We start from the raw sequence: 56,916 nt of genomic DNA, 5'->3' as shown, positions 1-56,916 counted from the left end.
GGCGGCCAGCTCACCACCACCACCGAAGTGGACAACTGGCCGGGCGACGTGGAAGGCCTGACCGGCCCGGCGCTGATGGAGCGGATGCAGCAGCACGCCCAGCGCTTCGACACCGAGATTGTCTACGACCACATCCACACCGCCGAGTTGCAGCAGAAGCCGTTCATCCTCAAGGGTGACAGCGCCACCTACAGCTGCGACGCCCTGATCATCGCCACCGGCGCCTCCGCCCAGTACCTGGGCATGTCGTCCGAGGAAGCCTTCATGGGCAAGGGCGTCTCCGCCTGCGCCACCTGCGACGGCTTCTTCTATCGCAACCAGGTGGTCTGCGTGGTCGGCGGCGGCAACACCGCGGTCGAGGAAGCACTGTACCTGTCCAACATCGCCAGGGAAGTCCACCTGATCCACCGCCGCGACAAGCTGCGCTCGGAGAAGATCCTGCAGGACAAGCTGTTCGAGAAGGCCGCCAACGGCAACATCCGCCTGCACTGGAATACCACTCTCGACGAAGTGCTGGGCGACGAGATGGGCGTCACCGGCGTGCGCCTGAAGGACACCCAGAACGGCGAAACCCGTAACCTGGACCTGTCCGGCGTGTTCATCGCCATCGGCCACAAGCCGAACACCGACCTGTTCAAGGGCCAGCTGGAAATGCGCGACGGCTACCTGGTGGTCAAGGGCGGCGGCGAAGGCAACGCCACCCAGACCAGCATCGAGGGCGTATTCGCCGCCGGCGACGTGGCCGACCACGTCTATCGCCAGGCGATCACCTCCGCCGGCGCCGGCTGCATGGCCGCGCTGGATGCGGAAAAGTTCCTCGACGCCTGACCAGTCCGGGGAGGCCCGCCCTCCCCTGCCCCGCCATGCTGACCTGGCTATCCCGCCGCAATTTCGAGTTCCCGCCCCTGGAAAAGGCCCTGCACGAGCCCAACGGCCTGCTCGCGGCCGGCGGGGACCTCGACCCGCGCCGGCTGATCCAGGCCTACCGGCATGGCTGCTTCCCCTGGTACCAGGACGGCCAGCCGCTGCTCTGGTGGTCGCCCGATCCACGCACCGTGCTGTTTCCCGACGAACTGCACATTTCCCGCAGCCTGGCGAAATGCCTGCGCCAGCAGCGCTTCCGGATCACCATCGACCAGGCGTTCGCTGACGTCATCCGCCAGTGCGCCGCTCCGCGGGATTACGCTGACGGCACCTGGATCACCGAGGCGATGCAGAATGCCTACATCGACCTGCATCGCCGCGGCATCGCCCATTCCGTCGAGGCCTGGGCGGACGGCGAACTGGTGGGCGGGCTCTACGGGCTGGCCATGGGCCGGCTGTTCTTCGGCGAGTCGATGTTCAGCCGCCGGGACAACGCCTCGAAAGTCGCGTTCGTCGGCCTGGTCCAGCGGCTGCGCGCCGCCGGTTTCGCCCTGATCGACTGCCAGATGCCGACCCAGCACCTCCACAGCCTGGGCGCACGGGCCATTCCCCGCCGGGAATTCGCCGAGTACCTGCGCCTGTATCTCGACCAACAGCCAGCGCACGACTGGCGTTCGCAAGCGGACTTGCCCGGCCTGGCATAAACTTGCCAGAGGGTTTCCGTGGGGGTTGAAACATGACCGAACTGGCCCGCCTGAAGTTCTACGCCACCCAACCGCATCCTTGCAGCTACCTGCCCGAGGAACAGGCAACTACGCTGTTTCTCGACCCCAGCCAGCCGATGGATGCCCAGTTGTACGCGTCGCTTTCCGAAGTCGGCTTCCGGCGCAGCGGCGAGCACCTCTACCGCCCCCACTGCCAGCACTGCACCGCCTGCATCCCCGCGCGCATTCCTGTCGCTCCGTTCCACCCGAACCGCCAGCAGAAGCGTATCCTCAAGCGCAACGCCGATCTCGAAGTATTCAAGCGTCGTCCGTCCTTCACCGAGGAGTACTACGCGCTGTACACGCGCTACATCGAACAGCGCCACGCGGACGGCGACATGTACCCGCCCAGCCGCGATCAGTTCACCACCTTTCTGGTGCGCGACCTGCCGTTCAGCCGTTTCTACGAATTCCGCCTGCAGGGCCGGCTGCTCGCCGTCGCGGTGACCGACGTGCTGCCCAACGGGCTTTCCGCGGTCTACACCTTCTACGACCCGGACGAAGAGCGCCGCAGCCTTGGCCGCTACGCCATTCTCTGGCAGATCGGCGAAAGCGCACGCCTGGGCCTGCAGGCGGTCTACCTTGGGTACTGGATAAAGAACTGCCGGAAGATGAACTACAAGACCCAGTACCGTCCGATCGAGCTGTTCGTCAACCAGCGCTGGGTCGTATTGAGCTGACTGTTTTCATCGCCCCGTGGCGCAACCCGGCGTTTTCAGGCACAATGCTCGCCTTTTTTAATGGCCCACAACGGGGCCACCCATAGATACCGAGGGCTCTACTGCATGTCGAAAGAAGACAGCTTCGAAATGGAAGGCACTGTCATCGACACCCTGCCCAACACCATGTTCCGCGTGGAGTTGGAGAACGGGCACGTCGTTACCGCGCACATCTCCGGTAAGATGCGCAAGAATTACATTCGTATCCTGACCGGCGACAAGGTTCGCGTAGAACTGACGCCCTACGACCTGAGCAAGGGTCGCATCACCTACCGCGCCCGCTAAGGCCGGTACCCTGGGCAACCGAAACGCCCAGACGAACAGAAGAACGCCCGGCATTGCCGGGCGTTTTCATTTCCGCGAAACCGAGCCTCAGGCAGGCTCGGCGACCGTTTCGTACTCGAAGACCAGCTCCTCGTCCTTCAGGTCGACGTGAGCCACGCCGCCATGCTCGGCCAGTTCGCCGAAGAGGATTTCCTCGGCCAGCGGACGCTTGATCTTGTCCTGGATCAGCCGTGCCATCGGTCGCGCACCCATCTGCGGGTCGTAGCCCTTCTCCGCCAGCCAGCCGCGCGCGGCATCGCTGACTTCGAGCTGGACACGCTTGTCCTCCAACTGCGCCTGAAGTTCGATGAGGAACTTGTCGACCACGGACTTGATGGTCTCGTGGCTCAGGCGGCCGAACTGGATGACGGTATCCAGGCGGTTGCGGAACTCCGGCGTGAAGCTCTTCTTGATCACTTCCATGGCGTCGCTGGAGTGGTCCTGCAGCGTGAAGCCGATGGAGGCCCGCGCCGCGGTTTCCGCACCGGCGTTGGTGGTCATGATCAGGATGACGCTGCGGAAGTCCGCCTTGCGCCCGTTGTTGTCGGTCAGGGTGCCGTGGTCCATCACCTGCAGCAGCAGGTTGAAGACTTCCGGGTGGGCCTTCTCGATCTCGTCCAGCAGCAGCACGCAGTGCGGCGTCTTGGTGATCGCCTCGGTGAGCAGCCCGCCCTGGTCGAACCCGACGTAGCCGGGAGGCGCGCCGATCAGCCGCGACACGGTATGCCGCTCCATGTACTCGGACATGTCGAAGCGCACCAGCTCGACGCCCAGCGCCTTGGCCAGCTGCCGCGCCACTTCGGTCTTGCCGACCCCGGTGGGACCGGCGAAGAGGAAGGAGCCGACCGGCTTGTCCGGCGACTTCAACCCGGCCCGGGACAGCTTGATCGCGGTGGACAGCGATTCGATGGCATCGCTCTGGCCGAACACGGTGAGCTTGAGGTCGCGCTCGAGATTGCGCAGCAGCTCCTTGTCCGACGTGGTGACGTGCTTCGGCGGAATGCGCGCGATCTTCGCCACGATGTCCTCGACCTGGGCCACCTCGATGCGCTTCACGCGCTTCTCTTCCGGCTGCAGGCGCTGGTAGGCGCCGGCCTCGTCGATCACGTCGATGGCCTTGTCCGGCATGTGGCGGTCGTTGATGTAGCGGGCCGCCAGCTCCGCCGCCGCGCGCAGGGCTTCGTCGCTGTACTCGATGCGGTGATGCTGCTCGAAGCGCGCCTTGAGGCCCTTGAGGATGCCGACGGTGTCTTCCACGGATGGCTCGACCACGTCGACCTTCTGGAAGCGCCGCGCCAGGGCGCGGTCCTTCTCGAAGATGCCGCGGAATTCCTGGAAGGTCGTCGAGCCGATGCAGCGGATCTCGCCGGAGGACAGCAGCGGCTTGAGCAGGTTGGAAGCATCCATCACCCCACCGGAGGCCGCACCGGCGCCGATGATGGTGTGGATCTCGTCGATGAACAGCACCGCGTGCGGGCGCTTGCGCAGTTCGTTGAGCAGCGCCTTGAAGCGCTTCTCGAAGTCGCCGCGGTATTTGGTGCCGGCCAGCAGCGCGCCGAGGTCCAGCGAGTAGACCACGCTGTCGGACAGCAGGTCGGGCACCTGGCCATCGACGATGCGCTTGGCCAGGCCTTCGGCGATGGCCGTCTTGCCGACGCCCGCCTCGCCAACCAGCAGCGGGTTGTTCTTGCGCCGACGAGCAAGGATCTGCGCCACCCGCTCGACTTCCGGCTCGCGCCCGACCAGCGGATCGATCCGCCCCTGCCGCGCCAGTTCGTTCAGATTGCTGGCATAGGCATCCAACGGATGGCTGGAGGTCGAGGATTCACCACCCTCTTCATCCTGCATGTCCTGTTCGCTGTCCTGATGCTCGGCATGGCCGGGCACCTTGGAGATGCCATGGGCGATGTAGTTGACCACATCTATACGGGCGACGCTCTGCTGCTTGAGCAGGAACACCGCCTGGCTTTCCTGTTCGCTGAAGATCGCCACCAGCACGTTGGCGCCGGTCACTTCGCGCTTGCCGGAACTCTGCACATGGAACACCGCACGCTGCAGGACGCGCTGGAAGCCCAGCGTCGGCTGGGTTTCGCGATCCTCGTCGTGCTGGGGAATCAGCGGCGTGGTGGAGTCGATGAATTCCTGCAAGTCCCGCCGCAGCTTGTCCAGGTTCGCCCCGCAAGCCCGCAGCACGGTCGCCGCGGCCTCGTTGTCCAGGAGCGCCAGCAGCAAATGCTCGACGGTCATGAATTCATGCCGCTTGGCCCTCGCCTCCTTGAAGGCGAGATTGAGGGTGACTTCGAGCTCTCGATTCAACATGACTTCACCTCTCTCCCAAACTTCTGCGTCAACCGTCTTTCTCTATTTCACACAACAATGGATGCTGGCTCTCCCTTGCATATTGATTGACCTGCATGGCCTTGGTTTCAGCGATGTCGCGAGTGAACACCCCGCAAATCGCCTTTCCTTGAGTATGCACGGTCAACATGACTTTGGTGGCCTGCTCCCGGTTCATGTTGAAGTACAGTTCGAGCACCTCTACCACGAAATCCATGGGCGTGTAATCGTCGTTGAACATCACGACCTTATACATGGGTGGTGGTTTCAGGGCCGGCTTGGCCTCTTCCACCGCAAGGCCCGTCCCTTCGTCTTCCAACGGATCAGGGCGGTCTTGATTGAATGTTAGTCGAATCTGGCTACTTGCATGCATGCTGGAATGAAAGCTTTGCGGGCTGAGGAGTTGAGCGGTAAACGGGAAGTTTGAAGCCCATCCCGACCACTGGCGACGCCGCCTTGACTAACGGCAAAAGGGTGTTACAAACAAAGAATACCCACCTGGAGGGTATCAGGAGTTCCGGAAATCCAGTCTTTTCCAAGGCTGCAGCGGAATCGAAGTGGATGATACTCCAGCAATGGAGTCCTTTGCAGAGGGAGATCAGCATGCTCAGCGGTAAGGTCAAGTGGTTCAACAACGCCAAGGGCTACGGGTTCATCCTGGCCGACGGCCGAGATGAGGACCTGTTCGCTCATTACTCGGCCATCCAGATGGATGGTTACAAGACCCTGAAGGCCGGCCAACCCGTCAGCTTCGAGATCCTGCAAGGCCCGAAGGGGTTGCACGCCGTCAACATCCAACCGATCGGTGCCAACGCCAGCAACGCCCCCACACAGGCAGTCGCGAGCGAAGCCCCCCAGACAGTCACTAGCGAAGCCTGACCGCACAGCAAACCTTCCTTCCCCCCTGAAACGAAGAAAGCCGGCATAGACCGGCCTTCCTCGTTTGCGCACCCCTGTTACATCTTGGCGATCATCGCATCGCCGAACTCGGAGCAGGACAGCAGCCTGGCGCCGTCCATCAGCCGTTCGAAGTCATAAGTGACAGTGCGAGCGGCGATCGCGCCATCCATGCCCTTGATGATCAGGTCCGCCGCTTCGGTCCAGCCCATGTGGCGCAGCATCATCTCGGCGGAAAGGATCAGCGAGCCCGGGTTCACCTTGTCCTGGCCGGCGTATTTCGGCGCGGTACCGTGGGTCGCCTCGAACATGGCCACCGAGTCGGACAGGTTGGCCCCCGGCGCGATGCCGATGCCGCCCACCTCCGCCGCCAGGGCGTCGGACAGGTAGTCGCCATTCAGGTTCAGGGTAGCGATCACGTCGTACTCGGCCGGCCGCAGCAGGATCTGCTGCAGCATGGCGTCGGCGATGACGTCCTTGACCACGATGTTCTTGCCGGTATTGGGGTTCTTGAACTGCATCCACGGGCCGCCGTCGAGCAGCTGGGCGCCGAACTCGTCGCGGGCCACTTCGTAGCCCCAGTCCTTGAAGGCACCCTCGGTGAACTTCATGATGTTGCCCTTGTGGACGATGGTCACCGAGCTGCGATCATTGTCCACGGCGTATTGCAGCGCCTTGCGCACCAGGCGCTTGGTGCCGTCCAGGGACACCGGCTTGATGCCGATGCCGCAGTTCTCGGTGAAGCGGATCTTCTTGACGCCCATTTCCTCGGTGAGGAACTTGATCACCTTCTCCGCTTCCGGCGAACCGGCTTTCCACTCGACGCCGGCATAGATGTCCTCGGAGTTCTCGCGGAAGATCACCATGTCGACATCGCCGGGCTTCTTCACCGGGCTCGGCACGCCCTCGAACCAGCGCACCGGACGCTGGCAGACGTAGAGATCGAGCTGCTGGCGCAGAGCCACGTTCAGGGAGCGGATGCCGCCACCGACCGGCGTGGTCAGGGGGCCCTTGATGGAAACGACGTAATCGCGCACCGCCTCCAGGGTTTCGTCGGGCAGCCAGGTGTCCTGGTCATAGACCTGGGTGGCCTTTTCGCCGGCATAGACTTCCATCCAGGCGATCTTGCGCGCGCCGTTGTAGGCCTTCTGGACGGCAACATCGACGACCTTGATCATCACCGGCGTGATATCGACGCCGATGCCGTCGCCCTCGATGAAGGGAATGATCGGATTGGCCGGCACACTCAGGGACATGTCGGCGTTGACGGCGATCTTGTCACCGCTGGCAGGCACCTGGATCTTTTGATATCCCATGCTGAACTCCGCGTTGTGGTTGAATCGTCTCGCAGCTACTCAGCGTAGCCCAGTTCTACCCCGGACAAACATATCCCTATGGTCTAACGGACATCCGCCTCACCACCCCTCCTTTAGGGTGGTATACTCCCGCGCCGTGACCTAACAGTCATCGAGGTCCGCGCCGTCTGGGACCAGACGCCCGCCCCTCGCAACGGCCAGGCCACTACCATGGCCCGGCCGTGCAACGCTCTACTGGTGCCCCAATATCCCCGCGGCAACTCTCGAATTCGTCCCTTCCGAGGCAGACGAACGCGCCTACCAACGCGCATCGAGATTCTCTGCACGCCCAGCAAAGAAGAGAGTTCACAGTTAATGTCCACTCGTTCGAAGATTACCTACACCTTCACTGACGAAGCTCCCGCCCTCGCTACCTACTCGCTTCTCCCCATCGTCAAAGCCTTCTCCGCCGCCGCCGACATAGATGTCGAAACCCGCGACATCTCCCTTGCTGGGCGCATCCTTGCCACCTTCGCCGACAAGCTCGACGCCGACAAGCGGATCGAAGACGACCTGGCCTACCTGGCTACCCTGGCCACTTCGCCGGAAGCCAACATCATCAAGCTGCCGAACATCAGCGCCTCCGTACCGCAGCTGAAGGGCGCCATCGCCGAACTGCAGGCGCTGGGCTACAGCGTCCCGGACTTCCCGGAAGACCCGCAGACCGACGAAGAGCAGGAAGTCCGCGCCCGCTACGCCAAGGTCCTGGGCAGCGCCGTGAACCCGGTCCTGCGCGAAGGCAACTCCGACCGCCGCGCCCCGGCCGCGGTCAAGGCCTACGCCCGCAAGCACCCGCATTCCATGGGCAAGTGGAGCATGGCCTCCCGCTCCCACGCCGACTACATGCGCGGCGGCGACTTCTTCTCCAGCGAACAGTCCGTCACCATGGACAAGGCCGGTGAAGTACGCCTCGAGTTCGTCGGCAAGGACGGCAAGGTCGAGCTGAAGAAGAAGCTGGCCCTGCAGGAAGGCGAAGTCCTCGACAGCATGTTCATGAGCTGCAGCAAGCTGCGCGACTTCTTCGAGAAGACCCTGCAGGACTGCAAGGAAACCGGCGTCATGTGGTCCCTGCACGTCAAGGCGACCATGATGAAGATTTCCCACCCGATCGTCTTCGGCCACGCCGTCACCGTCTACTACAAGGACGTGTTCGACAAGTACGGCAAGCTGTTCGAAGAGCTGGGCGTGAACCCGAACAACGGCATCTCCAGCGTCTACGACAAGATCAAGTCGCTGCCCGCCTCCCAGCAGGAAGAGATCCTCCACGACATCCACGAGGTGTACAGCCACCGTCCGGAAATGGCGATGGTCGACTCCGTGAAGGGCATCACCAACCTGCACATCCCCAGCGACGTGATCGTCGACGCCTCCATGCCGGCGATGATCCGCAACTCGGGTCAGATGTGGGGCAAGGACGGCAAGCAGAAAGACACCAAGGCCGTGATGCCGGAAAGCACCTACGCCCGCATCTACCAGGAGATGATCAACTTCTGCAAGACCAACGGCGCCTTCGACCCGACCACCATGGGCAGCGTGCCGAACGTCGGCCTGATGGCGCAGAAGGCCGAGGAATACGGCTCCCACGACAAGACCTTCGAGATGGAAGCCGACGGCACCATGCGCGTGGTCGACGCCGACGGCAAGGTGCTGATGCAGCACGAAGTCGAAGCCGGCGACATCTGGCGCGCCTGCCAGACCAAGGACGCCCCGATCCGCGACTGGGTCAAGCTGGCCGTCACCCGCGCGCGCCAGTCCAACACCCCGGCCATCTTCTGGCTGGACCCGGAGCGCGCCCACGACAACGAGCTGCGCAAGAAGGTCGAGCTGTACCTGAAGGACCACGACCTGACCGGTCTGGACATCAGCATCAAGGGCTACAACGAAGCCATCCGCACCAGCATGGAGCGCATGATCCGCGGCCTGGACACCATCTCGGTGACCGGCAACGTGCTGCGCGACTACCTGACCGACCTGTTCCCGATCATGGAACTGGGCACCTCGGCCAAGATGCTGTCCATCGTTCCGCTGATGGCTGGCGGCGGCATGTACGAGACCGGCGCCGGCGGTTCGGCTCCCAAGCACGTGCAGCAGCTGGTCGAAGAGAACTACCTGCGCTGGGATTCCCTGGGTGAGTTCCTGGCCCTGGCCGTATCCCTGGAAGAGGAAGGCATCAAGACCGGCAACGCCAAGGCCAAGGTCCTCGGCAAGACCCTCGACGAAGCCACCGGCAAGCTGCTGGACAACAACAAGTCCCCGGCGCGCAAGGTCGGCGAGATCGACAACCGCGGCAGCCACTTCTACCTGGCGCTGTACTGGGCCCAGGCCCTGGCCGCCCAGGACGAAGACGCCGAGCTGAAGGCCCACTTCGCCCCGCTGGCCAAGACCCTCACCGAGCAGGAAGCGGCCATCGTCGCCGAACTGAACGGCGCCCAGGGCAAGCCGGCCGACATCGGCGGCTACTACCGCTCCAACCCGGAACTGACCAGCCAGGTCATGCGCCCGAGCGCGACCTTCAACGCAGCGATCGACGCTCTGTTGAAGTAACCGCACCGGCCAGACAGAACCCCCGGCACCTGCCGGGGGTTCTGTTTTTGGCCCGGGCACAAGGGCAAGATTCCATCCATCGGCCTTTCAAGGAGTCCGGCATGAGCGAACAACCGCACGTCACCGTTGCCACCGTGGTCGAGGACCAGGGGCGCTTTCTCCTCGTCGAGGAACTGGCCGAAGGCCGTGAAGTCCTCAACCAGCCCGCCGGCCATCTGGAAAATGGCGAAAGCCTGCTCCAGGCCGCCCTGCGCGAAACCCTGGAGGAAACCGGCTGGGAGGTCGAACTGACCGCGGTGACCGGCATCTACCTCTATACCGCCCCGGCCAACGGCGTGACCTACCAGCGCGTCTGCTTCGCCGCCAGGCCGCTGCGCCACCACCCGGATCGCGCGCTGGACGAGGACATCATCGGCCCACGCTGGCTGACCCGCGACGAACTCGCCGCGCAGCCCGAGCGCTGGCGCAGCCATCTGGTATTGCGCTGCATCGACGACTACCTGGCCGGCGAACGCTTCCCGCTGGCACTGATCCGCGACCATAGCGTGTCAGGCGACGAGCGGGCCTGATAGAATCCCGCTTTTGACGAATCCCGCGACAATCCTCCCCATGCACGATTCAGCCCCCCTCTCCGCAGCCCAGCCCTCGAAAGAGCGCGTCATCGTCGGCATGTCCGGCGGCGTCGACTCCTCGGTTTCCGCCCTCCTGCTCAAGGAGCAGGGCTACCAGGTGGAAGGCCTGTTCATGAAGAACTGGGAAGAGGACGACGGCACCGAATACTGCACCGCCATGACCGACCTGGCCGACGCCCAGGCCGTCTGCGACCGCATCGGCATCAAGCTGCACACCGCCAACTTCGCGGCGGAATACTGGGACAACGTGTTCGAGCACTTCCTCGCCGAGTACAAGGCCGGGCGCACGCCGAACCCGGACATCCTGTGCAACCGCGAGATCAAGTTCAAAGCCTTCCTCGACTACGCGCTGGCGCTGGGCGCCGACCTGATCGCCACCGGCCACTACGTGCGCCGCCGCGACATCGACGGGCGCAGCGAGCTGCTCAAGGGGCTGGACCCGAACAAGGACCAGAGCTACTTCCTGCACGCCGTCGGCGGCGAACAGATCGGCAGGACCCTGTTCCCGGTCGGCGAACTGGAAAAGCCCGAAGTCCGCGCCATCGCCGAGAAATACGGCCTGGCCACGGCGAAGAAGAAGGATTCCACCGGCATCTGCTTCATCGGCGAGCGGCGCTTCAGCGACTTCCTCAAGCAGTACCTGCCGGCCCAGCCGGGCGACATCGAGACCACCGAAGGCACCGTCATCGGCCGCCACCACGGCCTGATGTACCACACCATCGGCCAGCGCCAGGGCCTGGGCATCGGCGGCATGAAGAATGCCGACGACAGCCCCTGGTACGTGCTGGAGAAGGACCTGAAGCGCAACGTGCTGGTGGTCGGCCAGGGCAACGACCACCCGCGCCTGTTCTCCCGCGCGCTGCACGCCTCGCACATCTACTGGGTGAACCCGGTCGACCTGGACCAGCCGCGCGCCCTGCGCGCCAAGGTGCGCTACCGCCAGGCCGACCAGGATTGCCTGCTGGAACGTAGCGCGGACGGCTATCGCGCCCTGTTCGACCAGCCGCAGCGCGCGGTGACACCCGGCCAGTCGGTGGTGTTCTATGACGGCGACGTCTGCCTCGGCGGCGGCGTGATCGAATCGGCCGAGCCGGCGGACCTCGGAGGGCGCGCGTGAGCAATCTGCAGGAACAGCTCATCGCCCTCGGCGGCGTATTCGAATCCGCGGCGCTGGTCGATCGCCTGGCCCGTACCGGGCAGATTTCCGAGGCGCCCCTGGCATGCATGCTCGGCAGCCTGATGGTGCGCAACCCGGGGTCGACGCTGGATGTCTATGGCGGCGACACCATCAACCTGCGCGACGGCTTCCGCTCCCTCGCCAGCGCCCTGGAGCGCAACCCCGCCACCCTGCAGCGCGAACCGCTGCGTTACGCCCTCCTGCTGATCGGCCTGGAACGCCAGCTGGACAAGCGCGCCGACATGCTCGACCTGCTCGGCTCGCGGCTCGACCAGATCCAGCAGCAGGTCGAACACTTCGGCCTGGTGCACGACAACGTCATCGCCTCCTGCGCCGCGCTCTACCAGGACACCCTGAGCACCTTCCGCCAGCGCATCCAGGTCCACGGCGACATGCGCCACCTGCAGATCAACAGCAACGCCGCGCGCATCCGCGCCCTGCTGCTCGCCGGCATCCGCTCGGCGCGGCTCTGGCGCCAGCTCGGCGGCAACCGCTGGCAACTGGTATTCAGCCGGCGCAAGCTGCTCAACGAACTGCGCCCGCTGCTCAACGGCTGAGCCCGTTTCGCCCGGGCGCCGCCCGTCGGGCGCCCATGCGCCCCATCCGCCAGAACTCTCCGCCAGAGACGCACCCGCCCCGCGCGTGTATAATGTGCGCCCTTTTCGTTGACCGACAGCCACGAGAACGCCCTCATGCAGCTTTCCTCCCTTACCGCGGTTTCCCCCGTTGACGGCCGCTACGGCAGCAAGACCAGCGCCCTGCGTCCGATCTTCAGCGAATACGGCCTCATCCGATTCCGCGTCCTGGTAGAGGTACGCTGGCTGCAGCGCCTCGCGGCCCACGCCGGCATCCCGGAAGTCGCGCCCTTCTCCGCCGAAGCCAATGCCCTGCTGGACAAGCTGGCCGAAGACTTCCAGCTCGAACACGCCGAGCGCATCAAGGAAATCGAGCGCACCACCAACCACGACGTGAAAGCCGTGGAATACCTGCTCAAGGAGCAGGCCGCCAAGCTGCCGGAACTGGCCGCGGTCAGCGAGTTCATCCACTTCGCCTGCACCTCCGAGGACATCAACAACCTGTCCCACGCCCTGATGCTGCGCGAAGGCCGCGACAACGTGCTGCTGCCGCTGATGCGCCAGATCGCCGGCGCCATCCGCGAGCTGTCGGTGAAGTTCGCCGACGTGCCGATGCTGTCGCGCACCCACGGCCAGCCGGCTTCGCCGACCACCCTCGGCAAGGAACTGGCCAACGTCGTCTACCGCCTGGAGCGCCAGATCAAGCAGGTTGCCAGCATCGAGCTGCTTGGCAAGATCAACGGCGCCGTCGGCAACTACAACGCCCACCTCTCGGCCTACCCGCAGGTCGACTGGGAAGCCAACGCCCGCGAATTCATCGAAGGCGACCTCGGCCTGAACTGGAACCCCTACACCACCCAGATCGAGCCGCACGACTACATCGCCGAGCTGTTCGACGCCATCGCCCGCTTCAACACCATCCTCATCGACTTCGATCGCGACGTCTGGGGCTACATCTCCCTCGGCTACTTCAAGCAGAAGACCATCGCCGGCGAGATCGGCTCCTCGACCATGCCGCACAAGGTCAACCCGATCGACTTCGAGAACTCCGAAGGCAACCTGGGCATCGCCAACGCACTGTTCCAGCACCTCGCCAGCAAGCTGCCGATCTCCCGCTGGCAGCGCGACCTGACCGACTCCACCGTGCTGCGCAACCTGGGTGTCGGCTTCGCTCACAGCGTCATCGCTTACGAAGCAACTCTCAAGGGAATCAGCAAGTTGGAGCTGAATTCTCAACGCATTGCTGAAGATCTGGATGCCTGCTGGGAAGTTCTCGCCGAGCCGGTGCAGACCGTGATGCGTCGCTATGGCGTGGAAAACCCCTACGAGAAGCTGAAGGAACTGACCCGCGGCAAGGGCATCAGCCCCGAGGCCCTGCAATCCTTCATCGATGCCCTGGAAATCCCGGCGCAAGCCAAGGTCGAGCTGAAGAAGCTGACCCCGGCCAACTACATCGGCAACGCCACCGCCCAGGCCAAGCGCATCTGATATTCGCCCCACTTTTGCACGCCCGGCTGTGCCGGGCGTTTTTATTTCAAGGACTTATCCATGACTCCTGACATTCCTCTTCAGCTTCTGGGCGGCATGAGCGCCGAAGAATTTCTCCGCGACTACTGGCAGAAGAAGCCCCTGCTGATCCGTCAGGCCATCCCGGATTTCGTCAGTCCGCTCAGCCCCGACGAACTGGCCGGCCTCGCCCTGGAAGACATGATCGAGTCGCGCATCATCGTCGAGAACGGCGACAGCCCGTGGGAACTGCGCCGCGGCCCGTTCAAGGAAGAGGACTTCAAGAAGCTGCCGGAAAACGACTGGACCCTGCTGGTCCAGGCCGTCGACCAGTTCATTCCGGAAGTCGCCGAGCTGCTGGAGCACTTCCGCTTCCTGCCCAGCTGGCGCATCGACGACATCATGATCAGCTATGCCGCTCCCGGCGGCGGCGTAGGCCCGCACTTCGACAACTACGACGTGTTCCTCCTGCAGGGCCATGGCCGTCGGCGCTGGAAGATCGGCCAGACCTGCGATGCCGACAGCCCGCTGCTGAACCACCCGGACCTGCGCATCCTCGCCCAATTCGAGCAGACCGACGAATGGGTGCTGGAGCCGGGCGACATGCTCTATCTGCCGCCGCGCATCGCCCACGACGGCGTCGCCGAAGACGACTGCATGACCTACTCCATCGGCTTCCGCGCTCCCAGCGCCGCCGAGGTTCTCACCCATTTCACCGATTTCCTCGCCCAGTTCCTCTCCGACGAGGAGCGCTACAGCGATGCCGGCATGAGCGCGATCAAGGACGGCGACCCGCACAAGATCCAGCGCGACGCCCTGGATCGCCTGAAAAACCTGCTGCAGGAGCACATGAGCGACGAGCGCCTGCTGCTGACCTGGTTCGGCCAGTTCATGACCGAGCCTCGCTACCCGGAGCTGGTCGCCGGCGAGGAAGTCTCGGAAGAGGAACTGGCCGAAGCGATCGGCGACGGCGCCGTGCTGATCCGCAACCCCAGCGCCCGCATGGCCTGGAGCGAAGTGGACGTCGGCCTGCTGCTGTTCGCCAGCGGCCAGACCGTGGTGCTGCCGGAGCATCTGCGCGAACTGCTCAAGCTGATCTGCTCGGCGGATTCGCTGCACGAAGGGAATCTCGGCCAATGGCTGGCCGATACCGATGGGCGTAAGCTTCTCGGAGAATTGGTCAAACAGGGCAGTTTGGAGTTTGCCGATGAGTAACAAGATCAGGGTCCGCATTGCCGACTGGCAGAAGGACAATGCCGATCTGCGGCGCATCCGCGAGGCGGTGTTCATCGCCGAGCAGTCGGTGCCGCCGGAGCTGGAATGGGATGCCGAGGATGTCGATGCGGTGCATTTCCTGGCCTTCGAAGGCGACTACGCGATAGGTACCGCGCGCCTTCTTCCCGACGGCCACATCGGCCGCGTATCGGTCCTCAAGGACTGGCGCGGCCTCAGAGTTGGCGACAAACTGATGCGAGCCGCCATCGAGGAAGCCGAACAGCGCGGCCTGAAACGCCAGCTGCTGACCGCCCAGGTCTACGCCATCCCCTTCTACGAGCGCCTGGGTTTCAAGGTCGCCAGCGGCGAATACCTCGACGCCGGCCTGCCCCACGTGGACATGGTGCGCGAAAGCAGCTGAGGTCTTCATGAGCGACGCCCCGGAGTACAACGAACTTCCTGAAATCGAGTTCCAGTCACCGGGGCGTTTCACCGTCCGCAACCCGGTCGCCGATCTGCCCCTTCCCACCCCCTGGGAACCGGCGCCCCACACCCTTGGCCAGGACGACGAAGCCCAGCCATTCAGCCAACAGGGCCCGATCCGTTCCCACGCCCTGGCCCTGATGCAGCAGGCGCGGCGCAGCCTGTGCCTGTACACGCCGGACATGGAGCCCTGGCTCTATCACCACAGCAGCATCCACGAGGCCTGCACCCGCTTCCTGCTGCTGCACCCGCAGAACCGCCTGCGCATCCTCACCCGCGACACCGCGCGGGCGATCAGGGACGGGCACCGGCTGCTGGAACTGAGCCATCGCCTGTCCAGCCGCTGCCATATCCGCCGGGTCAACCCGAACTATCCGGGCGAAGACTGCGCCTTCCTCCTCGTCGACGATCTCGGCCTGCTGCATCGCCCGCGCCCCGAGCAACTGGACGGCGTCGCCTGCTACAACGCGCCCGGCAAGGTGAAGCGCCTGCAGATGCAGTTCGACCAGGCATGGGAAACCGGCCTGGCCGACCCGAATCTGAGAAGGTTCGTCCTGTGATTCCGCGGCTGCTGATTTCCGTCCTGGCCTGCAGCCTCGCACTCGGCGCCATCGCTGCGCCACGCACGGAGATCATCCCGCTCAGCTACCGGACGGCGGACGACGTGCTGCCGGTCGCTCAGTCGGTGCTGGGCAACGAGGGGCGCGTCAGCGCCTACGGCAACCAGCTTGTAGTGAACGCCGAACCGGCGAAGATTCGCGAGCTGCAGGAAGTGCTCAACCAGTTGGATACCCGGCCGCATCGCCTGCTGATCAGCGTCGACAGCAGCGACAGCCGCCAGGGGAGCCAGAGCGGCTACGCCGTGGACGGCTCGGTCAGCGCGGGCAACGTGGAAATCCAGAGCGGCCGCGGCGAGGTGCATGGCCGCGATCAGATCCGCATCATCCGCCGCTCGACCGGCAGCCGTAGCGGCGGCATCCAGCAGATACAGGCCACCGAAGGTTCTCCGGCGCTGATCCAGGTCGGCCAGAGCGTTCCAGTGACCAGTGCCGGTGCAGGCCCCTACGGGGAGGTCTACAGCCAGACGGAATATCGCGATGCCGTGCAGGGCATCTACGTCACCGCCACGCTGAGCGGCAACCTCGTGCATGTCACCCTCAGCGCCCGCAACGACCGCTTCGATCCTTCCTATCCCGGCGCCATCAACACCGGCGGCGCGGAAACCCGCGTCAGCGGCCGCCTGGGCGAATGGATCGAAATCGGCGGAGTCAGCCAGAACAGCCGCAGCCAACAAGGTGGTTTCGGCCGCAGCCTGAGCACCCAGGGCTACCAGGACAGCAGCCTGCGACTGAAGGTCGAATCCCTCGACTAGCCCACCCCGGCAATGACCATCCGGTCACTTCTTAGACTTTTGTAGTAGCCCTAAAAAAACACTACAAAATCGTTGACGCCCTCTTTTCGGGAGGGCATGATGGCCTCGCTCCCGCTAACCAGAGGCCCACACCAGAGCCTCCGGACATGCCGCCGGCACACCGCCGAGACAGTCCGTGTTGTTATGCCCACAAGGCGGAACGATGAGGTTGCGACTAGCACGAGGTTTGTCCTGAGGGACGGGGAAGCAACCTACGCATCAGCAACATTGACGGATTCAGCCGTCCACTGTCGCCCAACGGCAACCACGAGCCGGCAAGCACCCTGGACGAACCCGCTGCAGTCAATTACCTGCTCGTCGCCCTTCCCCTCTCCCGCGTCAATCCTCTGCAAGTCCAGTCTGCCGCTCCGCGGTGAGCAGCCCGCAACAACACCGTTCAACTACGGGTTTCGAGTGGGTAAGTCGGTGCTCAACCAAATACTTACTGTGAAGGATTGACCATGTCAGCTTATCAAAACGACATCAAAGCCGTGGCCGCGCTGAAAGAGAAGTTTGGCAGCAGCTGGAGCGCCATCAACCCGGAATATGTCGCTCGGATGCGCGCCCAGAACCGCTTCAAGACTGGCCTGGACATCGCCAAGTACACCGCGGCCATCATGCGCAAGGACATGGCCGAGTACGACGCCGACTCCTCCGTCTACACCCAGTCGCTGGGCTGCTGGCACGGCTTCATCGGTCAGCAGAAGCTGATCTCGATCAAGAAGCACCTGAAGACCACCAACAAGCGCTACCTCTACCTGTCCGGCTGGATGGTCGCCGCCCTGCGCTCCGACTTCGGCCCGCTGCCCGACCAGTCGATGCACGAGAAGACCGCCGTCTCCGGCCTGATCGAAGAGCTGTATACCTTCCTGCGCCAGGCTGACGCCCGCGAACTGGACCTGCTGTTCAGCGCCCTGGACGACGCCCGCCAGGCTGGCGACCATGCCAAGCAGGCCGAGATCCAGGCCCAGATCGACAACTTCGAAACCCACGTGGTACCGATCATCGCCGACATCGACGCCGGCTTCGGCAACCCGGAAGCCACCTACCTGCTGGCCAAGCGCATGATCGAAGCAGGCGCCTGCTGCATCCAGATCGAGAACCAGGTCTCCGACGAGAAGCAGTGCGGCCACCAGGACGGCAAGGTGACCGTTCCCCACGAGGACTTCCTCGCCAAGATCAACGCAGTTCGCTACGCCTTCCTTGAACTGGGCGTGGACGACGGCGTGATCGTTGCCCGTACCGACTCCCTGGGCGCCGGTCTGACCAAGCAGATCGCCGTGACCAAAGAGCCGGGCGACCTGGGCGACCAGTACAACTCCTTCCTGGACTGCGAAGAGATCAGCGCGGCTGAACTGCAGAATGGCGACGTGGTGATCAACCGTGGCGGCAAGCTGCTGCGTCCGAAGCGCCTGGCCTCCAACCTGTTCCAGTTCCGCAAGGGCACCGGCGAAGACCGCTGCGTCCTGGACTGCATCACCTCGCTGCAGAACGGCGCCGACCTGCTGTGGATCGAGACCGAGAAGCCGCACGTTGGCCAGATCAAGGGCATGGTTGACCGCATCCGCGAAGTCATCCCGAACGCCAAGCTGGTGTACAACAACAGCCCGTCGTTCAACTGGACCCTGAACTTCCGTCAGCAGGTGTTCGATGCATTCGTCGCCGAAGGCAAGGACGTGTCCGCCTACGACCGCGCCAAGCTGATGAGCGTCGAGTACGACGAGACCGAGCTGGCCCAGGTTGCCGACGAGAAGATCCGCACCTTCCAGCGCGACGGTTCGGCTCATGCAGGCATCTTCCACCACCTGATCACCCTGCCGACCTACCACACCGCCGCACTGTCCACCGACAACCTGGCCAAGGGCTACTTCGCCGACCAGGGCATGCTGGCCTACGTGAAGGGCGTGCAGCGTCAGGAAATCCGTCAGGGCATCGCCTGCGTCAAGCACCAGAACATGGCTGGCTCCGACATCGGCGACAACCACAAGGAGTACTTCGCTGGCGAAGCTGCTCTGAAGGCGGGCGGCAAGGACAACACCATGAACCAGTTCCACTGATCGGAACCGGCTCATCCAGCCCAAGCGAACCCCGGCACCTGCCGGGGTTCGCTTTTTTGCGTGTACAAGCGGCGAGCCCCGCCCCGCAGCACGCAGCCTCCCGTTCGCCAGGACCGTATCCGGCTGCAAGCTCATGAATTAACAAGTACAACGACGCATATATGTAGGGGAATTACATATATACGACAACGCAAATGATAATATTTATCACTTATGAATATTCACTTTCGGAGACGAGTTACGAATTTAAACCAAAAGCAGCGCAGCCCAGCCTTCATGCGGTCTTCAGACCCCATACCACAAAATAGGCAAAAGCCTTTTGCACCAAATAGAAGCAGTTGTTTGTGTTAGAAAAATTTACTTGCTGGAAGCTTTGGGCATAAAATTGAACGGATCAGTCGAACGCTTAGCATGCTTGGCAGCAAGGCGCTCGGAAAGACGGGCCAGCGCCCGGCAATTATCAGTTTCTATATAAAGGAAGGAGTATCGGCATGCCTAACCCCGCTGAACTTGCAGCTCAACACTGGGGTCTCGCTGCCTTCCTTTTGGGGGTCGTCGGCCTGCTCGGCTTCATGCTAGGAGTGTCCAGCCTGCTTGGCAGCAAGGCATTTGGTCGCAGCAAGAACGAGCCCTTCGAATCCGGGATCGTCCCCACCGGCAGCGCCCGCCTGCGCCTGTCGGCAAAATTCTATCTGGTCGCGATGCTCTTCGTGATCTTCGACGTCGAAGCCCTCTTCCTCTTCGCCTGGGCCGTATCCGTCCGTGAAAGCGGCTGGGCCGGCCTGATCGAGGCAACCATTTTCATAGCAATTCTGTTGGCAGGTCTTGTCTACCTATGGCGTATCGGTGCGCTCGACTGGGCACCCGAAGCACGTCGTACCCGGCAGGCGAAGCTAAAACAATGAGGCTTTGGCGATGCAATACAAACTTACCCGGATCGACCCCGATGCGGCGAACGATCAGTACCCGATCGGTCAACGCGAAACGGTAGGCGACCCCCTCGTCGAGGGGCAGGTGCACAAGAACATCTTCATGGGCAAGCTTGAGGATGTTCTCAACGGTGCCGTCAACTGGGGGCGCAAGAACTCCCTGTGGCCCTACAACTTCGGCCTGTCCTGCTGCTACGTGGAGATGACCACGGCGTTCACCGCGCCGCACGACATCGCCCGTTTCGGCGCCGAAGTGATCCGTGCATCGCCGCGCCAGGCCGACTTCATGGTCATCGCCGGCACCTGCTTCATCAAGATGGCCCCGGTCATCCAGCGCCTCTATGAACAGATGCTGGAGCCGAAGTGGGTGATCTCGATGGGTTCGTGCGCCAATTCCGGCGGCATGTACGACATCTACTCGGTCGTTCAGGGGGTCGACAAGTTCCTCCCCGTGGACGTCTATATCCCCGGCTGTCCGCCCCGCCCGGAGGCGTTCCTGCAAGGCCTGATGCTGCTGCAGGAATCCATCGGCCAGGAGCGTCGCCCGTTGTCCTGGGTGGTTGGCGATCAAGGCATCTACCGTGCCGAAATGCCTGCCCAGAAGGACCTCAAGCGCGCCGAGCGCATTGCGGTCACCAACCTGCGCAGCCCCGACGAAGTGTGAGCCGGTCCTCCACGAGAGGCCCTTCACTCCCCCGTTGACCGATAGCGACCGAGACCATGACCGCAGACGCCGCTCTGTACATCCCGCCTTACAAGGCAGACGACCAGGATGTGGTCGTCGAACTGAATTCCCGCTTTGGCGCCGAGACCTTCACCGTCCAGGCCACCCGCACCGGCATGCCGGTGCTCTGGGTGCCGCGCGAAAAGCTCATCGAAGTCCTGACCTTCCTCCGTCAGGTGCCCAAGCCCTACGTGATGCTCTACGACCTGCACGGTGTCGACGAGCGTCTGCGCACCCAGCGCCGCGGCCTGCCGTCCGCCGACTTCAGCGTGTTCTACCACCTGATGTCGCTGGAGCGTAATAGTGACGTGATGATCAAGGTCGCCTTGTCCGAGAGCGACCTCAACCTGCCGACCGCCACCGGCATCTGGCCGAACGCCAACTGGTACGAGCGCGAAGTGTGGGACATGTACGGCATCACCTTCGCCGGCCACCCGCACCTGACCCGCATCATGATGCCGCCGACCTGGCAGGGTCACCCGCTGCGCAAGGACTACCCGGCGCGCGCCACCGAGTTCGATCCCTTCTCCCTGTCCGCCGCCAAGCAGGACCTGGAACAGGAAGCGCTGCGCTTCAAGCCCGAAGACTGGGGCATGAAACGCCACGGCGACAACGAGGACTTCATGTTCCTCAACCTCGGCCCGAACCACCCGTCCGCCCACGGTGCGTTCCGCATCATCCTGCAGCTGGACGGTGAAGAGATCCTCGATTGCGTTCCGGAGATCGGCTACCACCACCGTGGCGCCGAGAAGATGGCCGAGCGCCAGTCCTGGCACAGCTTCATTCCGTACACCGACCGTATCGACTACCTCGGCGGCGTGATGAACAACCTGCCGTACGTGCTCTCGGTCGAGAAGCTCGCCGGCATCAAGGTGCCGCAGCGCGTCGACGTCATCCGCATCATGATGTCGGAGTTCTTCCGCATCCTGAACCACCTCCTCTACCTGGGCACCTACATCCAGGACGTGGGCGCGATGACCCCGGTGTTCTTCACCTTCACCGACCGCCAGCGCGCCTACAAGGTCGTCGAAGCCATCACCGGCTTCCGCCTGCACCCGGCCTGGTACCGCATCGGCGGCGTCGCCCACGACCTGCCGCGCGGCTGGGACAAGCTGGTCCGCGAATTCCTCGACTGGATGCCCAAGCGCCTGGACGAGTACGAAACCGCCGCCCTGAAGAACAGCATCCTGCGTGGCCGTACCATCGGCGTTGCCCAGTACAACACCAAGGAAGCGCTGGAATGGGGTACCACCGGCGCCGGCCTGCGCGCCACCGGTTGCGATTTCGACCTGCGCAAGGCTCGCCCCTACTCCGGCTACGAGAACTTCGAGTTCGAGGTCCCGCTGGCCCACAACGGCGACGCCTACGACCGCTGCATGGTCAAGATGGGTGAGATGCGCCAGAGCCTGCGCATCATCGAGCAGTGCCTGAAGAACATGCCGGAAGGACCGTACAAGGCCGACCACCCGCTGACCACGCCGCCGCCGAAAGAACGCACGCTGCAGCACATCGAGACCCTGATCACCCACTTCCTGCAGGTTTCCTGGGGCCCGGTCATGCCGGCCAACGAAGCCTTCCAGATGGTGGAAGCGACCAAGGGCATCAACAGCTACTACCTGACGAGCGATGGCAGCACCATGAGCTACCGGACCCGCATCCGGACGCCCAGCTTCGCGCACCTGCAGCAGATTCCGTCGGTGATCAACGGCAGCATGATCGCTGACCTGATTGCCTATCTGGGCAGCATCGACTTCGTTATGGCCGACGTGGACCGCTGATCATGAGTACCCTTATCCAGACTGACCGTTTCGAACTCAGCGAAACCGAACGCTCGGCCATCGAGCATGAAATGCATCACTACGAGGACTCCCGCGCGGCGTCCATCGAAGCGCTGAAGATCGTCCAGAAGGAACGTGGCTGGGTGCCGGACGGCGCCATTCCGGCCATCGGCGAGATTCTCGGCATCCCGGCGAGCGACGTCGAAGGCGTAGCCACCTTCTATAGTCAGATTTTCCGTCAGCCGGTCGGCCGCCACATCATCCGCGTCTGCGACAGCATGGTCTGCTACATCGGCGGCCATGAATCGGTAGTCGGCGAGATCCAGAAGCAGCTCGGCATCGGCCTCGGCGAGACCTCCGCCGACGGCCGCTTCACCCTGCTGCCGGTGTGCTGCCTGGGCAACTGCAACAACGCCCCGGCGCTGATGATCGACGACGACACCCACGGCAATCTCGAACCTGCCGGTGTCGCCAAGCTGCTGGAGGCGTATCCATGACTCTGCGCACCGCTATGACCCTTACCTCCTTCGGTACCCCGAACCGCGCCCAGCGCGCTGCCGAGACCCATCCGCTGACCTGGCGCCTGCGCGACGACGGCCAGCCGGTGTGGCTCGAGGAATACCAGGCGAAGAACGGCTATGCCGCCGCCCGCAAGGCACTGGCCGAAATGGCCACCGACGACATCGTCCAGCAGGTCAAGGACTCCGGCCTCAAGGGCCGCGGCGGTGCGGGCTTCCCCACCGGCGTGAAGTGGGGCCTGATGCCCAAGGACGAATCCCTCAACATCCGCTACCTGCTGTGCAACGCGGACGAGATGGAGCCGAACACCTGGAAGGACCGCATGCTGATGGAACAGCTGCCGCACCTGCTGGTGGAAGGCATGCTGATTTCCGCGCGGGCGCTCAAGGCCTACCGCGGCTACATCTTCCTGCGCGGCGAGTACGTCGACGCGGCGCGCAACCTGAACCGCGCCATCGATGAAGCCAAGGCCGCCGGCCTGCTCGGCAAGAACATCCTCGGCAGCGGCTTCGATTTCGAACTGTTCGTGCACACCGGTGCCGGCCGCTACATCTGCGGCGAGGAAACCGCGCTGATCAACTCGCTGGAAGGCCGCCGCGCCAACCCGCGCTCCAAGCCGCCCTTCCCTGCCGCCGTCGGCGTGTGGGGCAAGCCGACCTGCGTGAACAACGTCGAGACCCTGTGCAACGTACCGGCGATCGTCGCCAACGGCGTCGACTGGTACAAGGGCCTGGCCCGTCCGGGCAGCGAAGACATGGGCACCAAGCTGATCGGCTTCTCCGGCAAGGTGAAGAACCCCGGCATCTGGGAACTGCCGTTCGGTATCCCGGCCCGCGAGGTCTTCGAGGACTACGCCGGCGGCATGCGCGACGGCTACAAGCTGAAGTGCTGGCAGCCCGGCGGCGCCGGCACCGGCTTCCTGCTGCCGGAGCACCTCGACGCTCCGCTGTTCGCCGCGGGCATCGCCAAGGTCGGCACCCGCATGGGCACCGGCCTGGCCATGGCGGTGGACGACAGCGTCAACATGGTCTCCCTGCTGCGCAACATGGAAGAGTTCTTCGCCCGCGAGTCGTGCGGCTGGTGCACCCCGTGCCGCGACGGCCTGCCGTGGAGCGTGAAGATCCTCCGCGCGCTGGAGCGTGGCGAAGGCGCCCAGGGCGATCTCGAGACCCTCGAGCAACTGGTCAACTTCCTCGGCCCGGGCAAGACCTTCTGCGCCCACGCACCGGGTGCCGTCGAGCCGCTGGGCAGTGCGCTCAAATATTTCCGTGCCGAATTCGAGGCGGGCGTTTCCCGCCAGATTCCGGCCGCGCCGAAGATGCAACCCGTCGGCGCCTGATGAGTTGAAGCGGGGAGTGCCGAGGCGCTCCCCGAGAATCGCCGCGAGGCTGCATTGCGCCCGGCGATACCCGTGATTCCATTAGCCAGTCCGCTTTCGGGCGGACCAACGAAGAAACTGACCCATGGCCACTATCCACGTAGACGGCAAGACGTTGGAAGTCGATGGAGCGGACAACCTGTTGCAGGCTTGTCTGTCCCTCGGTCTCGACATCCCCTACTTCTGCTGGCACCCGGCGCTCGGTAGCGTCGGCGCCTGCCGGCAATGCGCGGTCAAGCAGTACACCGACGAGAACGACAAGCGTGGTCGCCTCGTCATGTCCTGCATGACTCCCGCCACCGACAACACCTGGATCTCCATCGAGGACGAAGAGGCGAAGCAGTTCCGCCAGAGCGTCGTCGAATGGCTGATGACCAACCACCCGCACGACTGCCCGGTCTGCGAGGAAGGCGGTCACTGCCACCTGCAGGACATGACCGTGATGACCGGTCATAACCAGCGCCGCTACCGCTTCAGCAAGCGCACCCACCAGAACCAGGAGCTCGGCCCGTTCATCGCCCACGAGATGAACCGCTGCATCGCCTGCTACCGCTGCGTCCGCTACTACAAGGACTACGCCGGCGGCACCGACCTGGGCGTCTACGGCGCGCACGACAACGTCTACTTCGGCCGCGTCGAGGACGGTGTGCTGGAGAGCGAATTCTCCGGCAACCTCACCGAGGTCTGCCCGACCGGCGTGTTCACCGACAAGACCCACTCCGAACGCTACAACCGCAAGTGGGACATGCAGTTCGCCCCGAGCATCTGCCATGGTTGCTCCAGCGGCTGCAACATCAGCCCCGGCGAGCGCTACGGCGAGATCCGCCGCATCGAGAACCGCTACAACGGCTCGGTCAACCACTACTTCCTCTGCGACCGCGGCCGCTTCGGCTACGGCTACGTCAACCGCGAGGACCGCCCGCGCCAGCCGATGCTGGTGCTGAGCAAGCAGAAGCTGACCCTCGACGGCGCCCTCGACCAGGCCGCCGCCCTGCTCAAGGGCCGCAAGGTGATCGGTATCGGTTCGCCGCGCGCCAGCCTGGAAAGCAACTACGCCCTCAGCGAACTGGTCGGCAGCGAGAACTTCTTCAGCGGCATCGCCGCCGACGAACTGCAGCGTCTGCGTCTGGTGCTGAAGGTCATGCAGGACGGCCCGCTGCCGGCACCGACCATTCGTGACATCGAAGATCACGACGCCGTGTTCGTCCTCGGTGAAGACCTGACCCAGACCGCCGCCCGTATCGCCCTGGCCCTGCGCCAGTCGGTCAAGGGCAAGGGCGAGGACATGGCCGCCGCGATGAAGATCCAGCCCTGGCTCGACGCCGCGGTGAAGACCATCGCCCAGCACGAGATGAACCCGCTGTTCATCGCCAGCCTCGACGCCACCCGTCTCGACGACGTCGCCGCCGAGTGCGTGCATGCCGCGCCGGAAGACCTGGCACGCCTCGGCTTCGCCGTGGCCCACGCCATCGACCCGAGCGCCCCGGCCGTCGCCGGCCTCGATCCGGAAGCCGCCGCCCTCGCCCAGCGCATCGCCGATGCCCTGGTCGCCGCCAAGCGTCCGCTGGTCGTCTCCGGCACTTCGCTCGGCAGCAACGCGCTGATCGAAGCCGCGGCGAACATCGCCAGCGCGCTGAAGAACCGCGAGAAGAACGGCTCCCTCAGCCTGGTCGTACCGGAAGCCAACAGCATGGGCCTGGCCCTGTTCGGTGGCGAATCCGTGGAAGCCGCGCTGGAGCGCCTGACCTCCGGCCAGGCCGACGCCGTCGTGGTCCTGGAGAACGACCTCTACCGCCGCGCCGATGCCGCGCAGGTGGATGCCGCACTGGCCGCCGCGAAGATCGTCATCGTCGCCGACCACCAGAAGACCGCGACCAGCGCCAAGGCCCACCTCCTGCTGCCGGTCGCCAGCTTCGCCGAAGGCGACGGCACCCTGGTCAGCCAGGAAGGCCGCGCCCAGCGCTTCTTCCAGGTCTACGAGCCGAGCTACTACAACGCCGACATCATCGTCCGCGAAGGCTGGCGCTGGCTGCACGCGCTGCACAGCACTCTGCACGGCAAGCGCGTCGACTGGACCCAGTTGGACCACGTGATCGACGCCGTCGTCGCCGCCAGGCCGCAACTGGCCGGCATCCGCGACGCCGCGCCGAACGCCAGCTTCCGCATCAAGGGCCTGAAGCTGGCGCGCGAGCCGCACCGCTACAGCGGCCGCACCGCGATGCGCGCCAACATCAGCGTCAGCGAGCCGCGCACACCGCAGGACCAGGACTCGCCGTTCGCCTTCTCCATGGAAGGCTACGCCGGCAGCGCCGAACCGCGTCAGCAGATTCCGTTCGCCTGGTCGCCGGGCTGGAACTCGCCGCAGGCGTGGAACAAGTTCCAGGACGAAGTCGGCGGCCACCTGCGCGCCGGCGATCCGGGCGTGCGCCTGATCGAGGCCAAGGGCGAGACCCTGTGGTTCAGCGAGATTCCCGCGCCGTTCCATACCCCGGCCAGCCAGTTCAGGGTGGTGCCCTTCTATCACCTGTTCGGCAGCGAGGAGAACTCTTCCCGCGCCGCGCCGGTGCAGGAGCGCATCCCGCAGACCTACGTCGCCCTGGCCAGGGAAGAAGCCGACCGTCTCGGCGTCAACGACGGCGCCATGCTGCGCCTGACCGTCAAGGGCCAGGAACTGCGCCTGCCGCTGCGCGTCAGCGACGAGCTCGGCGCCGGCCTGGTCGCGCTGCCGATCGGTCTGCAAGGAATCCCCGCCGGCGTGATCGGCTGTGTCGCTGAAGGTCTGCAGGAGGCTGCGCAATGAGCTTGATGAGCATGAGCTGGCTGACACCCGCCATCGTCGACATCATCATCGAGATCATCAAGGCCATCGTCATCCTGCTCGCCGTGGTCGTCTGCGGCGCGCTGCTGAGCTGGGTCGAGCGTCGTCTGCTCGGCCTCTGGCAGGACCGCTACGGTCCCAACCGGGTCGGCCCCTTCGGTGCCTTCCAGCTCGGCGCCGACATGCTGAAGATGTTCTTCAAGGAAGACTGGACCCCGCCGTTCGCCGACAAGATGATCTTCACCCTCGCGCCGATGATCGCCATGGGTGCGCTGCTGATCGCCTTCGTCATCATCCCGGTCACCCCGACCTGGGGCGTCGCGGACCTGAACATCGGCATCCTGTTCTTCTTCGCCATGGCTGGCCTGACCGTGTACGCGGTGCTCTTCGCCGGCTGGTCGAGCAACAACAAGTTCGCCCTGCTCGGCAGCCTGCGCGCCTCGGCCCAGACCGTCTCCTACGAGGTGTTCCTGGCCCTGTCGCTGATGGGCATCGTCGCCCAGGTCGGTTCGTTCAGCCTGCGCGACATCGTCGATTACCAGGCCGAGCACCTGTGGTTCATCATTCCGCAGTTCTTCGGTTTCATGACCTTCTTCGTCGCTGGCGTCGCCGTGACCCACCGTCACCCGTTCGACCAGCCGGAAGCGGAGCAGGAACTGGCCGATGGCTACCACATCGAGTATGCCGGGATGAAATGGGGCATGTTCTTCGTCGGCGAGTACATCGGCATCGTGCTGGTCTCGGCGCTGCTGGTGACCCTGTTCTTCGGCGGCTGGCACGGTCCGTTCGGCATCCTGCCGCAGATCCCGTTCATCTGGTTCGCCCTGAAGACCGGCTTCTTCATCATGCTGTTCATCCTGCTGCGCGCGTCTATCCCGCGTCCGCGCTATGACCAGGTGATGGCCTTCAGCTGGAAGTTCTGCCTGCCGCTGACCCTGATCAACCTGCTGGTGACCGGCGCATTCGTGCTGGCCGCGGCCCAGTAAGGAGAAAGTCCATGATCAAGTACATCTTCGAAGTGGTGCACGGCACCTACACCCAGCTGCGCAGCCTGGTGATGATCTTCGGCCACGCGTTCCGCAAGCGCGACACCCTGCAGTACCCGGAAGAACCGGTGTACCTGCCGCCGCGCTACCGTGGCCGCATCGTCCTGACTCGCGACCCCGACGGCGAGGAGCGTTGCGTAGCCTGCAACCTCTGCGCCGTGGCCTGCCCGGTCGGCTGCATCTCCCTGCAGAAGGCCGAGACCGACGACGGCCGCTGGTATCCGGAGTTCTTCCGCATCAACTTCTCCCGCTGCATCTTCTGCGGCCTGTGCGAGGAAGCCTGCCCCACCACCGCGATCCAGCTGACGCCGGATTTCGAAATGGGCGAGTTCAAGCGCCAGGACCTGGTGTACGAGAAGGAAGACCTGCTGATCTCCGGCCCCGGCAAGAACCCGGACTACAACTTCTACCGCGTCGCCGGCATGGCCATCGCCGGCAAGCCGAAAGGCGCCGCGCAGAACGAAGCCGAGCCGATCAACGTCAAGAGCCTGCTGCCCTAAGGAGTCGCCCGGAATGGAATTCGCCTTCTATTTCGCAGCCGGCGTCGCCGTGCTGTCCACCCTGCGGGTCATCACCAACAGTAACCCGGTGCATGCCCTGCTCTACCTGATCGTGTCCCTGCTGGCCGTTTCGATGACCTTCTTCAGCCTCGGCGCTCCGTTCGCCGGCGCCCTGGAGATCATCGTCTACGCCGGCGCCATCATGGTGCTGTTCGTCTTCGTGGTGATGATGCTCAACCTCGGCCCGGCCATCGCCGAGCAGGAGCGCAAGTGGCTCAAGCCCGGCGTCTGGATCGGCCCCGGCGTGCTGTCCGCCGTGCTGCTGGTCGAGCTGCTGCTGGTGCTGTCGCGCACCCCGAGCGGCGCCGGCATCGGCCATACCACCGTCGACGCCAAGGCCGTCGGCGTGAGCCTGTTCGGCCCCTACCTGATGGCCGTCGAACTGGCCTCGATGCTGCTGCTGGCGGCACTGGTCGCCGCCTACCACCTCGGCCGCCACGAAGCGAAGGAATGACACGATGAATGCAATCCCCCTGGAGCACGGGTTGGCATTGGCCGGCGTGCTGTTCTGCCTCGGGCTGGTCGGCCTGATGGTTCGGCGCAACATCCTGTTCGTGCTGATGAGTCTGGAAATCATGATGAACGCCGCCGCGCTGGCCTTCGTGGTCGCCGGTAGCCGCTGGGCGCAGCCCGACGGCCAGGTCATGTTCATCCTGGTGCTCAGCCTGGCTGCGGCCGAGGCGAGCATCGGCCTGGCGATCCTGCTGCAACTGTATCGCCGCTTCCACACCCTCGATGTCGACGCAGCAAGCGAGATGCGCGGATGAACCTCCTGCCCCTGACATTCCTGTTCCCCCTGATCGGCTTCCTGCTGCTGTCCTTCTCCCGCGGCAAGTGGTCGGAAAATCTCTCGGCACTGGTCGGTGTCGGTTCCGTCAGCCTGTCCGCGCTGTTCGCGGCCTGGGCCATCTGGGACTTCCACAGCGCACCGCCGGCCGGCGGCGCCTACACCCTGGTGCTCTGGCAATGGATGGCAGTGGAGGGCTTCGCTTCGAACTTCTCCCTGTACCTGGATGGCCTGGCGGTCACCATGCTCGGCGTGGTCACCGGCGTCGGCTTCCTGATCCACCTGTTCGCCTCCTGGTACATGCGCGGTGAAGAGGGCTATTCGCGCTTCTTCGCCTACACCAACCTGTTCATCGCCAGCATGCTGTTCCTGGTACTCGGCGATAACCTGCTGTTCCTCTACTTCGGTTGGGAAGGCGTGGGCCTGTGCAGCTACCTGCTGATCGGCTTCTACTTCAAGCACGTACCGAACGGCAACGCCGCGCTGAAGGCCTTCATCGTCACCCGCGTCGGCGACGTGTTCATGGCCATCGGCCTGTTCATCCTGTTCGCCCACCTCGGCACGCTGAACATCCAGGAACTGCTGGTCCTGGCGCCGCAGCACTTCGCCAAGGGCGACTTCTGGATCAACATGGCGACCCTGATGCTGCTCGGCGGCGCGGTCGGCAAGTCCGCCCAGCTGCCGCTGCAGACCTGGCTGGCCGACGCGATGGCCGGCCCGACGCCGGTCTCCGCGCTGATCCACGCGGCGACCATGGTGACCGCGGGCGTGTACCTGATCGCCCGCTGCCACGGCCTGTTCGAACTGGCGCCGAGCATCCTCGAGCTGGTCGGCGTGGTCGGTGCGGTGACCCTGGTGCTGGCCGGTTTCGCCGCCCTGGTGCAGACCGACATCAAGCGCATCCTCGCCTACTCCACCATGAGCCAGATCGGCTACATGTTCCTCGCCCTGGGCGTCGGAGCATGGGGTGGCGCGATCTTCCACCTGATGACCCACGCCTTCTTCAAGGCCCTGCTGTTCCTCGCCTCCGGTGCGGTGATCGTCGCCTGCCACCACGAGCAGAACATCTTCAAGATGGGCGGTCTGTGGAAGAAGCTGCCGCTGGCCTACGCCAGCTTCATCGTCGGTGGCGCCGCGCTGGCCGCCCTGCCGCTGCTCACCGCCGGCTTCTACTCGAAGGACGAGATCCTCTGGGAAGCCTTCGCCAGCGGTCACCAGAACCTGCTGATCGCCGGCCTGGTGGGTGCGTTCCTGACCTCGATCTACACCTTCCGCCTGATCTTCATCGCCTTCCACGGCGAGCAGAAGACCGAAGCCCATGCCGGCCACGGGATTTCCCACTGGCTGCCGCTGGTGACCCTGATCGTGCTGTCGACCTTCATCGGCGCGCTGATCACCCCTCCGCTGGCTGGCGTTCTGCCGGAAAGCGTCGGCCATGCCGGCGGCGAAGCCAAGCACAGCCTGGAAATCGCCTCGGGCGCCATCGCCATCGCCGGCATCCTGCTGGCGGGCCTGCTGTTCCTCGGCAAACGCCGTTTCGTCAGCAGCGTCGCGCAGAGCGCACCGGGCCGCTTCTTCGGTACCTGGTGGTTCCATGCCTGGGGCTTCGACTGGGTGTACGACAAGCTGTTCGTGAAACCCTTCCTGGCCATCTGCCACCTGCTGCGCCGCGACCCGGTCGACCGTTCGCTCAACCTGGTCCCGTTCACCGCGCGTGGCGGCCACAACATCCTCAGCCTCACCGAGAACGGCCGCCTGCGCTGGTACGCCGCTTCCCTGGTGGGCGGTGCCGCGCTGCTGCTCGGCGCGCTGCTGCTGACCTAACGAATTCACGGAGAGAATGAGCCCGTCATGATTCTGCCCTGGCTAATCCTGATCCCCTTTATCGGCGGCTTCCTCTGCTGGATCGCCGAATCTTCCAGCAAGGTCCTGCCGCGCTGGATCGCGCTGCTGTCGATGACCCTGACCCTGGTCCTCAGCCTCTGGCTGTGGCAGACCGGGAACTTCCAGCTGGCCCCGGTTCCGGGCGCCGAACCGCAGTGGACCACGGAGTTCCAGCTGCCGTGGATCGAGCGCTTCGGCATCAGCATCCACCTGGCGATGGACGGCCTGTCGCTGCTGATGGTCGCCCTCACCGGCCTGCTCGGCGTGCTGTCGGTCCTCTGTTCCTGGAACGAGATCCAGCGCCGCATCGGTTTCTTCCACCTGAACCTGCTGTGGATTCTGGGTGGCGTGATCGGTGTGTTCCTGGCCATCGACATGTTCCTGTTCTTCTTCTTCTGGGAAATGATGCTGGTGCCGATGTACTTCCTCATCGCGCTCTGGGGTCACAGCTCGGAAGACGGCAAGCGCACCCGCATCTACGCCGCCACCAAGTTCTTCATCTTCACCCAGGCTTCCGGCCTGATCATGCTGGTGGCGATCCTCGGCCTGGTGTTCGTGCACTACAACAGCACCGGCGTGCTGACCTTCGACTACGCCCAGTTGCTGAAGACCGAACTCGCTCCGGGTGTGGAATGGCTGCTGATGCTCGGCTTCTTCGCCGCCTTCGCGGTGAAGACCCCGGTGGTGCCGGTGCACTCCTGGCTGCCTGACGCCCACGCCCAGGCGCCGACCGCGGGTTCCGTGGACCTCGCCGGCATCCTGCTGAAGACCGCCGCCTACGGCCTGATCCGCTTCTCCCTGCCGCTGTTCCCCAACGCGTCGGCGGAGTTCGCTCCCATCGCCATGTGGCTCGGCATCATCGGCATCTTCTACGGCGCCGTGCTGTCCTTCGCGCAGACCGACATCAAGCGCCTGGTGGCCTACTCCAGCGTGTCGCACATGGGCTTCGTCATCATCGGCATCTACTCCGGCAGCCCGCAGGCCATGCAGGGCGTGGTGATCCAGATGATCGCCCACGGCCTCTCCGCCGCCGCGCTCTTCATCCTGTGCGGCCAGCTGTACGAGCGCCTGCACACCCGTGACATGCGCAAGATGGGCGGCCTGTGGTCGCGCATGCCGTACCTGCCGGCGGTCAGCCTGTTCTTCGCCGTCGCGTCGCTGGGCCTGCCGGGCACCGGCAACTTCGTCGGCGAGTTCCTGATCCTGCTGGGCGCGTTCAAGGTGGTCCCGACCATCGTCATCATCGCCACCTTCGGCCTGGTGTTCGCCTCGGTCTACTCGCTGGCCATGGTCCACCGCGCCTACTTCGGTCCGTCCTCCTCCGACAAGGCGGTGGCCGGCCTGAACGGTCGCGAACTGTTCATGGTGCTCGGTCTGGCGGTGCTGCTGATCCTGCTCGGTGTCTACCCGCAGCCGGTGCTCGACACCTCGGCAGCCACCATGCATGGCGTCCAGCAATGGATGAACGCCGCCCTTTCCACCCTTGCAGCACGGTAGTCGCGAAATGACCTTCACGATCAATCACTTCATCGCGCTCCTGCCGCTGCTCATCACCAGCGCCACCCTGGTGGTGGTGATGCTGGCCGTGGCCTGGAAGCGTAACCACTCGTTCACCGCCTCGCTGTCGGTGATCGGCCTCAACGCGGCGCTGATCTCGATCCTGCCGGTACTCAAGGTCACTCCCATCGAAGTGACCCCGATGCTGCTGATCGACAACTTCGCCTGCTTCTACATGGCGCTGGTCATCATCGCCGCCCTCGCCTGCGCCACGCTCGCCCATGCCTACATGGAGAGCTACCCGGGCAACCGCGAGGAGCTCTACCTGCTCCTGCTGCTGTCCACCGCCGGCGGCCTGGTGCTGGTGAGCGCGCAGAACCTGGCCGGCCTGTTCATCGGCCTGGAACTGCTGTCGGTGCCGGTGTACGGCATGGTCGCCTACGCCTTCTTCAACAGGCACACGCTGGAAGCCGGCATCAAGTACACCGTGCTGTCCGCCGGCGGCTCGGCGTTCCTGCTGTTCGGCATGGCGCTGCTCTACGCCGAATCCGGCACCCTGAGCTTCTCCGGCCTCGGCAGCCAGCTGATCGAAGGCAGCAGCCACAGCCCGCTGCTGACCATCGGCGTCGGCATGATGATCGTCGGCCTGGGCTTCAAGCTGTCGCTGGCGCCCTTCCACCTGTGGACCCCGGACGTCTACGAAGGCGCCCCGGCGCCGGTGGCGGCGTTCCTCGCCACCGCCAGCAAGGTCGCCGTGTTCGTCGTGCTGCTGCGCCTGTTCCAGATCGCTCCGGTCGCGCTGAACAACGGCCTGCTGCAGGTGGTGCTGAGCGTCATCGCCATCGCCTCGATCCTGATCGGCAACCTGCTGGCGCTGACCCAGAGCAACCTCAAGCGCCTGCTCGGCTACTCCTCCATCGCCCACTTCGGCTACCTGCTGATCGCCCTGATCGCCAGCAAGGGCCTGGCCGTGGAAGCCGTCGGCGTCTACCTGACCACCTACGTGCTGACCACCCTCGGCGCCTTCGGCGTGGTGACCCTGATGTCGACCCCGTACAGCGGCCGCGATGCCGACGCGCTGTTCGAGTACCGCGGCCTGTTCTGGCGCCGTCCGGTGCTGACCGGCGTGCTCACCGTGATGATGCTGTCGCTGGCGGGCATCCCGCTGACTGCCGGCTTCATCGGCAAGTTCTACGTGATCGCCACCGGCGTCGAATCGCACCTGTGGTGGCTGATCGGCACCCTGGTGGTGGGCAGCGCCATCGGCCTGTTCTACTACCTGCGCGTCATGGTCACGCTGTTCCTGGTCGAGCCGAACCTGAAGAGCCACGACGCTCCGTTCAACTGGGGTCAGCGCGCCGGCGGCATCATGCTGGTGCTGATCGCCCTGGCGGCGTTCTTCCTCGGCGTCTACCCGCAGCCGCTGCTGGACCTGCTGCAGCACTCCAGCCTGGCTGTCGCCGCCGCCGGCTGATCGCCCGGCAGCAACAAAAAACCCGCCTCGGCGGGTTTTTTGTTGCCTGGAAAAGGCAGGCGCATCCAAAGCGCTACGTAGGAGGATGAGTTTTTTCACCCAGCATTACGGTGGCCGCATGCGCGGCCATAGTGAATGTATGGAGCGTGAGCCACCCTACGGAATTGCAGCCTTTTGTAGGAGCGAGGGGGACGCCTAGTCCTTGCTCGCGATCCGCTGTTTCCCCTGGTGACGGGTTGCCGGTCGAAACCATGGATCGCCAGCAAGCTGGCTCCTACGAAGAGCGGCCATGGCGCCGTAGAAGTGGCCACCCTACCCCACCGTCCTCTCTTCCTCGCGGCGGGAGAACAGGTCCCACGAGGCGATGAACAGCGCGGCGATCAGCGGCCCGATGACGAAACCGTTGAGGCCGAACAGCGCCATGCCGCCGATGGTGGAGATCAGCACCACGTAGTCGGGCATCTTGGTGTCCTTGCCGACCAGGATCGGGCGCAGGATGTTGTCCACCAGGCCGATCACCAGCACGCAGAACAGCACCAGCACCACGCCCTGCCAGATCGCCCCGGTGACGAAGAAGTAGATCGCCGCGGGGATCCACACCAGCCCCGCGCCCACCGCCGGCAGCAGCGACAGGAAGGCCATCAGCACACCCCACAGCAGCGGCCCCTCGACGCCGAGGAACCAGAAGATCAGCCCGCCCAGCGCCCCCTGGGTGACGGCGACCGCGACGTTGCCCTTCACCGTGGCGCGGATCACCGTGGTGAACTTGCTGAACAGGTGCCGCTTGTGCTCGGCGCTGAGCGGCACCGCCTGCTTGATCCGCAGCGCCAGCAGCGCGCCGTCGCGGAGCAGGAAGAACAGCAGGTAGAGCATCACGCCGAAGCCGATGACGAACTCGAAGGTGTTCTGGCCGATGCTGAAGGCCTTGGTGGCGAGGAACTGGCTCACCTGCATGGCCCCGCTCGACAGCCGGTCCTGCAGGCCCGACAGGTCGTTCAGTCCCAGGCGGTCGAGCCACGGATGCAGCCATGCCGGCATCGCCGCGACCGCACGCTCGAAGAACAGCGAAAGGTCGATGTCGCCGCTCTTCAGCCGCTGATAAAGGGCCGCGCCCTCCTGCACCAGCGAACCGGCGATGAAGATCACCGGCAGGATCACCATCAGCAGGCAGAGCAGCAGCGTGATCAGCGCGGCCAGGTTCTTCCGCGGCCCGATGCGCCGCAGCAGCCAGCGCTGCAGGGGAGCGAAGAGAATCGCCAGGATGGCGCCCCAGAACGCGGCGCCGTAGAACGGCAGCAACAGCCAGCCGAAGGCGAGGCTGACTACCACCAGCAGTCCCAGGAAAGTCCGGTCTTCCAGCTTGGAAATGCGCATAGGTGATCCATCGACGGCCGAGGCAGGTCATCCATTAGTCAGCAGATGACGGGACGAGTGCAATAGCGATGCGGTTCCGGACAGCGTCAGGCATGAAAAAACCCGCCACGGCGGGTTTCTTCATTTCGGCAACAGCATCAGAACTGGTACTTCACCCCGAGGGTCAGGGTGCGGCCCGGCGCCGGCTGGCGGCCCCACGGGCTGGTGTCGATGCCGCGGAAGTAGTACTGGCGATCGAACAGGTTGCTGATGCCGGCCGAACCGGTCAGCAGGCTGCCGTCGTTGAGGCGGAATTCACGCTCCAGCGCGGTGTTCCACAGCCAGTAGGACGGCAGCTCGCCGACCGAAGCGATGGCGTTCTCGTCATGGGTATTCGCCGCGTCGGTGAACGCGCTGCTGACGTAGAGGCCATCCAGGCTGTAGGTCCAGTTCTCGGCGAAGCGGTAGCGACCGTCGAGGATGATCTGGTGCTTCGAGGAGAACGGCACCTCGTTGCCCTTGAACTGGCCGGAGCGCTGTTCGGCATCGAGGTAGGCGTAACCGGCGTGCAGGTCCAGATTGCGCATGCCTTCCGGGGTCCAGAACACTTCGGTCTCGATGCCCTGGTGCCGGGTGCTGCCAATGTTCACGAAGCGGTCGGTGGTGGCGTTGAATTCGATCTGGTCATCGAAGTCGATGCGGTACAGCCCGAAGTCGGCACGCAGGCCATCCCAGGGCGTGTAGCGCACGCCGGTCTCGTAGTTCCAGGCCAGTTCCGCATCGACGTCGCCTTCCTTGACGATCTGCGTCACTTGCGGCGGACGCAGCGAGCGCTGGGCGTTGGCGTAGACGAACCAGTCCTCGGTGGCCTGGAAGCCGATGGTCAGGCCGGGCAGCCACTCGCGAGCCTCGTTGCTGTGCTTGAAGCCAGTGACGGAATCGCTGTAGTCCATGGTCGCGCTTTCGTAGCGCACACCGGGAGTGATGGTCAGGCGATGGTCGAGCAGGCTGATGGCGTTGCTGATATAGGCTGCCTTGGCTTCGTCGTCGAAGTTCCAGTCGCGAAATACGCTTTTCACGCCGGTGGCGAGGTTCTGCCGGTCGACGCGGTAGTCGATGTCCTCGCGCACGTAGCGGGCGCCGAGCAGCCAGGTCTGGCTGACGCTGTCGCCGTCGATGCTCATGCTCAGGCGCGGCTCGCTGCCCCAGACCTTGAAGTCGCGCGGGCCATCCTGCCTGGTGGCGGGCGTCGCGTCCGGATTGAACGGCAGACCGACCACGAAGTTGCGGTAGCTGTTGTGGGCGAAGTTGGTCCAGCTGAACTCCACCGAGTCGAACGGGCCGATGGCGCCGAAGTACTGGGTGTAGGTGCCCCAGACACGGTCGGTATCGCCCTCGAAGCGATCCAGCGGGCGGGTCGACTGGCGCGGGTCGTCGCGGTAGTCCCTCACGCTCAGCGCGCCGGCCAGGTCGATGTCGGCGATGTAGCGCTGCACGCCGAAGCTCAGCTCGCGCTCGTCGTCGATGTTCCACTGGCCGCGCAGGCGGTAGTTCTGCACATCGGTATCGGAATGCTCGCGGCCGTATTCGCCGTTGATGGTGTTGAGGTCGAGCTGCAGGCCGAAGTTGTCGGTCAGGTAGCCGCCGGTTCCGATGTAGCTGTCCCACAGCTGGCGTCCGCCGGGCGCGAAGGTGGCGCGCTCCTGCAGGGTGGTCCGCCATTCGCGCGGAATCGGCGGGCTGATGAAGTTGATCACCCCGCCGACGTTGTTCGGGCCGTACTGCACGGCGGCGCCGCCGCGGACGATGTCGATGCGATCGATGGTCGCCAGGGTCAGCGGAAACAGCGAAAGGCCGGTCTGCCCATAAGGTGCGAGGGCCATGGGAATGCCGTCGGAAAGCGCCTGGATGCGTCCGCTGCGGCTCTCGTACAGGCCACGCACGGAAATCTGCGGCAAGGCGCCGGTGCCGGTCTCGTCGAAGATCTTCACGCTGGGGACGCGCTGCAGCGCATCATCGACGCCGCGCACACTGCCTTTCTTCAGGTTCGCTTCGGTGACTACGCTGCGGCTACCGGCGTAGGTGCGCAGCGTTTCCTCGCTGGACGACGCCAGTACGTCGCCCTTGATGACCAGCGGCGCCAGCGCGCTCACATCGTCCCCGGACTCGCTGGCGAACACGCTGACATTGCCGTCGGAGAGCTGGAAACCCAGCCCGGAACCCGCCAGCAGAATGCGCAGTGCTTCCTTCGTGCCGTACTCGCCACGCAGCGCAGGCGCTTCGCGGCCTTCGAGCAGATCGCTGGAAACCAGCAGGTGCAGGCCACTCGCCTGGCTGAACGCGATCAGCGATTTGCCCAGCGGCCCCGCCGGAATGTCGAAGCTGCGGCGCGCCTCGCTGACCGCAACGGCTTCGCCATTGCCACTGTCGGCCGCCTGTGCGGCAAAAGGAACGGAACTGCAGAGAGTCAATAAGGCGCCGTAAAGCGCGTGGCGCTGCCATGCGTGTGTCACGAAATTTCCCCCAATGAACCGTGTGCCCGCCAGCGCGGGTGAGATGAAAATCACTCTCATCGGAGAAAGACGCCGAGCGGCAAAAGATCGACAGCGCTTTTTTCAGGAATCTTCGCTTCAGCGCGTGGCAGGGTCGTTCCGCGTGTCATCCCGCTCGATCAGGGTCACGCCGGGCCAGCGCACCAGGCGGACCGGCAAGGCGGATTCCAGCAGCGGCAACTGGCGCTCCAGCGCAGAGATGTCGAACACCCCGGTCACCGGCAGCTCCCGCAGCGAGGCATCGGTGATCACCAACAGTCCCTTCCGGTAGTGGTTCAGCTCGTCGATCACCTCGCCCAGCGGGCGGGCATCGAATACCAGGCGCCCACGGCGCCACGCCGTGAGGTCGGCCACCTCGACCGACTCCGCTGCGCGCTGGCCGGTACGACGCCTGCCATAGTCGAAGGCCTGCCCTTCCCTGACTTCGGTAACCGACTCGGTGGTGCCGTCGCGGTAGCGAACCTCCACCGCATGCTCGGTCACCGCCACGCGCACGCGGTCGTTCTCGCTGAGCACATCGAAGCCGGTGCCCAGCGCGCGGATGCTCCCTTCCCCCGCGCGCACGTAGAAGGGGCGATCCCGGTCGGCGGCGACCTGCACGTGCAGCTCGCCTCCGTACAGGCGTACTTCGCGTTCACCAGCGGACAGACGCACATCGACGCGGGTCGAGGGCGCCAGCTCCATGCGCGTGCCATCGGCCAGCTCCACTACCCGCCGCTCGGCAACCGCCGTGCGGTAGTCGGCGAACCAGCCGTCCTGCCTGCCGTAGCCACCCAGCAGCAGCGCCAGGCCCAGCGCTCCGACGGCAGCCACCTGCAACCACCGGGAAGCCGGTTTGCGCGGCGACGCATCGGACATGGCCAGGCCGCTCCAGATCCGCTCGGCCTGGCGTGCCGCCAATCGATGGGTTTCGTCGGCCGACTTCCAGCGCTCGAAGGCGGCCCAGTCGTCCGAGGTCTGAGTGCCGGAATGCAGCTGCACGATCCAGGCCAGCGCCTTTTCCAGGCACGGGTCGAGAGGAGCGTCCAGGTCCTCGGGGGAGATTCGGGGCTGCTGATCCGACATGGGAGCCTTATGGATAGGTGTTCAATGATGAAGACGTTTCGCCAGCCGGGATCGACAGTCCCTCATGGCTCCAGCAGGCAACGGCGGGCGCAATGCCGCAGCGCCTGCATGATGTACTTGGAAACCATGCTGGCGGAGACCCCGAGCCGCTGACCGATCTCGATATGTCCCAGGCCTTCGAGGCGATTCAGCAGCAAGGCGCTCCGGCAGTTCTCGGGCAACTCCGCCAACGCCGCATGAAGGCTCTGCAGCTGGCGGGTCAGTTCGAGCATCCGCTCGGGCGACGGGCGCGGATCGAACAGCTCGTCCTGCACTTCGTCGAGGTCGGCCGCAATCCCCCGCCGCGCATTGCCGCGGCGCCAGTCGACGATCAGGTTGCCGAGGATGCGCCAGAGGAAAAAGCGCGGGCTTTCCACGGCCTGCCGCCCTTTCGCGTCCATCCCCGCGTAGCGCAGGAAGGTGTCCTGGACGAGGTCGGCCGCGAGTTCCCCGTCGCTCACCCGGCGCCTGGCCAACTGCTGCAGCTCGCGTTGATAAAGGCGAAACAAACGGTCGAGATCGTCGGCCACGGCAATAGTCCGGAATGAGGAACACCGGCGATTCACCGGGATGGAGGCGCAGACTATAACAATTGATAACCACTATCAATTGAGACGAAATATCGAATACGGCGGCCACAGGAAGCAGGAAAAGCTTCCCCGGCGCGACAAGGCTTGCACATACCACTGATCAGGATTCCGCACATTCAGGGATCAAGGCGCGGCCGGGGCTGCCGATAACCCGGCAATCCCCGAGATTTCCTATAAGAAAGGACAACCTCCATGCCCCTCCGCCGTATTTCCATCCAATGGAAGATCACCCTGCTGGCAGGCCTTTGCCTGTTCGGCGTGGTATCACTACTGGTCGGCCTGTCCGTGTACCGCATGCAGCACAGCACCGCGCTGGTCAAGCAGTCCAGCGCCGAGATGCTCGACGAGGCCGCCCAGGGCCGCCTGAAGTCGCAGGGCCTGGCCGAATCCCTGCGCATCCAGCGTTATTTCATGGATGCCTACCAGTACGGCAAGGGCTTCGCCCGCCAGGTGCTGTTCCTCCGCGAACAGGCGGAAAAACGCTTCCTCGACGCCTATGACCTGCGCGAGGACCTGGTCCTGCAGGTACGTAGCGCGCTGGAAGGCAATCCGGAACTGCTCGGCCTCTACGTCACCTTCGAACCCAACGCCCTGGACGGCAAGGACGACCTGTTCGCCGGCCAGTCGACCCTGGGCAGCAACGACAAGGGGCGTTTCGGCCTGTACTGGTCGCAGGCCGTCGCCGGCGAACTGCAATCCGAAACCCTGACCGAAGCGCAGCTCGCCGACACCACGCCCGGCGCCAGCGGCAGTGCCTACAACGCCTGGTACACCTGCCCGAAGACCACCGGCAAGCCGTGTATCCTCGAACCCTATTTCGACGAAACGGCCGGCCGCCGCATGCTGATGACCAGCATCGCCTTCCCGCTGCTGCAGGACGGCAGGGTCATCGGCGTCATGGGCGTCGACATCAGCCTGGACAAGCTGCAGGAAATCAGCCGCCAGGGCGCCAGCGACCTGTACGGCGGCCAGGGCGCGGTGAGCATCGTCAGCCCGGCCGGCCTGCTCGCCGGGCATAGCGCGGACGAATCCAGGCTGTCCGGGAAGATCCGCGAGGTCTATGCCGAACACGGCGAGGAACTGATGCAGGCGGTGGCCAGCGGCGAACAGCGCGCGATGCGCCACGGCGACCAGCTGCGCATCGTCGAGCCCCTGCTGCCGATCCCGGACGCTACCCCCTGGGGCGTACTGGTCGAGGTTCCGGAGAAGGCGCTGCTCGGCCCGGCCATCGCCCTGCAGAAGGAACTCGACCGGCAGCGCACCGAGGGCTCGCTCACCGAGCTGGGCCTCGGCCTGCTCGCCGTGGTGCTCGGCCTCGTCGCCATGGCCTTCACCGCACGGGGCGTGACGCGCCCGATCCAGCGCCTGGCCGACATGCTGCGCGACATCGCCAGCGGCGAAGGCGACCTGACCCGCCGCCTCGACTACAGCAGCCATGACGAGCTGGGCACCCTGGCCGGCTGGTTCAACCGCTTCCTCGACAAGCTGCAGCCGATCATCCGCGACGTGAAGGCCTCGGTGCGCGACGCCCGCGCCACCGCCGACCAGTCCTCCTCGGTGGCCAGCCAGACCAGCGCCGGCATGCACCAGCAGTTCCGCGAGATCGACCAGGTCGCCACCGCCTCCCAGGAAATGAGCGCCACCGCCCACGACGTCGCCAACAGCGCGGCGCTGGCCGCCGAAGCCGCGCGCGGCGCCGACAGCGCGACCCGCGACGGCCTCGAGGTGATCGACAGCACCACCCGCCTGATCGACAACCTCGCCAGCGAGATGAACCAGGCCATGCGCCAGGTCGAAGGCCTGGCGGCGAGCAGCGAGCGCATCGGTTCGGTGCTGGAAGTGATCCGCTCCATCGCCGAGCAGACCAACCTGCTGGCGCTCAACGCCGCCATCGAGGCGGCCCGCGCCGGCGAGGCCGGCCGCGGCTTCGCCGTGGTCGCCGACGAGGTCCGCAACCTGGCGCGGCGCACCCAGGACTCGGTGGAGGAAATCCGCCAGGTCATCGAAAGCCTGCAGAGCGACACCCAGGAAGTGGTCGGCGCCATGGGCAACAGCCATCGCCAGGCGCAGAGCAGCGTCAGCCAGGTCGAACAGGCGGTCGCCGCGCTGCGCCGGATCGGCGAGTCGGTCAGCGTGATCACCGACATGAACCTGCAGATCGCCAGCGCCGCCGAGGAACAGAGCGCGGTGGCCGAGGAGATCAACCGCAACGTCGCCGGCATCCGCGACGTCACCGAATCGCTCTCCGGCCAGGCCGAGGAATCGGCGCAGATCAGCCAGTCGCTGAACCAGCTGGCGAATCACCAGCAGGGGCTGATGGAGCAGTTCCGGGCGTAAGCGGTGGCCTGTGGTTCCCATGCGGGAGCGTGGAAACCACAGGAGCTGTCTTCTGGATTAGCGCTCCCATTGGAGCAACCTGTAGGAGCCAGCAAGCTGGCTCCTACAAAAAGCCCAACCACGGCAGCCCTACTTCGATCTGCGCGGCAGCTCCACGCTCACCAGCAATCCCCCCAGCCCGCTGCTCCCCAGGCTCAACCGCCCGCCACAGGCCTCGGCGATATCCCGCGCGATGCCCAGCCCCAGGCCATGCCCGGCGACCTGCTCGTCCAGCCGCGTACCGCGCTCCAGCACGCTTTCCCGCAGTTCCTCGGCGATCCCCGGCCCGTCGTCCTCGACCTGCAACAGATAGCGCCCGGCCTGCTTCTCGATGCTCAGGCGCACCTGTCCGTCGGCCCACTTGCAGGCGTTGTCCAGCAGGTTGCCAAGCAGTTCGAGCAGGTCCTCGCGGTCGAACGGCAGGCGCAGCCCGGGCTCGGCGCGCCAGCCGATGTCCAGGTGTTCGCCATGGATGCGCCGCAGCATCTCGCACAGGCTCGGCAACTCCGTGGCGCAGTCGAAATGCGCGCCGGGCAGCGCCTCGCCGACCAGCCGCGCGCGGCCCAGCTCGCGGCCGAGGCGCTGGTCGATCTGTTCGAGATGCTCCTGCAGCAGGCTGCGCAGCTCCGGCTGGGCGCGGATTTCCTCGCGGTCGGCAAGGCTGGTCAGCACCGCCAGCGGCGTCTTCAGCGCATGGCCGAGGTTGCCCAGGGCGTTGCGCGAACGGCGCAGGTTGTCCTCGGTGTACTGCAACAGGTGGTTGACCTGCTCCACCAGCGGCACCAGTTCCTGCGGCACCTGGGTATCCAGCTGGCTGCGCTGCCCCGCCTGCAGCTGGGCGATCTGCTGGCGCACCTGTTCCAGCGGGCGCAGGGCGCGGCGTACCGCCAGGCGCTGGAGGAACAGGATCAGCAGCAGCGCCACCAGGCCCGTGCCCAGGCCGATCCAGCGCAGGCGCTCCAGGCGGCGCAGGATCGGCCGGTAGTCCTGCGCCACGGCGATCTTCAGCTCGCGGCCATAGCGCCGGTAGTCGCTGCGGTAGACCAGCAGCAACTGGCCGTCCGGACCGTCCGCCAGGCCATCGGCCAGGCCCTTGCGCTCCGGCATCGGCAGCTCGCTGTCCCACAGCGAGCGCGAGCGCCAGATGGTGTCGTCGAAGCGGATCAGGAAGTAGCGCCCGGAATACAGGCGCTCGTACATCGCGTCGACCCGCTGCGGATCGAGTTGCAGCCCCGCCGGCCCGCGGATGGTCGCCACCAGCAGGCTTTCCGCCTCGTCGCGCAGGCCGGTGATCAGGTAGCGCCGCAGGCCCTGGTCGAACAGCCACACCCCCGCCTGCGCCAGCGCCAGGCCGATGATCAGCAGAACCGCCGCCAGGCTCAGGCCCAGGCGCCGCTGGATGGAACTCAACTCGCGGCTCCGCTGCCGGTGAAGCGATAGCCCTGGCCGCGCCGGGTTTCGATCACCTCGCGGCCGAGCTTGCGGCGTAGGTGGTTGATGTGCACCTCGATGACGTTGGAGTCGCGCTCGGTCTCGCCGTCGTACAGGTGTTCGGCGAGATGCGACTTGGACAGCAGCTGCCCCGGATGCAGCATGAAATAGCGCAGCAGGCGGAATTCGGCGGAGGTCAGGTCGACCTCGCGCTCGCCCTGCAGCACGGTCTGGCGCGCCTCGTCCAGGCGCAGCCCGGCGACGTCGAGATGGCTCTGGTTGGCCAGCCCGTGGGCGCGGCGCAACAGCGCCTGGATGCGCAGCGACAGCTCCTCCGGGTGGAACGGCTTGGTCAGGTAGTCATCCGCGCCGGCCTTCAGGCCATCGATGCGCTCGGCCCAGGAGCCGCGCGCGGTGAGGATCAGCACCGGCGTCGTCAGGCCCAGCCCGCGCCATTCGCGCAGCACCTCGAGGCCCGGACGCCCCGGCAGGCCGAGGTCGAGGATGATCAGGTCGTAGGGCTCGCTGGCGCCCTGCACGGCGGCGTCGCGGCCGTCGGCCAGCCAGTCCACCGCGTAGCCCTGGCGGGTCAGGCCGGTCAGCAGTTCGTCGGCGAGCGGCACATGGTCTTCAACCAGCAGCAGGCGCATCAGTCGTCTTCCTTGTCCTTGAGAATCCGGCCATCGCGGGCGTCCAGTTCGAGCTCGCGGACCACCCCGTCGGGCGTTACCAGCTCGACTTCATACACGTAACCATCGTGCTCTTCCTCCAGCTCGGCTTCCAGCAGCCGCGAGCCGGGATAGCGCGCCAGCGCCGCTGGCAGGATCTCCTCGAACGAACGGATCACCCCCTCGCGAGTCAGGCGCAGCGCTTCGTCCTGGCTCAGGTCGTGGGCCGCGGCGAACGGCGGAAGCAGCAACAGGGCGAGAAGGGCCGCTCTTCCCCGGGAAAGGTTCATCAATCCCGGCGATCCCGGACGACCTGGCCGGTGGTGGCATCCACCCGCACGTCCCACTCGAGACCCTGGGGATCCGTCACATCGGCCTTGTAGACGTAGCGGCCGTGTTCGAGTTCGAGTTCGGTGTCGGACACCCTGCCGCCGGGATGCCTGGCGAGAATGGCCTGGTTGAGTTCCTCGAAATTCTTGATGGTGCCGGCGTCGCGCAGGCGCAGCGCCTCGTCGGGGCCGATATCGTGGGCCTGGGCGATGCCTGCGGCGAGTACCAGGACGGTGCTGGCGAACAGTGCGGTGAGGGATTTCATCGGGGCGCTCCTGTGGGGTGGATTCGGCCTATTCAGAGTAGCCAGCCGGACTTAATCCAAGCTGAACCCTCCACCACCATTCATGCCGTGAATTGTAATGGCGGAACGGCACCAGGCTCTATAATCGCGGGCCTGCACCTGCGAGGTCCGCATGACCGCGATCCAGATCAAGTTCCCCGCCCTCACCCTCAAGGCCGGCTCCCGCGCCCTGCGGCGCATCCGCGAACAGGGGCTGCTGCCCTCCGATGTCGGCATCCTGCCCGGTGCGGCCGGCGGGCCGAAGGCGCTCGGCATCCAGGGCCTGGACCTGGCGCTGTTCGGCGAATGGCTGCCCCGTGCGCCGCGCGAGCGCTCGCTGATCGGCGCTTCCATCGGCTCCTGGCGTTTCGCCAGCGCCTGCCTGGCGGCCCCCGCCGCCGGCATCCGCCGCCTCGGCGAGCTGTACACGCAGCAGCGTTTCGCCCGCAACGCCAGCCTCGCCGAGGTCTCGCGCAGCTGCGCGCGGATGCTCGATGACTTGCTCGACGGGCAGGATGCGCAAGTCCTGGCCAATCAACACTACCGGCTCAACGTGATTGTGGTGAAAAGCCACGGCCGCCTCGCCCGGGACGGCAAGGGCTCGCTGGGCCTCGGCCTGGGCGCGGTGATCCGCGACAACCTGCTCGGCCGCCGCCACCTGCAGCGGCATTTCGAGCGGGTGATCCTGCACGACGCGCGCCTCGTCCCGCCGCTGACGGCACTCGCCGACTTCCCCTCGCGCTGCCTGCCGCTGGACGTCGGCAACCTGCGTCACGCGCTGCTCGCCTCGGGCTCGATCCCCATGGTGATGGAAGGCGTGCGCGACATTCCCGGCGTCGGCCCCGGCACCTATCGCGACGGCGGCCTGCTCGACTACCACCTCGACCTGCCCTACCAGGGCGGCGGCGTGGTGCTCTATCCGCACTTCACCGACAGGGTCATCCCCGGCTGGTTCGACAAGGGCCTGCCCTGGCGCCGCGGCGATGCCGACCGCCTGCAGGACGTCCTGCTGCTGGCGCCCTCCCGCGAATACCTGGCGCGCCTGCCGCACAGCAAGCTGCCGGACCGCAAGGACTTCAAGCGCTACATGGGCGACGACGCCGGGCGCGAGCGGTATTGGCGCAAGGCGATGGACGAGAGCCGGCGGATGGGCGAGGAGTTCCTCGAACTGGCCGACAGCGGCCGGCTGGGGGAGCGGTTGCAGGCGCTTTGACGATACGTAGGGTGGATCAGCTCCATCGATCCACCATGGCCGCACACGCGGCCCCGGCGGGTTGGACGCGGGAGCGTCCGGGGATGCGTTCCCACGCAGGAGCGCGGGAACGAAAAGGCACCCCGTAGGGCGCATAACGCGCCAGCGTTATCCGCCACAGGTCCAGCACCTACCCTGATCGGCCGCCTACAACGCTGTAGGAGCGAGCTTGCTCGCGAAGAAGATTCAACCCGGCTGCCCATCCACCCGCGGCTTCCAGAACATCGGTCCGTAGTGCCAGGCGAACAGGCCGAACGCCGCCACCCAGCAGCCCGCGGCGATCGCCAGTCCCGGCAGCGGCAGCCAGGCCGAGACGAACACGCGGCCGACCGTGCCCAGGTTCAGCAACGCGAACGCCCAGCCCATCGCCGCCGGCGGTTGCAGCGGGCGGCCGGTGTGGCCGAGGCTGACCCGCGCGATCATCGCCAGGATCAGCCCGCCAATGCCGCCCACGGTCAGGGCATGCAGCGCCAGGCTGGAAGAGAAGCCCAGGCCCAGGTGGAACAGCGCCATGCCGGCGAAGGCCACGGCTATCCAGAAGTAGGCCAGGTGCAGCGACCAGAGCAGCGGTACCCGCCACAGGTCGCGGTCCCACCAACGTACCAGGCGGATGCAGTGACCGACCGCCAGTACGCCGAACAGCAGCGCCAGCAGCGGATGCGCCTGCAGGGTCAGGCCGAAGGCGGTGAGCACGGCCAGCAACAGGGTGCCGGCCAGCAGCGCATTGTCCAGCCAGGGCCAGGCCGGCACCTGCTGCTGCCGTCCCAGGCCGCGCTGGGTGAAGAAGGGGATCACCCGGCCACCGATCAGCGTCATCAGCGCGGTGACCAGCCAGATCGCCGCCAGCACCGAGCTGCGCTGCCAGTCCTCGTTGCCGATCGCCAGCCCGACCACGGACTGCACATCGGCCAGCGCCAGCAGCAGCAGGACCGCCAGAATCGGATAGTTGCGCACCTGGCGCACCTGCCACAGGCTGCGGCCGATGAAGAAGGCCAGCGCCGGCAGCAGGGCCAGCTCCAGCGGTCCGACCAGCGCCAACGGCGCGCCGAACAGCCAGCCGAGACGCGCCGCCAGCCACAGCCCGGCCAGCCAGATCAGCGGCGTACCGCTGACGCCGGGGCGGCCGGTCCAGTTCTGTACCGCGGTGAGCAGGAAGCCGGAGACTATCGCCACGGCGAAGCCGAACAGCATTTCGTGGCGGTGCCAGGCCAGCCAGCCGCCGAGCGGCTGCCACTCCGGCAGCACGCCCAGCAGCACGGCGATCCAGGCACCGATGGCGACCACCGCGAACAGCGATCCACCAAGGAAGAAGGGGCGGAATCCCAGCCGCCACAGCGACGGAATCGCCAACAGAGCACGTCGATCAACCAGCAGCACAGCATTCCTCCCATCCCGGCTGGCGCATCTGGTGCTGGGCGATCAGACGCAGCACGTAGCCGAGCTTCAGTGAAGTCGGTCCGAGGACGGTGAGCGCATGGGCCGCCAGCACTGCCGGCAGGCTCAGGTGCTGGTCGACGCCATAGGCGCCGACGATGCCGACAATCAGCAGCGCGACTCCACCGCCGAGCATTCCCGACGACAGTTTCAGGTTGCGTTGCGGACAAGAGAATAGACCTTCCATCGCACACCTCCCCGGTTTATTCGTGCTGCCGGCCCCCGGCGGGGCCGGCAGCGATACCTCAGGCCTCCAGCGCGCTGGCCGGGCCGAAGAACTCGTAATGGCACTGCCGCTCGGGCACGCCCAGCTCGTGCAGGTGCTTCTTCACCTGGGCCATGAACGGCTTCGGCCCGAGGAAGTAGGCATCCAGGTCGCGCTGCGCCGGCAGCCAGTCGGCCAGCAGCTGGCGGCTGAGGAAGCCCTCGGCATGCACCTCGTCCTGCTCGCGCGGTTCGCTGTAGCAGAAGAAGTGCGCCAGTTGCGGATGCGCCTTGGACTGCTCCTCGATCCACTCGCGGAAGGCGTGCACGCCGCCATGCCGCGCGCAATGGATGAAGTGCACCGCGCGGCTGCCGGCGAGAGCCTTCTTCAGCATGGCCAGCGCCGGAGTGATGCCGACGCCGGCGGTGATCAGCACCAGCGGCTTGTCGCTGTCGCGCAGGACGAACTCGCCGGCCGGCGGGAACAGGTCCAGCTCGTCGCCCTCCTGCAGGTTGTCATGCAGGTGCACCGATACCCGCCCTTCCGCCTCGCGCTTGACGCTGATGCGGTATTCGCGGCCGTTCGGCGCGTCGGACAGGGAATAGTTGCGGCGTACTTCCTCGCCATCCAGCTCCAGGCGCATGCCGATGTACTGGCCCGGCTGGAAGTCCAGCAGCACGCCGCCGTCCACCGGTTGCAGGTAGAAGGAGGTAATCTCCTCGCTTTCCTTCACCTTGCGGGCGATGCGGAAGCGCCGCGCGCCACGCCAGCCGCCCGGCGCCGCGGCGCTCTGGGCGTATACCGATTCCTCGGCGCCGATCAGGATGTCGGCCAGTTGACCGTAGGCGGCACCCCAGGCATCGAGCACCTCCTGGGTGGCGATTTCCTCGCCGAGCACCTCGCGGATCGCCTGCAGCAGGCAGGCGCCGACGATCGGGTAGTGTTCCGGCAGGATCTGCAGCGACACATGCTTGTTGACGATCTGCGCCACCAGCGGGCCGAGCTGCTCCAGCTCGTCGATGTGGCGGGCGTACATCAGCACGCCGTTGGCCAGGGCACGCTGCTGGGCGCCGGAAGCCTGGTGGGACTGGTTGAACAGGGCCCGCACCTCGGGGTAATCGCGGAACATCAGTTGGTAGAAATGCCGCGTCAGCGCTTCGCCGCCGGTCTCCAGGAGCGGGACGGTGGCCTTGATCAGGGTGCGGTGTTCGTTCGACAGCATGTGGTTCTCCTTTGGACGCAAGTCACGGTTGTTGTGCCTTGGTCATTACAGGAAGCGTGCCAGCTTCGCAGCCCGGTATTCACGGGACTTCCAGCCGAATCAGGGTCATAATGACCAGCAACCAAAGCAGTCATGATGACTACAACAGGGTTAAAATGACCAGCAACCCCCTGCTCGCCACCCTCCTCCCGCTGGTGGCCGACCTGTCCCGCGAACTGCCGGAAAGCGAACGTTACCGGCGCCTGCTGGAAGCCCTTCGCCAGTTGCTGCCATGCGATGCCACCGCCCTGCTGCGCCTGGATGGCGAGCAACTGGTGCCGCTGGCCGTGGACGGCCTCAGCGCGGACACCCTCGGCCGGCGCTTCAAGATCAGCGAACATCCGCGCCTGCAGGCCCTGCTGGAGCGCCACGGGCCGACCCATTTCCCGGCCGACTGCGGCCTGCCCGATCCCTATGACGGCCTGGTGGAGGGACTCCACGGACACCTGGAAGTCCACGACTGCATCGGCTGCCCGCTATTTCTCGACGAGCAGCCATGGGGCCTGCTGACCCTCGACGCGCTGGACCCGCAGCGTTTCTCCGGCGGCGACCTGGACAACCTGGAAGCCTTCGCCAGCCTCGCCGCCGCCACGGTCAAGGCCAGCCAGCGCATGCTCGACCTCACCCGCCGCGCCGAGCACGAGGAACAGCGCGCCGAAGCCTACGAGCGCGCCTCCGAACTCAAGTCGCGCGAACTGATCGGCCACAGCCGGGTGCACCGGCAGTTGCTGCACGAGATCGAGGTGGTCGCCGGCAGCGACCTGAGCGTGCTGATCAGCGGCGAGACCGGTGTCGGCAAGGAACTGGTGGCCCAGTCCATCCACCAGAAATCGCCGCGCCGGGCGAAACCCATGGTCAGCCTGAACTGCGCGGCGCTGCCGGAAACCCTGGTGGAAAGCGAACTGTTCGGTCACGTGCGTGGCGCCTTCTCCGGCGCGGTGGGCGAGCGCCGCGGCAAGTTCGAGCTGGCCGACGGCGGCACGCTGTTCCTCGATGAGGTCGGCGAACTGCCGCTGGCGATCCAGGCCAAGCTCCTGCGCGTGCTGCAGAGCGGCCAGCTGCAGCGCCTCGGCTCGGACCGCGACCAGCACGTCGACGTGCGCCTGATCGCCGCGACCAACCGCGACCTGGCCGAGGAAGTCCGCGCCGACCGCTTCCGCGCCGATCTCTACCACCGCCTGAGCGTCTACCCGCTGCGGGTGCCGGCGCTGCGCGAGCGCGGCAACGACGTGCTGCTGCTGGCCGGCTATTTCCTCGAAGAGAATCGCCCACGCCTCGGCCTGCGCAGCCTGCGCCTCAGCCGCGCGGCCCAGGCGGCGCTGCTCGACTATTCATGGCCGGGCAACGTGCGCGAACTGGAGCACCTGATCGGCCGCGCCTCCCTCCGCGCTCTCGCCGCCCATCCGCCGCATTCGCGCATCCTCAGCCTGGAGGCCGACGACCTGGGGCTCGACCAGTCCCCCGCCCATCAGCCGGAACCCGCGCCAGCGCAGGCAGAGGAACTGCCGGCCGGCGAACTGCGCCCGCTGCTGGATGCGTTCCAGCGCCAGCTGATCGCCGCCAGCCTGGAACGCCACGCCGGCAACTGGGCGGCGGTGGCGCGGGAGCTGGGGCTGGACCGGGCCAACCTCAACCGGCTGGCGCGGCGGCTGGAACTGAAGTGACGGCATTGATGGTGGATCACGCCCCACCCATCCCCCCGGAAATGCACTCTTTTGTAGGTTCCAGCAGCGCGGGATGGACCCACGGTCGCCTTGCCCCACCCCGCAAGCACGATGGTGATAAACTATCGCCCCCATTCTTCGAGCGGTCCCGCGGGTCCGCTTTCGCTGTCGAGCGCAACACCATGGAAATCTTCAAGGAATTCACCTTCGAATCCGCCCACCACCTGCCCAACGTACCGGCCGGGCACAAGTGCGGTCGCCTGCACGGACACTCGTTCCGCGCGGCCATCTACATCGAGGGCGACGTCGACCCGCATACCGGCTGGATTCGCGATTTCTCCGAGATCAAGGAAATCTTCAAGCCGATCTACGACCAGCTCGACCACAACTACCTGAACGAGATTCCCGGCCTGGAAAACCCCACCAGCGAGAACCTCGCACGCTGGATCTGGCAACAGCTCAAGCCGGTACTGCCGGAGCTGTCGCGCATCCGCGTGCACGAGACCTGCACCAGCGGCTGCGAATACCGCGGCGACTGACGCACTCCCCATGCGCGCGCTGCAAGGGTGCGCGCTTCCCGCTCCGTGCCATGCGGGACGGCCGACAAGTGCGCCGGCTGGCTAGCGTCTATCATGCCCAGAACACTTCTGCCGGAATCTCGCCATGAGCGATGCCTTGCTTGCCATCCGCCCGCGCGCGGAGGACGTCGAAGGTGTGACGGTCCTGCGCGCCCTGCCCTCCGCCCGTTGCCGCAGCGTCGGACCTTTCGTGTTCTTCGATCACATGCTCGGCGGCGACTTCGCGCCCGGCCGGGGCATGAACATCCGCCAGCACCCGCACATCGGCCTGTCGACCCTGACCTATCTGCTCGAAGGCGAGGTGCAGCACAAGGACAGCCTCGGCTCCGACCAACTGGTGCGGCCGCGGGACGTCAGCTGGATGACCGCCGGACGCGGCGTCGCTCATGTCGAGCGCACCCCGGAGCACCTGCTGCGCAGCGGCTCGCGCCTGCACGGGCTGCAGGTCTGGCTGGCGCTGCCGAAGGCTGAGGAAGGCCGCGCGCCGAGCTACCACCACTTCCCGGCGGAGAAGCTCGCGGAAAGCGAAGCGCTCGGGGTGCGCATCCGCCTGATCGCCGGCAGCGGCTTCTGCCTGGAATCGCCGGTGCCGGTACTTTCGCCGACCCTGTTCGCCGAACTGCGGCTGAGCGCCGGCGCCACCCTCGCGCTGCCCGCCGAACACCCGGAGCGCGCGCTCTACCTGCTCGGCGGCGAGGCCCTGCTGGACGACGAGCCGCTACCCCTGCACGAGATGGTCGTCCTCGCCGAAGGTGAATCCTTCACCCTCGGCGCCTGCGGCGACTGCCAGTTGATGATGATCGGCGGCGCGCCGCTGGACGGGCCGCGGCGGATGAACTGGAACTTCGTCGCCAGCGACCCGGCGCTGATCGAGGACGCCCGCCGCCGCTGGGCCGCAGGCGAGTGGCCGAAGGTCCCCGGAGAAGTGGAACGCATCGAACTGCCGGGCTGATCCCGGTCGCCCCGAAACCGCACAGGACCCACCGAGACCATGGACCAGTCGAAGCAGAACCACACCGGCGCCCTCACGGTACTGACCCTGCTGTTCTTCATGTGGGGGCTGATCACCTCGCTGAACGACATCCTGATCCCGCACCTGAAGGCGGTGTTCACCCTCAGCTACGTGCAGGCCTCGCTGGTCCAGTTCAGCTTCTTCACCGCCTACTTCGTCATGTCCTTCCCCGCCGGGCGCCTGGTCGAACGCCTCGGCTACAAGGGCGGGATCATCGTCGGCCTGGCCACCGCCGGCTTCGGCTGCCTGCTGTTCTATCCGGCGGCCGGCGCGCAGTCCTATCCGTTCTTCCTCGCCGCGCTGTTCATCCTCGCCTCGGGCATCACCCTGCTGCAGGTGGCGGCCAACCCCTACGTGAACATCCTCGGCAGGCCGGAAACCGCCGCCTCCCGGCTGAACATGACCCAGGCCTTCAACTCGCTGGGCACCACGGTCGGTCCGCTGATCGGCTCGGTCACCATCCTCGCCATCGGCGCCGGCGCGGCCTCGCAGATCGGCGACGTGGCAGCCCATGAAGCGGATTCGGTGAAGGTGCCCTACCTGGTGCTGGCCGGCCTGCTGTTCGCTATCGCCGTGCTGATCGCCCTGTTCCGCCTGCCGCGCATCCACCACGGCACCCACAGCGACGGCAGCGGGGCCGTGCAGGAATCGCTGTTCGGCCATCGACACCTGCTGTTCGGGGTGCTGGGGATCTTCTGCTACGTCGGCGCCGAGGTTTCCATCGGCAGCTACCTGGTCAGCCTGATGGGCCAGCCGGACATCGCCGGCCTGCCCAGCGACGAGGCCGGCCGCCACCTGGCGCTGTACTGGGGCGGCGCGATGGTCGGCCGCTTCATCGGCAGCGTGCTGATGCGCAGCATCAAGCCGAACCGCATGCTGGCCTTCAACGCGGTGACCAATACGGTGCTGATCGCCATCGCCATCACCTCCGGCGGGCATGTGGCGATGTGGGCGCTGATCCTGATCGGGCTGTTCAACTCGATCATGTTCCCGACCATCTTCTCGCTGGCCCTGGAAGGCCTCGGCCCGCTCACCAGCAAGGGTTCCGGCCTGCTCTGCATGGCCATCGTCGGCGGCGCGCTGATGCCGCTGATCCAGGCCTTCTTCGCCGACCGCATCGGCCTGCTGCATTCCTTCGCGATCCCGCTGCTGTGCTACCTGTACATCGCCTGGTTCGGCGCCAGGGGCTATCGCGTGGACCAGGTGCCGGAGCGGCCGCGGGCGATGATGTCGTAGCACTCGCCGGGGATGGTGGAAAACGCTTCGCGGTTTTCCACCCTACGCCGATCTCAACTGTAGGAGCGAGCTTGCTCGCGGGCCATGGCGCTCCTACAGGGCCGATCAACCGCCGAAACGCTCATCCAGCAGATTGCGCATGGCGCTGAAGGCCCGGCCGGCGACCTTGGCGTCGTACTGCATCATGCCCGGCACCTGGGCGTGCGGGTCGGTGAAGGAATGCACGGCACCGCCATAGCTGGTCAGTTGCCAGTCCACCCCGGCATCGGTCATTTCCCGGGCGAAGTCGGTCAGTTGCTCGCGCGGCACCAGCGGGTCGGACGCGCCGTCGAGAACCAGCACCGCGCCCTTGATGTTCTTCGCGTCGGCCGGATTCGGCGTGTCCAGGGTGCCATGGAAGGAAACCGCGGCGGCCACCGGCGCACCGGCGCGGGCCAGCTCCAGGGCGCAGCAACCGCCGAAACAGAAGCCGAAGGTCGCCAGCTTCGCGGCATCCAGCGGCGCCTTGCCGGCCTGTGCCTGCAGTGCGTTCAGGGCGCGCTGCATGCGGCGGCGCAGCAGCGCGCGGTCGTTCTTCACCGGCATCATCGCCGCACCGGCCTCGTCGGCATTGGTCGGGCGTACCGAGGCGCCATAGACGTCGGCGATCAGCACCACGTAGTCCTGCCCTGCCACCTGCCTGGCAATGTCGATCGCGCCCTGGCTGACACCCATCCAGTTCGGCGCCATCAGCAGGCCGGGGCGCGGCGCGGCGTTCGATGCGTCATAGACGAGCTGGCCTTCGAAAGCCTGGCCATCCACCTCGTAGGCGACCGGTTGCACGGTGATCTGACTCATTGCGGTTCTTCCTTCTTCTTTTTTCGAGGGTTCGAATAGTACAAAGCCCGCAGTAGCGGGCTTTGTAACGATTTGCAGCTTAGGTCAGGCGGAGAGTTCCACCAGCAGCCTGTTCAGCCGACGCACGTAGGCCGCGGGGTCCTTCAGGCTGTCGCCCGCGGCCAGCGCGGCCTGGTCGAAGAGGATGTGGCTGAGATCGGCGAAACGCTCTTCGTCGGGCTCGCCGTCCAGCTTCTCGATCAGCGGGTGGCTCGGGTTGAACTCGAAGATCGGCCTGGATTCCGGCACCTTCTGCCCGCTGGCCTCGAGGATCTGGCGCATCTGCAGGCCGAGGTCCTGTTCGCCGATGGCGAGGATCGCCGGCGAGTCGGTCAGGCGGTGCGACACGCGCACTTCGGCGACGGAATCGCCCAGCGCGGCCTTCAGGCGCTCGACCAGCCCTTCCTTGGCCTTGGCCACTTCCTCCTGGGCCTGCTTGTCCTCTTCCGAGTCCAGCTTGCCGAGGTCGAGGTCGCCGCGGGCCACGTCGACGAAGGCCTTGCCGTCGAAGTCGGTCAGGTAGCTCATCAGCCACTCGTCGATGCGGTCGGTGAGCAGCAGCACTTCGATGCCTTTCTTGCGGAAGACTTCCAGGTGCGGGCTGTTCTTCACCTGCGCGTAGCTTTCGCCGGTGAGGAAGTAGATCTTCTCCTGGCCTTCCTTCATGCGGCCGATGTAGTCGGCCAGGCCGACGCTCTGCTCGCCGCTGTCGTCGCCGGTGGAGGCGAAGCGCAGCAGGCCGGCGATCTTCTCCTTGTTGGCGAAGTCTTCCGCCGGGCCTTCCTTGAGGACCTGGCCGAAGTTCTTCCAGAAGTCCTTGTATTTTTCCGGCTCGTTCTTCGCCAGCTTCTCCAGCATGTCCAGCACGCGCTTGGTCAGCGCCGACTTCATCGAGTCGATCACCGGGTCCTTCTGCAGGATTTCGCGGGAGACGTTCAGCGACAGGTCGTTGGAATCGACCACGCCCTTGATGAAGCGCAGGTACAGCGGCAGGAATTCGTCGGCCTGGTCCATGATGAACACGCGCTGCACGTACAGCTTCAGGCCGCGCGGGGCTTCGCGGTGGTACAGGTCGAACGGCGCGCGGCCCGGCACGTAGAGCAGCGAGGTGTATTCCAGCTTGCCTTCGACCTTGTTGTGGCTCCAGCTCAGCGGGTCCTCGAAGTCATGGGCGGTGTGCTTGTAGAACTCCTGGTACTCCTCGTCCTTGATCTCGGTGCGCGGACGGGTCCACAGCGCGCTGGCGCGGTTGACGGTCTCCCACTCGGGCTCGGCCGGCTTGTCCGCCTCTTCACCGTAATGTTCTTTCGGCAGCTCGATGGGCAGCGCGATGTGGTCGGAGTACTTCTTGACGATGTTGCGCAGGCGCCAGCCGTCGGCGAATTCTTCCTCGCCCTTCTTCAGGTGCAGGACGATGCGGGTGCCGCGCTCGGCCTTGTCGATGGTGGCGACCTCGAACTCACCCTCGCCCTTCGACGACCAGTGCACGCCCTCGCTGGCCGGTGCACCGGCGCGGCGGGTGAACACGTCGACCTTGTCGGCGACGATGAAGGCGCTGTAGAAGCCCACACCGAACTGGCCGATCAGGTGCGAATCCTTCTTCTGGTCGCCGGACAGGTTCTTCAGGAAGTCGGCGGTGCCGGACTTGGCGATGGTGCCGAGGTGGGCGATCACGTCCTCGCGGCTCATGCCGATGCCGTTGTCTTCGAGGGTGACGGTATTGGCGTCCTTGTCGAAGCTGAGGCGAATCTTCAACTCGGCGCCGCCCTCGAGCAGTTCGGGCCTGGCCAGGGCTTCGAAACGCAGCTTGTCAGCGGCGTCCGAGGCGTTGGAAATCAGTTCGCGGAGGAAGATTTCCTTGTTCGAATAGAGGGAATGGATCATCAGATGAAGCAGTTGCTTCACTTCGGTCTGAAAACCCAGAGTTTCTTTTTGAGTTTCCACGCTCATCGGTCTCGCTCCGAGGATGACAAAGCCGCAGCAGGCGGCGGATGTCCACGAAGTGGGGGCTTCCTGAAGGATTTCAAGGGCTTGGATGGAAAGACCGATGACGGAGCGCTATCGCGGTAGCAGTTCGATGTGGGTGATATCGCTCGGATGCAGGCTGTAGCTCGCCTCCCCCGCCCCGCCGAGCAGCCGGCGGATGATGATCCGTCCTTCGCTGTCGAGCCCCGCGAAGGCGCCCTCGGCAGTGCCGCCGCGCTGGGTGACCACGCGGATGCGCTGGTTGACGAAATGCTGCGGCGCGGCGCGCAGTCGCTCCAGGGTCAGCGCACCCTGGGCCGGGGGTTCAGGCGGGGGATTGCCGGCAGCTGCGGGTTTGTCATCGGCGATGGCGACCGGAGCCACAGGCTCGGCGGGGGCCGGTTTCGGGTAGTGGTCGTCGCGCACCGCCCAGCCGCGGGATGCCGAGCGATACAGATCGACCCGCAGCCATTCGGGCTGTCCGTCCACGCT

General features: G+C 65.5%; 51 protein-coding genes and 1 pseudogene (2 of these 52 running past the window's edge). 35 read left to right on the top strand and 17 right to left on the bottom strand.

What is annotated here, in order from left to right; translation table 11 throughout:
- The 4 genes from trxB to infA all read left to right on the top strand — a co-directional run.
- Positions 1-828 carry the 3' portion of a thioredoxin-disulfide reductase gene (gene trxB / locus BLR75_RS16700; protein WP_084311125.1) on the top strand. It extends 120 nt beyond the left edge of the window, so 828 of the gene's 948 nt are visible here — the last part of the coding sequence; its start codon lies beyond the left edge, outside the window; its stop codon occupies positions 826-828.
- Positions 829-863: 35 nt separating this feature from the next.
- Positions 864-1,568: a leucyl/phenylalanyl-tRNA--protein transferase gene (gene aat, locus BLR75_RS16695; protein ID WP_084311123.1), complete on the top strand. Its 705-nt coding sequence runs from the start codon at positions 864-866 to the stop codon at positions 1,566-1,568.
- 32 nt (positions 1,569-1,600) lie between these two features.
- Complete coding sequence (locus BLR75_RS16690; RefSeq protein WP_084311121.1) at positions 1,601-2,308, top strand: arginyltransferase; 708 nt, start codon at positions 1,601-1,603, stop codon at positions 2,306-2,308.
- Between the two features lie 105 nt (positions 2,309-2,413).
- Positions 2,414-2,632 carry a translation initiation factor IF-1 gene (infA, locus tag BLR75_RS16685; protein WP_016492441.1) on the top strand — a complete coding sequence of 73 codons (219 nt, stop codon included), beginning with the start codon at positions 2,414-2,416 and terminating at the stop codon, positions 2,630-2,632.
- A gap of 87 nt (positions 2,633-2,719) precedes the next feature.
- On the opposite strand, the gene clpA is transcribed toward infA, so the two are convergent.
- Complete coding sequence (clpA, locus tag BLR75_RS16680) at positions 2,720-4,990, bottom strand: ATP-dependent Clp protease ATP-binding subunit ClpA (protein WP_084311119.1); 2,271 nt, start codon at positions 4,988-4,990, stop codon at positions 2,720-2,722.
- A gap of 28 nt (positions 4,991-5,018) precedes the next feature.
- On the bottom strand, positions 5,019-5,381 hold the full coding sequence (gene clpS / locus BLR75_RS16675) for an ATP-dependent Clp protease adapter ClpS (RefSeq protein ID WP_084311117.1): 363 nt from the start codon (positions 5,379-5,381) through the stop codon (positions 5,019-5,021).
- A 230-nt stretch (positions 5,382-5,611) separates the two neighbouring features.
- Here clpS and cspD point away from each other — a divergent pair, with 230 nt between their 5' ends.
- The gene (gene cspD, locus BLR75_RS16670) at positions 5,612-5,887 is read left to right on the top strand and encodes a cold shock domain-containing protein CspD (RefSeq protein ID WP_084311270.1); all 276 of its coding nucleotides are present in this window, start codon (positions 5,612-5,614) and stop codon (positions 5,885-5,887) included.
- Positions 5,888-5,964: 77 nt separating this feature from the next.
- Here cspD and icd read toward each other — a convergent pair whose 3' ends face one another.
- Entirely contained in the window at positions 5,965-7,221 is a 1,257-nt protein-coding gene (icd, locus tag BLR75_RS16665; protein WP_084311115.1) for an NADP-dependent isocitrate dehydrogenase, read from the bottom strand.
- A 354-nt stretch (positions 7,222-7,575) separates the two neighbouring features.
- On the opposite strand from icd, the gene BLR75_RS16660 reads away from it, so the two are divergent.
- From BLR75_RS16660 to nuoN, 23 genes are all read left to right on the top strand, one after another.
- Positions 7,576-9,804, top strand: a complete 2,229-nt coding sequence (locus BLR75_RS16660; protein WP_084311113.1) for an NADP-dependent isocitrate dehydrogenase — start codon at positions 7,576-7,578, stop codon at positions 9,802-9,804.
- Positions 9,805-9,905: 101 nt separating this feature from the next.
- Positions 9,906-10,373, top strand: coding sequence for an NUDIX hydrolase (locus BLR75_RS16655; protein WP_084311111.1), 468 nt, complete (start codon positions 9,906-9,908; stop codon positions 10,371-10,373).
- A gap of 40 nt (positions 10,374-10,413) precedes the next feature.
- The gene (gene mnmA, locus BLR75_RS16650) at positions 10,414-11,553 is read left to right on the top strand and encodes a tRNA 2-thiouridine(34) synthase MnmA (RefSeq protein ID WP_084311109.1); all 1,140 of its coding nucleotides are present in this window, start codon (positions 10,414-10,416) and stop codon (positions 11,551-11,553) included.
- On the top strand, positions 11,550-12,170 hold the full coding sequence (hflD, locus tag BLR75_RS16645) for a high frequency lysogenization protein HflD (RefSeq protein ID WP_084311107.1): 621 nt from the start codon (positions 11,550-11,552) through the stop codon (positions 12,168-12,170). The genes mnmA and hflD overlap by 4 nt, the downstream gene beginning before the upstream one ends.
- A gap of 135 nt (positions 12,171-12,305) precedes the next feature.
- Positions 12,306-13,676 (top strand): adenylosuccinate lyase, encoded by a 1,371-nt coding sequence (gene purB, locus BLR75_RS16640; protein WP_084311105.1) that lies wholly within the window; start codon positions 12,306-12,308, stop codon positions 13,674-13,676.
- A 60-nt stretch (positions 13,677-13,736) separates the two neighbouring features.
- On the top strand, positions 13,737-14,909 hold the full coding sequence (locus BLR75_RS16635) for a ribosomal protein uL16 3-hydroxylase (RefSeq protein ID WP_084311103.1): 1,173 nt from the start codon (positions 13,737-13,739) through the stop codon (positions 14,907-14,909).
- Complete coding sequence (locus BLR75_RS16630; RefSeq protein ID WP_084311101.1) at positions 14,902-15,330, top strand: GNAT family N-acetyltransferase; 429 nt, start codon at positions 14,902-14,904, stop codon at positions 15,328-15,330. Before BLR75_RS16635 ends, BLR75_RS16630 begins: the two co-directional genes overlap by 8 nt.
- 7 nt (positions 15,331-15,337) lie before the next feature.
- On the top strand, positions 15,338-15,952 hold the full coding sequence (locus BLR75_RS16625) for a DUF7931 domain-containing protein (RefSeq protein WP_084311099.1): 615 nt from the start codon (positions 15,338-15,340) through the stop codon (positions 15,950-15,952).
- Positions 15,949-16,764, top strand: coding sequence for a secretin N-terminal domain-containing protein (locus BLR75_RS16620; RefSeq protein ID WP_245726159.1), 816 nt, complete (start codon positions 15,949-15,951; stop codon positions 16,762-16,764). Before BLR75_RS16625 ends, BLR75_RS16620 begins: the two co-directional genes overlap by 4 nt.
- A gap of 500 nt (positions 16,765-17,264) precedes the next feature.
- Entirely contained in the window at positions 17,265-18,860 is a 1,596-nt protein-coding gene (locus BLR75_RS16615; RefSeq protein WP_084311095.1) for an isocitrate lyase, read from the top strand.
- Between the two features lie 491 nt (positions 18,861-19,351).
- Complete coding sequence (locus BLR75_RS16610) at positions 19,352-19,765, top strand: NADH-quinone oxidoreductase subunit A (RefSeq protein WP_084311093.1); 414 nt, start codon at positions 19,352-19,354, stop codon at positions 19,763-19,765.
- Positions 19,766-19,775: 10 nt separating this feature from the next.
- Positions 19,776-20,453 carry a NuoB/complex I 20 kDa subunit family protein gene (locus BLR75_RS16605; RefSeq protein ID WP_084311091.1) on the top strand — a complete coding sequence of 226 codons (678 nt, stop codon included), beginning with the start codon at positions 19,776-19,778 and terminating at the stop codon, positions 20,451-20,453.
- 56 nt (positions 20,454-20,509) lie between these two features.
- Entirely contained in the window at positions 20,510-22,291 is a 1,782-nt protein-coding gene (gene nuoC / locus BLR75_RS16600) for an NADH-quinone oxidoreductase subunit C/D (protein WP_084311089.1), read from the top strand.
- A complete protein-coding gene (gene nuoE, locus BLR75_RS16595; protein ID WP_090416106.1) occupies positions 22,288-22,788 on the top strand; it encodes an NADH-quinone oxidoreductase subunit NuoE in 501 nt (166 codons plus the stop codon). Before nuoC ends, nuoE begins: the two co-directional genes overlap by 4 nt.
- Before the next feature lie 14 nt (positions 22,789-22,802).
- Entirely contained in the window at positions 22,803-24,149 is a 1,347-nt protein-coding gene (gene nuoF / locus BLR75_RS16590; protein ID WP_084311269.1) for an NADH-quinone oxidoreductase subunit NuoF, read from the top strand.
- Between the two features lie 124 nt (positions 24,150-24,273).
- Entirely contained in the window at positions 24,274-26,988 is a 2,715-nt protein-coding gene (nuoG, locus tag BLR75_RS16585; RefSeq protein WP_084311085.1) for an NADH-quinone oxidoreductase subunit NuoG, read from the top strand.
- 11 nt (positions 26,989-26,999) lie between these two features.
- Positions 27,000-27,992, top strand: a complete 993-nt coding sequence (nuoH, locus tag BLR75_RS16580) for an NADH-quinone oxidoreductase subunit NuoH (RefSeq protein WP_084311268.1) — start codon at positions 27,000-27,002, stop codon at positions 27,990-27,992.
- 11 nt (positions 27,993-28,003) lie between these two features.
- Positions 28,004-28,552, top strand: a complete 549-nt coding sequence (gene nuoI, locus BLR75_RS16575; RefSeq protein WP_084311083.1) for an NADH-quinone oxidoreductase subunit NuoI — start codon at positions 28,004-28,006, stop codon at positions 28,550-28,552.
- A 13-nt stretch (positions 28,553-28,565) separates the two neighbouring features.
- Positions 28,566-29,066: an NADH-quinone oxidoreductase subunit J gene (gene nuoJ / locus BLR75_RS16570; protein ID WP_084311082.1), complete on the top strand. Its 501-nt coding sequence runs from the start codon at positions 28,566-28,568 to the stop codon at positions 29,064-29,066.
- 4 nt (positions 29,067-29,070) lie between these two features.
- A complete protein-coding gene (nuoK, locus tag BLR75_RS16565) occupies positions 29,071-29,379 on the top strand; it encodes an NADH-quinone oxidoreductase subunit NuoK (protein WP_084311080.1) in 309 nt (102 codons plus the stop codon).
- A complete protein-coding gene (nuoL, locus tag BLR75_RS16560; RefSeq protein WP_084311078.1) occupies positions 29,376-31,223 on the top strand; it encodes an NADH-quinone oxidoreductase subunit L in 1,848 nt (615 codons plus the stop codon). Before nuoK ends, nuoL begins: the two co-directional genes overlap by 4 nt.
- A gap of 27 nt (positions 31,224-31,250) precedes the next feature.
- Positions 31,251-32,780, top strand: coding sequence for an NADH-quinone oxidoreductase subunit M (nuoM, locus tag BLR75_RS16555; protein WP_084311076.1), 1,530 nt, complete (start codon positions 31,251-31,253; stop codon positions 32,778-32,780).
- A 7-nt stretch (positions 32,781-32,787) separates the two neighbouring features.
- Entirely contained in the window at positions 32,788-34,254 is a 1,467-nt protein-coding gene (nuoN, locus tag BLR75_RS16550; protein WP_084311074.1) for an NADH-quinone oxidoreductase subunit NuoN, read from the top strand.
- 312 nt (positions 34,255-34,566) lie between these two features.
- Here nuoN and BLR75_RS16545 read toward each other — a convergent pair whose 3' ends face one another.
- From BLR75_RS16545 to BLR75_RS16530, 4 genes are all read right to left on the bottom strand, one after another.
- Positions 34,567-35,628 carry an AI-2E family transporter gene (locus BLR75_RS16545; RefSeq protein ID WP_084311072.1) on the bottom strand — a complete coding sequence of 354 codons (1,062 nt, stop codon included), beginning with the start codon at positions 35,626-35,628 and terminating at the stop codon, positions 34,567-34,569.
- 137 nt (positions 35,629-35,765) lie between these two features.
- On the bottom strand, positions 35,766-38,120 hold the full coding sequence (locus BLR75_RS16540) for a TonB-dependent siderophore receptor (protein WP_342741708.1): 2,355 nt from the start codon (positions 38,118-38,120) through the stop codon (positions 35,766-35,768).
- Positions 38,121-38,237: 117 nt separating this feature from the next.
- Positions 38,238-39,224: a FecR family protein gene (locus BLR75_RS16535; RefSeq protein ID WP_084311070.1), complete on the bottom strand. Its 987-nt coding sequence runs from the start codon at positions 39,222-39,224 to the stop codon at positions 38,238-38,240.
- Positions 39,225-39,286: 62 nt separating this feature from the next.
- Complete coding sequence (locus BLR75_RS16530; protein WP_084311068.1) at positions 39,287-39,793, bottom strand: RNA polymerase sigma factor; 507 nt, start codon at positions 39,791-39,793, stop codon at positions 39,287-39,289.
- 252 nt (positions 39,794-40,045) lie between these two features.
- On the opposite strand from BLR75_RS16530, the pseudogene BLR75_RS27375 reads away from it, so the two are divergent.
- A pseudogene (locus BLR75_RS27375) lies at positions 40,046-41,332 on the top strand (methyl-accepting chemotaxis protein); the annotation flags it as partial.
- Positions 41,333-41,434: 102 nt separating this feature from the next.
- Positions 41,435-42,190: a methyl-accepting chemotaxis protein gene (locus BLR75_RS27370; RefSeq protein WP_371858116.1), complete on the top strand. Its 756-nt coding sequence runs from the start codon at positions 41,435-41,437 to the stop codon at positions 42,188-42,190.
- Positions 42,191-42,319: 129 nt separating this feature from the next.
- Here the strand turns inward: BLR75_RS27370 and BLR75_RS16520 are convergent, their stop codons facing one another.
- Genes BLR75_RS16520 through BLR75_RS16505 form a run of 4 tightly spaced genes read right to left on the bottom strand, consistent with a single transcriptional unit; the run spans position 42,320 to position 44,923 of the window.
- A complete protein-coding gene (locus BLR75_RS16520; RefSeq protein WP_084311064.1) occupies positions 42,320-43,639 on the bottom strand; it encodes an ATP-binding protein in 1,320 nt (439 codons plus the stop codon).
- Positions 43,636-44,310 carry a response regulator transcription factor gene (locus BLR75_RS16515; RefSeq protein ID WP_084311062.1) on the bottom strand — a complete coding sequence of 225 codons (675 nt, stop codon included), beginning with the start codon at positions 44,308-44,310 and terminating at the stop codon, positions 43,636-43,638. Before BLR75_RS16515 ends, BLR75_RS16520 begins: the two co-directional genes overlap by 4 nt.
- On the bottom strand, positions 44,310-44,618 hold the full coding sequence (locus BLR75_RS16510; protein ID WP_084311060.1) for a PepSY domain-containing protein: 309 nt from the start codon (positions 44,616-44,618) through the stop codon (positions 44,310-44,312). Before BLR75_RS16510 ends, BLR75_RS16515 begins: the two co-directional genes overlap by 1 nt.
- The gene (locus BLR75_RS16505) at positions 44,618-44,923 is read right to left on the bottom strand and encodes a PepSY domain-containing protein (protein ID WP_084311058.1); all 306 of its coding nucleotides are present in this window, start codon (positions 44,921-44,923) and stop codon (positions 44,618-44,620) included. Before BLR75_RS16505 ends, BLR75_RS16510 begins: the two co-directional genes overlap by 1 nt.
- Positions 44,924-45,074: 151 nt before the next feature.
- Here BLR75_RS16505 and BLR75_RS16500 point away from each other — a divergent pair, with 151 nt between their 5' ends.
- A complete protein-coding gene (locus BLR75_RS16500; RefSeq protein ID WP_084311056.1) occupies positions 45,075-46,154 on the top strand; it encodes a patatin-like phospholipase family protein in 1,080 nt (359 codons plus the stop codon).
- 225 nt (positions 46,155-46,379) lie between these two features.
- Here BLR75_RS16500 and BLR75_RS16495 read toward each other — a convergent pair whose 3' ends face one another.
- The 3 genes from BLR75_RS16495 to hmpA are packed head-to-tail and all read right to left on the bottom strand — an operon-like array spanning position 46,380 to position 49,054.
- Complete coding sequence (locus BLR75_RS16495; RefSeq protein WP_084311055.1) at positions 46,380-47,570, bottom strand: NnrS family protein; 1,191 nt, start codon at positions 47,568-47,570, stop codon at positions 46,380-46,382.
- Entirely contained in the window at positions 47,557-47,814 is a 258-nt protein-coding gene (locus BLR75_RS16490; protein ID WP_084311053.1) for a transmembrane sensor/regulator PpyR, read from the bottom strand. The genes BLR75_RS16495 and BLR75_RS16490 overlap by 14 nt, the downstream gene beginning before the upstream one ends.
- 58 nt (positions 47,815-47,872) lie before the next feature.
- Entirely contained in the window at positions 47,873-49,054 is a 1,182-nt protein-coding gene (gene hmpA, locus BLR75_RS16485) for an NO-inducible flavohemoprotein (RefSeq protein WP_084311051.1), read from the bottom strand.
- 155 nt (positions 49,055-49,209) lie between these two features.
- On the opposite strand from hmpA, the gene norR reads away from it, so the two are divergent.
- The 4 genes from norR to BLR75_RS16465 all read left to right on the top strand — a co-directional run bounded on the left by norR (position 49,210) and on the right by BLR75_RS16465 (position 53,583).
- A complete protein-coding gene (norR, locus tag BLR75_RS16480) occupies positions 49,210-50,757 on the top strand; it encodes a nitric oxide reductase transcriptional regulator NorR (protein ID WP_084311049.1) in 1,548 nt (515 codons plus the stop codon).
- Between the two features lie 182 nt (positions 50,758-50,939).
- Positions 50,940-51,296, top strand: a complete 357-nt coding sequence (queD, locus tag BLR75_RS16475; protein ID WP_084311047.1) for a 6-carboxytetrahydropterin synthase QueD — start codon at positions 50,940-50,942, stop codon at positions 51,294-51,296.
- A 124-nt stretch (positions 51,297-51,420) separates the two neighbouring features.
- Entirely contained in the window at positions 51,421-52,287 is an 867-nt protein-coding gene (locus BLR75_RS16470) for a pirin family protein (protein WP_084311045.1), read from the top strand.
- 39 nt (positions 52,288-52,326) lie between these two features.
- Positions 52,327-53,583 carry a sugar MFS transporter gene (locus tag BLR75_RS16465; protein ID WP_084311043.1) on the top strand — a complete coding sequence of 419 codons (1,257 nt, stop codon included), beginning with the start codon at positions 52,327-52,329 and terminating at the stop codon, positions 53,581-53,583.
- Positions 53,584-53,688: 105 nt separating this feature from the next.
- Here the strand turns inward: BLR75_RS16465 and BLR75_RS16460 are convergent, their stop codons facing one another.
- From BLR75_RS16460 to BLR75_RS16450, 3 genes are all read right to left on the bottom strand, one after another.
- Positions 53,689-54,420: a dienelactone hydrolase family protein gene (locus BLR75_RS16460; RefSeq protein WP_084311041.1), complete on the bottom strand. Its 732-nt coding sequence runs from the start codon at positions 54,418-54,420 to the stop codon at positions 53,689-53,691.
- An 84-nt stretch (positions 54,421-54,504) separates the two neighbouring features.
- Positions 54,505-56,409, bottom strand: a complete 1,905-nt coding sequence (htpG, locus tag BLR75_RS16455; protein WP_084311039.1) for a molecular chaperone HtpG — start codon at positions 56,407-56,409, stop codon at positions 54,505-54,507.
- 108 nt (positions 56,410-56,517) lie between these two features.
- Positions 56,518-56,916, bottom strand: partial view of an MFS transporter gene (locus BLR75_RS16450; RefSeq protein WP_084311037.1) — the end only. Its footprint extends 849 nt past the window's final position; 399 of the gene's 1,248 nt are visible here — the last part of the coding sequence; its start codon lies beyond the right edge, outside the window; its stop codon occupies positions 56,518-56,520.

This window comes from Pseudomonas jinjuensis, assembly GCF_900103845.1.
Taxonomy (GTDB): domain Bacteria; phylum Pseudomonadota; class Gammaproteobacteria; order Pseudomonadales; family Pseudomonadaceae; genus Pseudomonas; species Pseudomonas jinjuensis.
The sequence above is the reverse complement of the archived record's forward strand: the minus strand, read 5'-3'. Positions and strand labels throughout refer to the sequence as shown.

Bases quoted from the DNA above. Each gene is read 5' to 3' on its own strand.
- nuoJ (WP_084311082.1), top strand. From the start codon at position 28,566: ATGGAATTCGCCTTCTATTTCGCAGCCGGCGTCGCCGTGCTGTCCACC.
- BLR75_RS16635 (WP_084311103.1), top strand. From the start codon at position 13,737: ATGACTCCTGACATTCCTCTTCAGCTTCTGGGCGGCATGAGCGCCGAA.
- BLR75_RS16660 (WP_084311113.1), top strand. From the start codon at position 7,576: ATGTCCACTCGTTCGAAGATTACCTACACCTTCACTGACGAAGCTCCC.
- nuoC (WP_084311089.1), top strand. From the start codon at position 20,510: ATGACCGCAGACGCCGCTCTGTACATCCCGCCTTACAAGGCAGACGAC.
- BLR75_RS16470 (WP_084311045.1), top strand. From the start codon at position 51,421: ATGAGCGATGCCTTGCTTGCCATCCGCCCGCGCGCGGAGGACGTCGAA.
- cspD (WP_084311270.1), top strand. From the start codon at position 5,612: ATGCTCAGCGGTAAGGTCAAGTGGTTCAACAACGCCAAGGGCTACGGG.
- BLR75_RS16655 (WP_084311111.1), top strand. From the start codon at position 9,906: ATGAGCGAACAACCGCACGTCACCGTTGCCACCGTGGTCGAGGACCAG.
- nuoG (WP_084311085.1), top strand. From the start codon at position 24,274: ATGGCCACTATCCACGTAGACGGCAAGACGTTGGAAGTCGATGGAGCG.
- icd (WP_084311115.1), bottom strand. From the start codon at position 7,221: ATGGGATATCAAAAGATCCAGGTGCCTGCCAGCGGTGACAAGATCGCC.
- mnmA (WP_084311109.1), top strand. From the start codon at position 10,414: ATGCACGATTCAGCCCCCCTCTCCGCAGCCCAGCCCTCGAAAGAGCGC.
- BLR75_RS16615 (WP_084311095.1), top strand. From the start codon at position 17,265: ATGTCAGCTTATCAAAACGACATCAAAGCCGTGGCCGCGCTGAAAGAG.
- BLR75_RS16510 (WP_084311060.1), bottom strand. From the start codon at position 44,618: ATGAACCTTTCCCGGGGAAGAGCGGCCCTTCTCGCCCTGTTGCTGCTT.
- BLR75_RS16630 (WP_084311101.1), top strand. From the start codon at position 14,902: ATGAGTAACAAGATCAGGGTCCGCATTGCCGACTGGCAGAAGGACAAT.
- aat (WP_084311123.1), top strand. From the start codon at position 864: ATGCTGACCTGGCTATCCCGCCGCAATTTCGAGTTCCCGCCCCTGGAA.
- nuoN (WP_084311074.1), top strand. From the start codon at position 32,788: ATGACCTTCACGATCAATCACTTCATCGCGCTCCTGCCGCTGCTCATC.
- nuoL (WP_084311078.1), top strand. From the start codon at position 29,376: ATGAACCTCCTGCCCCTGACATTCCTGTTCCCCCTGATCGGCTTCCTG.
- nuoH (WP_084311268.1), top strand. From the start codon at position 27,000: ATGAGCTGGCTGACACCCGCCATCGTCGACATCATCATCGAGATCATC.
- hmpA (WP_084311051.1), bottom strand. From the start codon at position 49,054: ATGCTGTCGAACGAACACCGCACCCTGATCAAGGCCACCGTCCCGCTC.
- BLR75_RS16460 (WP_084311041.1), bottom strand. From the start codon at position 54,420: ATGAGTCAGATCACCGTGCAACCGGTCGCCTACGAGGTGGATGGCCAG.
- BLR75_RS16515 (WP_084311062.1), bottom strand. From the start codon at position 44,310: ATGCGCCTGCTGCTGGTTGAAGACCATGTGCCGCTCGCCGACGAACTG.
- nuoF (WP_084311269.1), top strand. From the start codon at position 22,803: ATGACCCTTACCTCCTTCGGTACCCCGAACCGCGCCCAGCGCGCTGCC.
- BLR75_RS16690 (WP_084311121.1), top strand. From the start codon at position 1,601: ATGACCGAACTGGCCCGCCTGAAGTTCTACGCCACCCAACCGCATCCT.
- BLR75_RS27370 (WP_371858116.1), top strand. From the start codon at position 41,435: ATGCACCAGCAGTTCCGCGAGATCGACCAGGTCGCCACCGCCTCCCAG.
- nuoI (WP_084311083.1), top strand. From the start codon at position 28,004: ATGATCAAGTACATCTTCGAAGTGGTGCACGGCACCTACACCCAGCTG.
- clpS (WP_084311117.1), bottom strand. From the start codon at position 5,381: ATGCATGCAAGTAGCCAGATTCGACTAACATTCAATCAAGACCGCCCT.
- BLR75_RS16535 (WP_084311070.1), bottom strand. From the start codon at position 39,224: ATGTCGGATCAGCAGCCCCGAATCTCCCCCGAGGACCTGGACGCTCCT.
- BLR75_RS16545 (WP_084311072.1), bottom strand. From the start codon at position 35,628: ATGCGCATTTCCAAGCTGGAAGACCGGACTTTCCTGGGACTGCTGGTG.
- queD (WP_084311047.1), top strand. From the start codon at position 50,940: ATGGAAATCTTCAAGGAATTCACCTTCGAATCCGCCCACCACCTGCCC.
- BLR75_RS16490 (WP_084311053.1), bottom strand. From the start codon at position 47,814: ATGGAAGGTCTATTCTCTTGTCCGCAACGCAACCTGAAACTGTCGTCG.
- infA (WP_016492441.1), top strand. From the start codon at position 2,414: ATGTCGAAAGAAGACAGCTTCGAAATGGAAGGCACTGTCATCGACACC.
- purB (WP_084311105.1), top strand. From the start codon at position 12,306: ATGCAGCTTTCCTCCCTTACCGCGGTTTCCCCCGTTGACGGCCGCTAC.
- norR (WP_084311049.1), top strand. From the start codon at position 49,210: ATGACCAGCAACCCCCTGCTCGCCACCCTCCTCCCGCTGGTGGCCGAC.
- BLR75_RS16625 (WP_084311099.1), top strand. From the start codon at position 15,338: ATGAGCGACGCCCCGGAGTACAACGAACTTCCTGAAATCGAGTTCCAG.
- clpA (WP_084311119.1), bottom strand. From the start codon at position 4,990: ATGTTGAATCGAGAGCTCGAAGTCACCCTCAATCTCGCCTTCAAGGAG.
- nuoK (WP_084311080.1), top strand. From the start codon at position 29,071: ATGAATGCAATCCCCCTGGAGCACGGGTTGGCATTGGCCGGCGTGCTG.
- BLR75_RS16500 (WP_084311056.1), top strand. From the start codon at position 45,075: ATGACCGCGATCCAGATCAAGTTCCCCGCCCTCACCCTCAAGGCCGGC.
- BLR75_RS16605 (WP_084311091.1), top strand. From the start codon at position 19,776: ATGCAATACAAACTTACCCGGATCGACCCCGATGCGGCGAACGATCAG.
- htpG (WP_084311039.1), bottom strand. From the start codon at position 56,409: ATGAGCGTGGAAACTCAAAAAGAAACTCTGGGTTTTCAGACCGAAGTG.
- nuoM (WP_084311076.1), top strand. From the start codon at position 31,251: ATGATTCTGCCCTGGCTAATCCTGATCCCCTTTATCGGCGGCTTCCTC.
- BLR75_RS16465 (WP_084311043.1), top strand. From the start codon at position 52,327: ATGGACCAGTCGAAGCAGAACCACACCGGCGCCCTCACGGTACTGACC.
- BLR75_RS16610 (WP_084311093.1), top strand. From the start codon at position 19,352: ATGCCTAACCCCGCTGAACTTGCAGCTCAACACTGGGGTCTCGCTGCC.
- BLR75_RS16505 (WP_084311058.1), bottom strand. From the start codon at position 44,923: ATGAAATCCCTCACCGCACTGTTCGCCAGCACCGTCCTGGTACTCGCC.